Annotated in this window: 53 protein-coding genes, 1 tRNA gene and 2 pseudogenes (1 of these 56 running past the window's edge); 29 read left to right on the top strand and 27 right to left on the bottom strand. The window is 53.4% G+C overall.

What is annotated here, in order from left to right; translation table 11 throughout:
• Window positions 1–1,620, bottom strand: partial view of an HAD-IC family P-type ATPase gene (locus A6R74_RS01840; protein WP_240488141.1) — the 5' portion only. 1,191 nt of this gene lie to the left of the window's left edge; 1,620 of the gene's 2,811 nt are visible here — the first part of the coding sequence; its start codon is at window positions 1,618–1,620; its stop codon lies beyond the left edge, outside the window.
• A gap of 106 nt (window positions 1,621–1,726) precedes the next feature.
• Between A6R74_RS01840 and A6R74_RS01835 the strand changes: the two genes are divergently transcribed.
• The 4 genes from A6R74_RS01835 (at window position 1,727) to A6R74_RS01820 (ending at window position 4,601) form a co-directional block, all read left to right on the top strand.
• A complete protein-coding gene (locus tag A6R74_RS01835; RefSeq protein WP_082906552.1) occupies window positions 1,727–2,131 on the top strand; it encodes a hypothetical protein in 405 nt (134 codons plus the stop codon).
• Window positions 2,132–2,364: 233 nt separating this feature from the next.
• A complete protein-coding gene (locus tag A6R74_RS23285; protein WP_064232742.1) occupies window positions 2,365–3,852 on the top strand; it encodes a DUF1538 domain-containing protein in 1,488 nt (495 codons plus the stop codon).
• Window positions 3,849–4,199 carry a hypothetical protein gene (locus A6R74_RS01825; protein ID WP_064232740.1) on the top strand — a complete coding sequence of 117 codons (351 nt, stop codon included), beginning with the start codon at window positions 3,849–3,851 and terminating at the stop codon, window positions 4,197–4,199. Before A6R74_RS23285 ends, A6R74_RS01825 begins: the two co-directional genes overlap by 4 nt.
• Window positions 4,200–4,211: 12 nt before the next feature.
• Window positions 4,212–4,601 carry a CBS domain-containing protein gene (locus A6R74_RS01820; protein WP_064232738.1) on the top strand — a complete coding sequence of 130 codons (390 nt, stop codon included), beginning with the start codon at window positions 4,212–4,214 and terminating at the stop codon, window positions 4,599–4,601.
• Window positions 4,602–4,731: 130 nt separating this feature from the next.
• Here A6R74_RS01820 and A6R74_RS01815 read toward each other — a convergent pair whose 3' ends face one another.
• Window positions 4,732–6,039 carry an ATP-grasp domain-containing protein gene (locus A6R74_RS01815; RefSeq protein WP_064232736.1) on the bottom strand — a complete coding sequence of 436 codons (1,308 nt, stop codon included), beginning with the start codon at window positions 6,037–6,039 and terminating at the stop codon, window positions 4,732–4,734.
• A gap of 326 nt (window positions 6,040–6,365) precedes the next feature.
• Window positions 6,366–7,511, bottom strand: a complete 1,146-nt coding sequence (locus A6R74_RS01810; protein WP_064232734.1) for an endonuclease/exonuclease/phosphatase family protein — start codon at window positions 7,509–7,511, stop codon at window positions 6,366–6,368.
• A 229-nt stretch (window positions 7,512–7,740) separates the two neighbouring features.
• On the opposite strand from A6R74_RS01810, the gene A6R74_RS01805 reads away from it, so the two are divergent.
• The 3 genes from A6R74_RS01805 to A6R74_RS01795 all read left to right on the top strand — a co-directional run bounded on the left by A6R74_RS01805 (window position 7,741) and on the right by A6R74_RS01795 (window position 10,844).
• Complete coding sequence (locus A6R74_RS01805) at window positions 7,741–8,682, top strand: hypothetical protein (RefSeq protein WP_064232732.1); 942 nt, start codon at window positions 7,741–7,743, stop codon at window positions 8,680–8,682.
• A 62-nt stretch (window positions 8,683–8,744) separates the two neighbouring features.
• On the top strand, window positions 8,745–9,938 hold the full coding sequence (locus tag A6R74_RS01800; RefSeq protein WP_064232730.1) for a toxic anion resistance protein: 1,194 nt from the start codon (window positions 8,745–8,747) through the stop codon (window positions 9,936–9,938).
• Window positions 9,939–10,064: 126 nt separating this feature from the next.
• Window positions 10,065–10,844 (top strand): transporter substrate-binding domain-containing protein, encoded by a 780-nt coding sequence (locus A6R74_RS01795; protein WP_064232728.1) that lies wholly within the window; start codon window positions 10,065–10,067, stop codon window positions 10,842–10,844.
• A gap of 57 nt (window positions 10,845–10,901) precedes the next feature.
• Here A6R74_RS01795 and A6R74_RS22700 read toward each other — a convergent pair whose 3' ends face one another.
• The gene (locus A6R74_RS22700; protein WP_165603343.1) at window positions 10,902–11,057 is read right to left on the bottom strand and encodes a hypothetical protein; all 156 of its coding nucleotides are present in this window, start codon (window positions 11,055–11,057) and stop codon (window positions 10,902–10,904) included.
• A 75-nt stretch (window positions 11,058–11,132) separates the two neighbouring features.
• Here A6R74_RS22700 and A6R74_RS01790 point away from each other — a divergent pair, with 75 nt between their 5' ends.
• Window positions 11,133–11,429 carry a hypothetical protein gene (locus A6R74_RS01790; RefSeq protein WP_064232725.1) on the top strand — a complete coding sequence of 99 codons (297 nt, stop codon included), beginning with the start codon at window positions 11,133–11,135 and terminating at the stop codon, window positions 11,427–11,429.
• Between the two features lie 169 nt (window positions 11,430–11,598).
• Here A6R74_RS01790 and A6R74_RS01785 read toward each other — a convergent pair.
• Window positions 11,599–11,916, bottom strand: a pseudogene (locus A6R74_RS01785) (integrase core domain-containing protein); the annotation flags it as partial.
• 85 nt (window positions 11,917–12,001) lie between these two features.
• On the opposite strand from A6R74_RS01785, the gene A6R74_RS01780 reads away from it, so the two are divergent.
• Window positions 12,002–13,243, top strand: coding sequence for an IS110 family transposase (locus A6R74_RS01780; RefSeq protein ID WP_064232723.1), 1,242 nt, complete (start codon window positions 12,002–12,004; stop codon window positions 13,241–13,243).
• Between the two features lie 158 nt (window positions 13,244–13,401).
• On the opposite strand, the pseudogene A6R74_RS22500 reads toward A6R74_RS01780, so the two are convergent.
• The 8 genes and pseudogenes from A6R74_RS22500 to A6R74_RS01740 all read right to left on the bottom strand — a co-directional run.
• A pseudogene (locus tag A6R74_RS22500) lies at window positions 13,402–14,273 on the bottom strand (IS3 family transposase); the annotation flags it as partial.
• A gap of 166 nt (window positions 14,274–14,439) precedes the next feature.
• A complete protein-coding gene (locus tag A6R74_RS01765) occupies window positions 14,440–14,892 on the bottom strand; it encodes a hypothetical protein (protein WP_082906549.1) in 453 nt (150 codons plus the stop codon).
• Window positions 14,893–15,073: 181 nt separating this feature from the next.
• Window positions 15,074–15,538: a 3TM-type holin gene (locus tag A6R74_RS01760; RefSeq protein WP_064232721.1), complete on the bottom strand. Its 465-nt coding sequence runs from the start codon at window positions 15,536–15,538 to the stop codon at window positions 15,074–15,076.
• Entirely contained in the window at window positions 15,538–15,708 is a 171-nt protein-coding gene (locus A6R74_RS22695) for a hypothetical protein (RefSeq protein WP_165603342.1), read from the bottom strand. Before A6R74_RS22695 ends, A6R74_RS01760 begins: the two co-directional genes overlap by 1 nt.
• Window positions 15,709–15,872: 164 nt before the next feature.
• Entirely contained in the window at window positions 15,873–16,226 is a 354-nt protein-coding gene (locus tag A6R74_RS01755) for a YcbK family protein (RefSeq protein ID WP_064232719.1), read from the bottom strand.
• 37 nt (window positions 16,227–16,263) lie between these two features.
• Window positions 16,264–16,839 carry a hypothetical protein gene (locus tag A6R74_RS01750; protein ID WP_064232717.1) on the bottom strand — a complete coding sequence of 192 codons (576 nt, stop codon included), beginning with the start codon at window positions 16,837–16,839 and terminating at the stop codon, window positions 16,264–16,266.
• A gap of 97 nt (window positions 16,840–16,936) precedes the next feature.
• Window positions 16,937–17,932: a hypothetical protein gene (locus A6R74_RS01745; protein ID WP_064232715.1), complete on the bottom strand. Its 996-nt coding sequence runs from the start codon at window positions 17,930–17,932 to the stop codon at window positions 16,937–16,939.
• A 353-nt stretch (window positions 17,933–18,285) separates the two neighbouring features.
• Window positions 18,286–19,056 (bottom strand): SLATT domain-containing protein, encoded by a 771-nt coding sequence (locus tag A6R74_RS01740; protein ID WP_064232713.1) that lies wholly within the window; start codon window positions 19,054–19,056, stop codon window positions 18,286–18,288.
• A 312-nt stretch (window positions 19,057–19,368) separates the two neighbouring features.
• Here A6R74_RS01740 and A6R74_RS01735 point away from each other — a divergent pair, with 312 nt between their 5' ends.
• Both A6R74_RS01735 and A6R74_RS01730 read left to right on the top strand, forming a co-directional pair.
• Entirely contained in the window at window positions 19,369–19,590 is a 222-nt protein-coding gene (locus tag A6R74_RS01735) for a DUF4224 domain-containing protein (RefSeq protein ID WP_064232712.1), read from the top strand.
• Entirely contained in the window at window positions 19,587–20,717 is a 1,131-nt protein-coding gene (locus tag A6R74_RS01730; protein ID WP_240488140.1) for a tyrosine-type recombinase/integrase, read from the top strand. The genes A6R74_RS01735 and A6R74_RS01730 overlap by 4 nt, the downstream gene beginning before the upstream one ends.
• A gap of 22 nt (window positions 20,718–20,739) precedes the next feature.
• On the opposite strand, the gene A6R74_RS01725 is transcribed toward A6R74_RS01730, so the two are convergent.
• A tRNA-Ser gene (locus A6R74_RS01725) sits at window positions 20,740–20,830 on the bottom strand.
• A gap of 49 nt (window positions 20,831–20,879) precedes the next feature.
• Window positions 20,880–22,586 (bottom strand): potassium/proton antiporter, encoded by a 1,707-nt coding sequence (locus A6R74_RS01720; RefSeq protein WP_064232710.1) that lies wholly within the window; start codon window positions 22,584–22,586, stop codon window positions 20,880–20,882.
• A 152-nt stretch (window positions 22,587–22,738) separates the two neighbouring features.
• Here A6R74_RS01720 and A6R74_RS01715 point away from each other — a divergent pair, with 152 nt between their 5' ends.
• Together A6R74_RS01715 and A6R74_RS01710 are read left to right on the top strand one after the other, a co-directional pair.
• Window positions 22,739–23,965: an ABC transporter substrate-binding protein gene (locus A6R74_RS01715; RefSeq protein WP_064232707.1), complete on the top strand. Its 1,227-nt coding sequence runs from the start codon at window positions 22,739–22,741 to the stop codon at window positions 23,963–23,965.
• A 58-nt stretch (window positions 23,966–24,023) separates the two neighbouring features.
• On the top strand, window positions 24,024–25,421 hold the full coding sequence (locus A6R74_RS01710; protein ID WP_064232705.1) for a 3'-5' exonuclease family protein: 1,398 nt from the start codon (window positions 24,024–24,026) through the stop codon (window positions 25,419–25,421).
• A 38-nt stretch (window positions 25,422–25,459) separates the two neighbouring features.
• Here the strand turns inward: A6R74_RS01710 and A6R74_RS01705 are convergent, their stop codons facing one another.
• The 3 genes from A6R74_RS01705 to A6R74_RS01695 form a co-directional block, all read right to left on the bottom strand.
• Window positions 25,460–26,263, bottom strand: coding sequence for an alpha/beta fold hydrolase (locus tag A6R74_RS01705; protein ID WP_064232703.1), 804 nt, complete (start codon window positions 26,261–26,263; stop codon window positions 25,460–25,462).
• A gap of 41 nt (window positions 26,264–26,304) precedes the next feature.
• Window positions 26,305–26,973 carry a 7-cyano-7-deazaguanine/7-aminomethyl-7-deazaguanine transporter gene (locus tag A6R74_RS01700; RefSeq protein WP_064232701.1) on the bottom strand — a complete coding sequence of 223 codons (669 nt, stop codon included), beginning with the start codon at window positions 26,971–26,973 and terminating at the stop codon, window positions 26,305–26,307.
• A gap of 156 nt (window positions 26,974–27,129) precedes the next feature.
• Window positions 27,130–29,103: a propionyl-CoA synthetase gene (locus A6R74_RS01695; RefSeq protein ID WP_276204766.1), complete on the bottom strand. Its 1,974-nt coding sequence runs from the start codon at window positions 29,101–29,103 to the stop codon at window positions 27,130–27,132.
• A gap of 264 nt (window positions 29,104–29,367) precedes the next feature.
• On the opposite strand from A6R74_RS01695, the gene A6R74_RS01690 reads away from it, so the two are divergent.
• Window positions 29,368–29,688: an ArsR/SmtB family transcription factor gene (locus tag A6R74_RS01690; RefSeq protein WP_008956925.1), complete on the top strand. Its 321-nt coding sequence runs from the start codon at window positions 29,368–29,370 to the stop codon at window positions 29,686–29,688.
• Window positions 29,689–29,704: 16 nt separating this feature from the next.
• Here A6R74_RS01690 and sohB read toward each other — a convergent pair whose 3' ends face one another.
• A complete protein-coding gene (gene sohB, locus A6R74_RS01685) occupies window positions 29,705–30,748 on the bottom strand; it encodes a protease SohB (protein ID WP_064232697.1) in 1,044 nt (347 codons plus the stop codon).
• 196 nt (window positions 30,749–30,944) lie between these two features.
• Here sohB and A6R74_RS01680 point away from each other — a divergent pair, with 196 nt between their 5' ends.
• A complete protein-coding gene (locus A6R74_RS01680) occupies window positions 30,945–31,256 on the top strand; it encodes an SCP2 sterol-binding domain-containing protein (protein WP_064232695.1) in 312 nt (103 codons plus the stop codon).
• Window positions 31,257–31,281: 25 nt separating this feature from the next.
• Here the strand turns inward: A6R74_RS01680 and nudC are convergent, their stop codons facing one another.
• From nudC to A6R74_RS01660, 4 genes are all read right to left on the bottom strand, one after another.
• On the bottom strand, window positions 31,282–32,067 hold the full coding sequence (gene nudC / locus A6R74_RS01675) for an NAD(+) diphosphatase (RefSeq protein ID WP_064232693.1): 786 nt from the start codon (window positions 32,065–32,067) through the stop codon (window positions 31,282–31,284).
• Window positions 32,060–32,797, bottom strand: coding sequence for a DNA polymerase III subunit epsilon (gene dnaQ, locus A6R74_RS01670; RefSeq protein ID WP_064233165.1), 738 nt, complete (start codon window positions 32,795–32,797; stop codon window positions 32,060–32,062). The genes nudC and dnaQ overlap by 8 nt, the downstream gene beginning before the upstream one ends.
• A gap of 24 nt (window positions 32,798–32,821) precedes the next feature.
• Window positions 32,822–33,283 carry a ribonuclease HI gene (rnhA, locus tag A6R74_RS01665; protein ID WP_064232691.1) on the bottom strand — a complete coding sequence of 154 codons (462 nt, stop codon included), beginning with the start codon at window positions 33,281–33,283 and terminating at the stop codon, window positions 32,822–32,824.
• 93 nt (window positions 33,284–33,376) lie between these two features.
• On the bottom strand, window positions 33,377–34,237 hold the full coding sequence (locus A6R74_RS01660) for a class I SAM-dependent methyltransferase (protein ID WP_064232689.1): 861 nt from the start codon (window positions 34,235–34,237) through the stop codon (window positions 33,377–33,379).
• A 111-nt stretch (window positions 34,238–34,348) separates the two neighbouring features.
• On the opposite strand from A6R74_RS01660, the gene gloB reads away from it, so the two are divergent.
• From gloB to A6R74_RS01630, 6 genes are all read left to right on the top strand, one after another.
• Window positions 34,349–35,116: a hydroxyacylglutathione hydrolase gene (gene gloB, locus A6R74_RS01655; RefSeq protein ID WP_064232686.1), complete on the top strand. Its 768-nt coding sequence runs from the start codon at window positions 34,349–34,351 to the stop codon at window positions 35,114–35,116.
• Window positions 35,117–35,146: 30 nt separating this feature from the next.
• Complete coding sequence (locus A6R74_RS01650; RefSeq protein WP_064232684.1) at window positions 35,147–36,370, top strand: transglycosylase SLT domain-containing protein; 1,224 nt, start codon at window positions 35,147–35,149, stop codon at window positions 36,368–36,370.
• A gap of 42 nt (window positions 36,371–36,412) precedes the next feature.
• Entirely contained in the window at window positions 36,413–38,407 is a 1,995-nt protein-coding gene (locus A6R74_RS01645) for an extracellular solute-binding protein (RefSeq protein WP_064232681.1), read from the top strand.
• A gap of 76 nt (window positions 38,408–38,483) precedes the next feature.
• Window positions 38,484–39,557: a microcin C ABC transporter permease YejB gene (locus A6R74_RS01640; protein WP_064232679.1), complete on the top strand. Its 1,074-nt coding sequence runs from the start codon at window positions 38,484–38,486 to the stop codon at window positions 39,555–39,557.
• Between the two features lie 2 nt (window positions 39,558–39,559).
• Window positions 39,560–40,636, top strand: a complete 1,077-nt coding sequence (locus A6R74_RS01635) for an ABC transporter permease (protein ID WP_064232677.1) — start codon at window positions 39,560–39,562, stop codon at window positions 40,634–40,636.
• Window positions 40,629–42,212, top strand: coding sequence for an ABC transporter ATP-binding protein (locus A6R74_RS01630; RefSeq protein ID WP_064232675.1), 1,584 nt, complete (start codon window positions 40,629–40,631; stop codon window positions 42,210–42,212). Before A6R74_RS01635 ends, A6R74_RS01630 begins: the two co-directional genes overlap by 8 nt.
• A 232-nt stretch (window positions 42,213–42,444) precedes the next feature.
• Here the strand turns inward: A6R74_RS01630 and A6R74_RS01625 are convergent, their stop codons facing one another.
• Together A6R74_RS01625 and A6R74_RS01620 are read right to left on the bottom strand one after the other, a co-directional pair.
• Window positions 42,445–43,149, bottom strand: coding sequence for a pseudouridine synthase (locus A6R74_RS01625; protein WP_064233164.1), 705 nt, complete (start codon window positions 43,147–43,149; stop codon window positions 42,445–42,447).
• Window positions 43,150–43,151: 2 nt separating this feature from the next.
• Entirely contained in the window at window positions 43,152–43,964 is an 813-nt protein-coding gene (locus tag A6R74_RS01620) for an amidohydrolase (RefSeq protein WP_064232672.1), read from the bottom strand.
• Between the two features lie 72 nt (window positions 43,965–44,036).
• Between A6R74_RS01620 and rarD the strand changes: the two genes are divergently transcribed.
• Window positions 44,037–44,945, top strand: a complete 909-nt coding sequence (rarD, locus tag A6R74_RS01615) for an EamA family transporter RarD (RefSeq protein WP_064232670.1) — start codon at window positions 44,037–44,039, stop codon at window positions 44,943–44,945.
• Here rarD and A6R74_RS01610 read toward each other — a convergent pair.
• Window positions 44,916–46,607 (bottom strand): methyl-accepting chemotaxis protein, encoded by a 1,692-nt coding sequence (locus A6R74_RS01610; RefSeq protein ID WP_064232668.1) that lies wholly within the window; start codon window positions 46,605–46,607, stop codon window positions 44,916–44,918. The genes rarD and A6R74_RS01610 overlap by 30 nt on opposite strands.
• Window positions 46,608–46,852: 245 nt before the next feature.
• Between A6R74_RS01610 and A6R74_RS01605 the strand changes: the two genes are divergently transcribed.
• The 7 genes from A6R74_RS01605 to A6R74_RS01575 all read left to right on the top strand — a co-directional run bounded on the left by A6R74_RS01605 (window position 46,853) and on the right by A6R74_RS01575 (window position 56,604).
• Window positions 46,853–48,553, top strand: a complete 1,701-nt coding sequence (locus A6R74_RS01605; protein WP_064232666.1) for a SulP family inorganic anion transporter — start codon at window positions 46,853–46,855, stop codon at window positions 48,551–48,553.
• Window positions 48,554–48,776: 223 nt separating this feature from the next.
• A complete protein-coding gene (locus A6R74_RS01600) occupies window positions 48,777–49,937 on the top strand; it encodes a TAXI family TRAP transporter solute-binding subunit (RefSeq protein ID WP_064232664.1) in 1,161 nt (386 codons plus the stop codon).
• A 50-nt stretch (window positions 49,938–49,987) separates the two neighbouring features.
• Complete coding sequence (locus A6R74_RS01595; RefSeq protein ID WP_064232662.1) at window positions 49,988–51,997, top strand: TRAP transporter permease; 2,010 nt, start codon at window positions 49,988–49,990, stop codon at window positions 51,995–51,997.
• 63 nt (window positions 51,998–52,060) lie between these two features.
• Entirely contained in the window at window positions 52,061–53,485 is a 1,425-nt protein-coding gene (locus A6R74_RS01590) for an enoyl-CoA hydratase/isomerase family protein (RefSeq protein ID WP_064232659.1), read from the top strand.
• Window positions 53,482–54,675 (top strand): acyl-CoA dehydrogenase family protein, encoded by a 1,194-nt coding sequence (locus tag A6R74_RS01585; protein ID WP_064232656.1) that lies wholly within the window; start codon window positions 53,482–53,484, stop codon window positions 54,673–54,675. The genes A6R74_RS01590 and A6R74_RS01585 overlap by 4 nt, the downstream gene beginning before the upstream one ends.
• A 7-nt stretch (window positions 54,676–54,682) precedes the next feature.
• A complete protein-coding gene (locus A6R74_RS01580) occupies window positions 54,683–55,801 on the top strand; it encodes an acyl-CoA dehydrogenase family protein (RefSeq protein WP_064232654.1) in 1,119 nt (372 codons plus the stop codon).
• A gap of 23 nt (window positions 55,802–55,824) precedes the next feature.
• Window positions 55,825–56,604 carry an enoyl-CoA hydratase/isomerase family protein gene (locus tag A6R74_RS01575; RefSeq protein WP_064232651.1) on the top strand — a complete coding sequence of 260 codons (780 nt, stop codon included), beginning with the start codon at window positions 55,825–55,827 and terminating at the stop codon, window positions 56,602–56,604.
• Here A6R74_RS01575 and A6R74_RS01570 read toward each other — a convergent pair.
• On the bottom strand, window positions 56,586–57,545 hold the full coding sequence (locus tag A6R74_RS01570; RefSeq protein WP_064232649.1) for an NAD(P)H-dependent flavin oxidoreductase: 960 nt from the start codon (window positions 57,543–57,545) through the stop codon (window positions 56,586–56,588). The genes A6R74_RS01575 and A6R74_RS01570 overlap by 19 nt on opposite strands.
• Window positions 57,546–57,671: the final 126 nt, after the last annotated feature.

Raw genomic sequence — 57,671 nt, 5'->3', positions numbered from 1 at the left:
CCGCTCACCCTGGGCAGCCGCCTCTGCTATGCGTGCCGTCCAGGCATCCCGTTCCAGCGACCCACTTCCTTCACCATCCGCCTGAAGGGAGCATAGCTGCAGCAGTTCGTCCGGGGCACCCTTGACGAAAATTCGAGTTTCCTCCAATGCATGGCAGTTGAGCGTGGCCATAAAGCGATGTTTGGCGTCGAAGGGGATCTCGGCAAGGCGAGCCCACTCATGCCGAGTAGACTCGGGATCTAGGCCAGCCTTAATAGCCAACGCCACCAGCGCCCCTTCCATGGGATCGCCGATCACATGCCACTCCTCATCGGTGTGGTTCAACTGGGCATCGTTACATAGCAGACCGGCAAGGATCAGGCTGTCGATATCCGGCGGCCGCGTATCCTCTACGTTCGCCGCCGTCTCCTCTGTCAATCGCCCTTCCGGTACATAGCCCGACCCGGACACTGTCATTCTGCCACTGGGGGCTTCCAGCCGACGCACGGTCATCTCGTTGCGCGTCAGCGTACCGGTCTTGTCGGAGCAGATAACCGACGTAGCGCCGAGCGTTTCCACTGCAGGAAGCTGGCGGATAGCGGCGTGGCGCCGTGCCATGCGCTGCACGCCGATAGCCAGCGTGATAGTAATGACTGCAGGCAGGCCTTCAGGGATTGCTGCGACAGCTAAAGCCACCACGGCAATAAGGGCCTCCGACCAGACATGGCCGCGTACCAGCACCGCAAAGGCAAACAATGCGACCGCTACGACCAACGTGATCCAAGTGAACTGCGTTCCGAAGCGATTGATCTGCTGTAGCAGTGGCGTGGTAAGTGGTTGAACATCGCGCAACAACGTACTGATTCGCCCGATTTCAGTATCGCTACCGGTAGCCACCACCACTCCTGTTGCCTGCCCAGTGGCCACCAACGTGCCCGAGTAAGCCATAGAGTGACAATCACCTAGCGCTGCCTCCTTTGGCGCCGGTGTCACCCGCTTTTCTGCAGCTACCGACTCACCGGTTAGGATCGCTTCCTCAATTCGCAATGCGCTGGCACGGATAAGGCGCAGATCGGCAGGCACTCGATCTCCTGCCTCCAATGATACGATATCACCCAGAACGATCTCATCGACGGGCACTTCGACGTGCTTCCCTTCCCTGACTAAATGGGCGTGCGGTGCGATTAGGTTACGGATTGCATTCAGCGCTTTTTCCGCCTTCCCTTCCTGCACGAAGCCGACCACAGCGTTAACCATAACTACCGCAACAATAACCGACGCATCGACAAAATGTCCCAACAACAAAGCAGCCACTGCTGACGCCAAAAGAAAATAGATGAGTGCGTTATGAAAATGTGAAAGCAAGCGAAGCAGCGGGTGTCGGCCAGCTACTGTCGGTAACTGATTACGCCCATACATCTCCAAGCGCCTTGCAGCTTCATTTACTGTCAGCCCCGATGGCGAAGTCTCCAAATCCGCAATGACATCATCAGCGTGCCTCGCATGAACCTCCAGAAGCATGCGTTCTGATGACAAATCGGTATCGGCGGCGGGTATATCCATACTGTCTCCTAGACAGCGAAAATAGAAAGGTGACGTCGACAGGTTGAGCACTACCGCACGGCACACTTCATTAGTCATTATTTATCGCACCACAACATTGATGTCGGTCAAACCAACGGCTATTAAATACTTCTGTGAAATTGATGAGCGCTATACTTATTACTTCACTTGAGGAGCCAAGAAAATGACAACATCAACGTTTCCAAACGCCGCTTTTAACATCGCCAATAGCAACGTGCTCAAGAACTACATACTCAATAACCACATGCTCAATAACAAAGACTTGCTCGTTTTTTGGTATCAGCCGTGGACTGAAACCACCCATTCGGCGGTCAAGCTACACTGCATTTGGCTAGAAACACTTAACGACGCACTTCGCCACGAAATAGATTTCCTTGCGGCCATGGCACCCGTCTATAGCAAGCTCACACACTGCATGCTGGGCCTCAACGGGCCGCTGACTCCGGAGTTGATGGCGTCCTGTTACCACCAAATAGCTGACGACATGTCAGAAGCCACTTTTAACCGCATGCGCAACGTATCTGAACTAAGCGAAGACTTTAAGGAGCGTATTTGGTGTGAACTATAAAAACTGAAATAAATCCCGCCATCGTGTTATAAGCGTTAACTCCTTGAGTCCCCGATGGAAAGGCCGTGGTATAGCGCGAACATCGTCGAAAACACCACAACAAACATCGCCAGCCCACAGGCGAAGATCACATTAGATATGTCTACGATTATAGCCATCTCCTGCGGACGGTAACGTGCTAAGGTTTGGCCAATTGATAGCGCACAGGCTCATCGTTAACAGAGAGGTACTCAGTGTTCTACGTCCACGCTTTCGGCCAATCGTTGCTGCACGCCTTGAAGAACTTGTTGCCGATTGTGGCGGTCGTTGTTTTTTTCCAATTGGTGGTACTTCAACAAGCCCCTGAAAATACGCTAAGCATGGCGGTTGGTCTGTTAATCGTGGCGGTAGGCGTCGCACTGTTTCTTCAGGGCCTTGAACTGAGCATTTTCCCGGTCGGCAAAAGCTTGTCCAATCAATTTGCCAAAAGAGGGTCTATGCCCATTCTGCTGGCTTTTGGATTTGCGATGGGATTTTCTGCGGTTGTCGCTGAGCCTGCGCTGATTGCCGTCGCTCAGCAGGCCCAGGATATTAGCGTGGGCAAAATCGATGCGCTTACTCTCCGCTTGCTGGTCGCCACCTCTGTCGGTGTGGTCATTGCGCTGGGGGTTTTCCGCATCATCATTGGCTATCCACTGCACTGGTTTATGATCATTGGCTACATCACGGTGGTCATCGTCACTTGGTTTGCTCCTGAAGAAATCATCGGTCTGGCCTATGACTCAGGGGGCGTTACCACCAACATTGTCACGGTTCCCCTGATTGCCGCCCTGGGCATTGGCTTGGCTGCGTCCATTCGTGGTCGCAACCCGCTTACTGACGGATTCGGGCTGGTCGCGCTGGCCGTCATGGTGCCGATGATTACCGTGCAGCTCTACGGGATTGTGGTCTACAGTGGCGAGGGTTCAGACGATATTCCGGTGATGCCCCTTCAGGATGAGGGTAACGCTATTTCCGGCGCCTTCAAGATGCTATTGGAGTTAGCAGAGATGGTGCGGGACGTTCTGCCCATCATTCTGACTATTCTCTTTTTTCAATACATTGTGCTGCGGCGCGGACTCTCCAACCCTCGCAAAATAGTGTTTGGCTTTGTACTGGTCATTTTTGGCCTCTATGCCTTTGTGGTAGGCCTTAAAATGGGACTATTCCCGATCGGCACCAGTATGGCCGAACAACTGATCGAGTTGGAACGCTTCGGCTTTATTTATCTGTTTGCGTTCATGATTGGATTTGCCACCACCATGGCCGAACCCGCGCTGCTGGCGGTAGGCAAGCAAGCAGAAGAAGCTGCTGCAGGGCGGATTAATGGCAGCGCGATCCGTCTACTGGTTGCCCTTGGCGTGGCCATTGGCATCAGCATAGGCGTTCACCGGATCATTGTGGGAGGATCCATGCATTACTACATAATGGGCGGCTATACGCTGGTGATCATTCTGACCGCTCTAGCGCCTAAATACATCGTTGCCTTGGCTTATGACTTAGGCGGCGTCACTACATCTGAGGTCACCGTGCCGCTGGTAACAGCCCTGGGCATTGGTTTAGCCGCTAATATTGAGGGCCGCAGTGTCCTGATTGACGGATTCGGGCTGATTGCTTTCGCTTCTATTTTCCCTATTGTTACCGTTATGACCTATGCCATTGTGATGCATTGGTGGACAAACCGTAGAGAGGTGCTCTCATGAAGTTTTCCGTTCTCGTTGCCATTGTTCCTGAAGACTCGGAACAGGAATGCATTGATTCCGCCCGTGACCTTGGCGCCGGTGGCATTACGGTTATGACGGGGCGCGGCATCAGCAACACCGCCAAGAAAACCTTTTTCGGACTTACTTATGACGGTAGCCAGAGCGTTCTAGTGATGGTGCTTGAAAAAAGCCTATCACTGCAAATTCTAAAAGCCATCCAACAGCTGCTGATGCCCCAGGAAAACGACTCTCTTGGGCTGGTATTTACCCTTCCGCTGGAACATCTCGGCGGCATCGATGTGTCTCAGTTCCATAAATTTGAACAACACTTGAAAGAGAATATTTGAGGAGCTGCAGCGATGAAACTGGTCAAAGATGTAATGGTTAGCAATGTGGCTTGCGTCTCCCCCTTTGCTAAGCTTCGGGAAGCGCTGAGCTTGATGAAAAAGCACAGCGTAAAGTCATTGGTCGTTGAGAAACAGCACCCCAACGATGCCTATGGGCTTATTACTTACACCAATATTTTGAAAACAGTGGTAGCAGAGGAAGGCGATATCGACCTCCTGAACGTCTATGACGCCTGCGCCAAGCCGGCGCTGTCGGTCGGCAAGAGCCTGTCGGTGCGACAGGTAGCGGCTATGATGACCGAACACCGGGTAAAGCGTATTTTGGTGCTGGAAGATAACGACCTGCTAGGGTTTGTCACCATGGACGATATCATGGCGGTATTGCTGGAGCAGGTAGAGTAGAAGCGAAATACTAAGATAAAGAAATACTAAGATAAAAAAACACAAAAAAGCGCTGCTACCAGCATCAGAATATTAAGACCTCCTGATACTAGTAGCAGCGTCCATGTTCGGCTATCTACGTTAGCCAGCGTTAGACGTAAAAGTCCAGATCCTCTTGGGCTTTTAGCAAATCGCGCATTTTGATGGGGTCATCACCAAAGAAGAAGAGCAAGCCCCAATGCGTCCCAAAGGCCGAGCGGTCAGGAACAGTCTCTTCTGTTGGCTCAATCAGTTCATGCGACTCGAAATACGGATGATTAATCGTTTCTTCAGGCATTTCCAGCTTGCTGACAACACGACGGCGAGGGTATACACCAAAGCACCCTGCATAGCCTTTCGCATCGACCACTTCACGAGGGAAGAAAGCAGCCACTTCCTCTTTGGTGCTTTTCGGGTCGAACACCAGCATTGACGCTTGGTAGGCGTTAAATCCGTAGGCTTTTTCGATCAGCTCAAACGCTTTAAAGCCAGGCGGACGATAGGCAACCTCGCCAAAGTACATCTCACCGTCAGCTGTCACGAAGTACTCAGGATGGATTAGGCCAAACTGGATATCGAACGTTTTGATCAGCAATTCGATCTGCTTGGTGATCGCGTTACGCCAGCTTTCCAGTTCTGCAGTCGCGGGCACGAAGACTGAATAGCCCAACGTCACGTATTCTGAAATGTTCAGAAACTGAATTTTGCCATCGTGTATCCAGGCTTCAACAGCAAACTCCCAGCCGCTCAAGTGACTTTCCATCAACAGCGGATATTCTTCATCCGGGATGTTGTCAATTTCAGCTATCGTGCGGATCATTCGGTGGCCAAGACAACCGGCTTTGTCGAAGGCTTTGACGTGAATCGGGTCATCTGGATCGCCGTCCAGTTTGAGCAGCGTTTGGTTGACGCGCTTCATAAAGCGGACGATGTCCTCTTTCTCATGTGCCTCTTCAAAGATCCCGACCCGAATGCCGCCCAACTGAGCACGACGCTTCATTAAGGCCTTATCACGGAAAAGGATGGACTGTCCGAACATCCGCGGGCTATCAAGGAGAACAGAGTTGATGGCACCAGACCACTCAACAGTTTCTTCAAACAGCGGGATAGCGACGTCTACACCTTCTTCCTTCAGCTTTTCGGCGATCTCCATGGAACGATCATTCAGGCGAATAAAGTCCCATGGAATAAAAGGTATATTGTTCGCGGTACAGAAATCTGCGGCCCACTCTGGCGCCACAACGATATAGCGGCGGTCAAATTTTTGTGCAGCCTTAATAGCGTTTACGCTCCAGCCAAGTAGAGCAATATAACCTTTGTTCGGATCTTTGGGGGTCTCGGTGCCTTTGACCGAGTCCATTTCCGGATCGCGCCAGGCCGTTACAGCTTCGGGTAATTGCTTTTCTGATGTAATCGACATTCAATGTCCTCCTTGCTGGTTAACCCAAATTGACTGCGTTGATATTGGAGCGCACCAAGTGAGCTGAAGCGCAGTCAGTTGTGTTCAGGAGCGATTGAGCAAGCCAGCATTAGAAAAGTTTTTAGCGCACCCGTGTAACTAAGCTAGCCGATCCTGTTACATATAGCAATTAAACTGTAGAGTTTCTGTTGAATAACTGTAGAAGTTATCTCGTTGTTTGCAGAGGATATTTTCTATAGTTGGATCGATCATAGAGATCCATAAATACCTAATAAAATCAATTAGATAAAATATTTAATTACATCTTCATTTATTACGATTTCTAACTATGGCTTCCCTTCTGCCTGCGATGAACTAACATCATGCTCAGCAGCGTCTTCTACTCCCTCCTCAATCATCTCTTCAGCTTCCTGATCTTCTTCTGCGGATGCTTCAGACTCTCCATGATCTTTCCGGCCCACGGTTAGCGTGGTGGAAAGACCGAAGTGATCCGAGCCTTGCACCTTCACTCTATCAATATCAATGAGATGGAAACCATCAGAGACAAACAGATGGTCGATCGGGTACCGCCACCATGGATATTTTGCATGGTAGGTGCTGAGCAAGCGCCGGCCACGACGAGGATCTTTGAGATCACTCAACTCGGCAAAAAGCTTGGTGGTGTCAGACCATGCAACGTCATTAAAGTCACCGGTGACGATCCAGCGGCTGTCCGGGTCTTGTTCAACATGACGGGCAATGAGCATCAGCTCTGCATCGCGCTCACGACTGTCCCTACGTTCATCCTCGTTGCTAACAGTTCGCTCCTTAAGCCCTGGAGGAACCGGGTGGGCGCCAACAAAGCGCACTGGCCCGATACCAGGCGCGTCGAACGTTGCGAAAATGGAAGGTCGACGTTCAGAGGCCAAATATCTAACCTCTTGTTCCAGCAACGGCATCCGTGACCAGAGCACTATTCCAAGGCCCTCACCGCGTACCTCCCCTACTCGGTGGGCATAAGCTTCATCAAGTGGCGCGAGCTCCTTAGCCCAATCGCTATCAACTTCAATTAGCAACAATAGATCGGGATTCTCACGCCGAACCATCGCCATTACCTCAGCGTAGTGGTCGTTCGTATAGGTGACATTCGCCGTCAGCACTTTTAACGTCGTCTGGTTTTCCCCGGGCTTTAACTCTGCGGTGACTACCTCGGTCGACCAAACGGATGTAAACGGCAGGATGTGCGTTAAGTGCCACCCTGCAATGGCAAGGATCGCCACTCCCCATAAGGCGTGCTCTTTTGTAGGGTGTTTTAGCCACGCGTGCACGCCCAGAAGCAGCACTGGCAAGACCAGCGCGCCCGTCAGTTGCAGTCGTGGAAAATCCCACAGTCTAATCCACCACTGCCCGCTGGGAACTGATGGCAGCAAGGCCACCACTACCATCAATAGCGCCAATAAACGGATCACCCAGAGAAGCAGTTTTAACAGCATGAAACCTCTCAAACGCAGCAACGGTAACCGGGAGAATCCCGATTATACCGGCCTAGATTGCCGCAAATATTGTGACGATTTAAGCACACCCCTCTCCGCTAAACCTCCAAAACACCACAGATGAATAACCCTCATAGCGTTCAATGTCGGCCCGACGGGGGCTTAGCGCCCCAACCTGGGTTACTGTACACTTCTATTTGCGTTCCATGACGGAAGGATAACGACACCTATGTTGGGATTCCTGCAGGGGTTTTCATATGGCTTGTTTATGACCTGCCTGCCCTGGCTACTGGTCGGCCTATTCAATCCTGGCCTGGCACTTCCGGTGTCATCTCCCAGTCGTCTACAGGTGATCGCCCGCTATTGCCTGGTAATACCCTCCATCAGCATGTTGCTGTGGCTGACCTCCCTGTGGGGTGGTTTTAGCCCCAGTCTGTTTGGCTGGCTGACAGGCATCATCGCCATTCCTGTGGCGCTTCCCGTCGAGCGAACGCTACGCGGCTGGCTAGCCCGTCGCCGCTTGCGACGCCTTGAAGCCCAAAGAGAGACCGAAGCACAGCAACGCCGTGCTCAAGAAGAGCGAAACGCCTACGAAACAGGTGTATCGGTGCTGGATCCGGCAAGGCCGCCCCTCGGAGCCAACGACCTTGTATTGGCCATGTGTCGGGCCAAGCAAGGCCTGCTCGACGTGCATCGCCCCGATCTGGCCATCCTTACAGACCGCCTTTATAGTCGCTACCGCCATGTGCTGGATGTGCTGGGTGACCGATTCCATACTGGCGAGCTGGCCTTCGAACGCTCGCAAGGCCTGGTCACTCAAGTCTGTTTTGGCGCGGTAGACACGCTGACAACAATGGCCTCCCAGGCTCGTGGTGTGGTTAGCGTGGACGGTAATTACGTGCGAGGCCGACTGGAGCGGGAGAGCAAGCGCTTAAGCGATGAAGAACGCGCCGCCCTGGTGCGGCGTTTGGATCTGCTGGTAGAGACCGAACACAGGCTGAATAAGCTCTCAGCACGCATCGAATCCGCTCTGACAGTGCTCGATGATACCGCCGTTTCCATGGCGCGCATCGAGACGGCACGCCCACAAGCCTCGGTCACCACCGAGAAGGCGCTGGAGGATCTGCGCCAATTCGTCGAAGGCGCGGATCGTTATGCCCGCAAGGATTAACTCTGCGGCCAACAACAGGGCGCGGCATTCACAGAGTATTATTAATAGATCAGGAGTTGTCTATGGCTCAGCAATCCGATGACCATCCTCGCCTCTCCCTGCCTCCGGTGGAAGAGATCGCCAGCCAGCTAGGGACTAGCCAAGCCGGTTCGGGCGACCCTGAGCTTGAGGCGATGGCTGACCGCTTTGTCAAAGATATTCTCGCCGAGGGTAACGAGGCATCAGCTGTTCGCCAGCGCCGAGCCGTGGACGAGATGGGCCTTGAATTACAACAACAGGCCGCCCACCGCAGCTCCATGCTGCAAACGCCGCTGCGCAAGCTGGCCCACCAAGGCGACGAAGGCGGGCCAGTTGCCAAGGCACTGACCGATCTACGCGGCCGCATGGAAGGGCTCGACCCTTCCCGTCATCGCTTGATGCCAAGCGCGCTGGATCGCATTCTAGCGATCATTCCCGGCATCGATAGTCGTCTACAGCGCTATTTCCACAAGTTTGAGAATGCTCAGCAGGCCCTAGACGCGATCATTGAGGATCTGGAAAGCGGTCGCGACATGCTGCACCGTGACAACCTAACTCTTAGTGATGACCAGAAGGCCCTCAATGACATCCTGATCGAGCTGAACCGCCAGATCGCCCTGGGTCGCTTGATTGATCAACGCCTGTGCGACGAGATATCTGCTCGTGACGGCAATGACCCACGGCGTCAATTTCTTGAGGAAGAACTACTCTTTCCGCTTCGACAGCGCATCGTTGATCTCCAGCAACAGCTGGCGGTAAGCCAGCAGGGCGTGCTGGCGCTGGAAGTGATCATTCGGAAAAACCGGGAATTGATGCGCGGCGTGGACAGGGCCATCAACGTCACCGTCTCAGCCCTCACTGTGGCAGTGACGGTCGCCATGGCAATGGCCAACCAGCGCCTAGTGCTGGATCGCGTCGAAGCCCTAAATACGACTACTTCGCAAATGATTGGCGGTACCGCCAAGGCGCTACGCCAGCAAGGTGTCGACATTCAGAAACGAGCCTCCTCCGCAATGCTCGACATGCAAGTGCTTGAGGAAGCGTTTAGCGAGGTGATGGGGGCCATCGATGATCTCTCAAGCTATCGTCAAGAAGCCCTGCCGCGCCTGGATGAGCAGATCAACCGCCTGGCGACCCTAGCTAAGCAGGGAAATGCATCCATTGAGCGTCTTCAAGAAGGCAGCGACTCGCAACCGAAGGATGGTCATGCCCCCACGTCGTTTGATAACTATTCATGAAAGCCAGCAAAGTGGCCAAAGAACAATCATCTGCGCCAATCGTTGAATCAGCCAGCCGTAGATCCGCCACGAGGAGCATGCTAATTTAACCAAAACCTCATATAAAAACGAAAAAAGGAAAGCAATATGTCCCGTCTCTCAGTAGGTATAACAACTGCACTTACATCACTACTATTCGCCGTTCCAGCCCACTCCGATACCCCGCTGCGTCTCGCCGTGGACGTTCCCTTTGAGCCTTTCGAGTATCGCCTACCAGATGGCACTCTGACTGGCTTCGAGGTGGAGCTGGGAGAAGAAGTGTGTCGACGCATCGAACGCGAGTGCGAGTGGGTGGAGCAAGGCTGGGATGGCATCATCCCCGGTTTATTGGCACGCAAATACGACGCTATTATGTCCTCCATGGCGATAACCGATGCACGTCGCGAACAGGTACTGTTCTCCGAACCCTACTACAGCAACCCTAGTGTTTGGGTGACACTGACAGGCCAAGAGATCGATATTGAGGATCATGAAGCTCTTGAAGGTCTTTCGGTAGGCGTGCAGCGTGGCACCATCCGCGATGAATACATTACCGACACCTATGGCGATCTTGTCGACGTGCGACGTTATGCAACGGGCGAAGATCTTGCTGTAGATGTTAGAGCCGGTCGCATAGACGCTGGCTTTATGTATTACCCACTCGCGCTGTCGTCCCTCCAAGTCAATGCTGAAGGCAGTGGAATCGTTACCAGCTCGCCGCTGATCCGAGAGCCCAAAAGCTATTTTGGACACGGTGTCGCGGCAGCCTTCCACCCTCGCAATGAAGCGTTGGCGGAGCAGTTCAATGAAGCACTGAGAGAGATCAAGCAAGACGGCACCTATGATGAGCTAATGCATAAGTACGTCGACTACGACATCAAAATTTGAGTTGTTCGTCTATTCAGGAAGCATAACACCGAGAGGGCAGCAGCTGATGTGCCCTCCTCATTCAGCGTTTTCAGATGCAACGCTGAGCAGGAAATCTATTTTGACCAAGACACCATTACAGATGCCAGTATGATTTTGAGACGGAGCCCAGGCTGGATAGCTGCGGTTGCGATGGTCAAGTTTTAGCAGCATTCTAATGATTAATACTTCCATTGCCTTTCCTAAATAAACCTTGCTACTATAACAATGACATCGGAATGTGGAATTTCCTCAGCAAGGATGATGACAATGCGATTAACGCTGTTTTTTTCTGCCAGCATGCTTATATTCTCAAATGCCGCTATTGCTCAACAGAGTGAAGGCTGGCCGCCGCGCTTGTTTAGTGAATCTGTTCAAGGCTGTATGGCGGAGTTTAAAGAGAATGGCGCTATCGCACCTTCTGATGCCGCAGATACCTGCAGATGTATGATGGGAAACGTTGAAAGGGAATTTACCGCTGCAGAATTCGGCTACTTCATAGAGAACCGCAAAGCTCCAGGATTTTTAGAGCGCTTTGAAGAAACTGTTGCCCCCTGCTTTGAATAATTCCTACTTTCCGCTAGGCGCAACGTGATTTCCACTTTTTTATCAAGCTGTAGCCCGTTGCTTGGTAGCGGCTCAAGTCGTTGCAATCTAAAGTAATTTTTGGTTTATAATGCTACTGAAAGTGATGGTTAACTAATTTTTCTATCGTCATGCCGACGTCACCCCATCTTCAGTAGCACCCGGGTTTAGAGTCAGAAGTAACTTTATCGTGTTTTACCACCAGTTGCTTGGCATAGGCTGAAGGTGTCAGCCCACCAAGACTCTTCTTAGGCCTTTCTTCGTTGTACTCCCGCCGCCATGCTTCGATGACAACCTTGGCGTGATGAAGGCTGGTGAACCAATGCTCATTCAGACATTCATCGCGAAAGCGCCCATTGAACGATTCGATATAGGCGTTTTGATTGGGTTTTCCAGGTTCGATTAAAAACAGTGCAACGCCACGTAGATGAGCCCACGACAGCATGGCGCGCCCACAGAATTCCTTACCATAGTACTTGCTGAATAAGCAGGTTGGAGCCAGCCATCTGTACCAAAATCTTTGATGCCAATCAGTGGATTTAGGAGATATACAAATGGCTGACAACGTGAAGAGTAGTGCTGGGAAGGTAATGATCGCCATCGATATTGCTAAAACGTCCCACGATGCGGTCATCTTATGGCCGTCAGGACGTACGAAAGCGTTTAAGTTTCCTAACACGTTAGTGGGTTACCAGAGTCTCATTAATACAGCAGAAGTTTCTGCCGAAGACGTTCTGGTGGCCTTTGAGCCAACGGCTGACTTTCACCGCAATATTGCCTATTGGTTAAGGTCTCAAGGTGCCTTGTGCCATATGGTGTCGTCTTTAGCCTGTGCCAGAGCGCGGGAAATGTTGTTTAAAAGCTGGGATAAAAACGACAAGAAAGACGCGCGGGTTATCATGTACTTGATGCAGCAGGGCATGATGCATCCATTCTACGATCCGTTAGTGAATGAAATGCTAGATATTCAGGAGCTTGCGAATACGTATTATCAAATTTCACTCGCTAGATCCCGCTGTCAACATAGTTTATTCAATCATTACCTCACCCTCTTTTTTCCGGAAATGGAGCGGTTTTTTAACAGCACCCGTGCCGTGTGGTTTTGCCGTTTCTTGCTCAAATTCCCCACCCCACTAAGCATTACGCGCTATAAGAAAACAACCTTCGTGCGGCGTGCCTGGGAGGTGGTGGGGAGGAAGGTGGCGAAGCAACGCTTCTTAGAAGAGGTTTATGAAGTGGCGGAGGAATCAATTGCATTACCTGTAAGCCCTAATAGCCCAGCGATTGCCACATTCAAATTGCAGATTGGTCGTTATTTAAAGCTAACCGAGCAACGACAGCAAATCGAAGATGCGGCTGACCAGTTGATATCTCACCGCGATGATTATCAGCGACTTCGGACATTACCTGGTATTGGACCGATCATTGCCTTAGTTATTATTGCCGAAAGCGGTGATCTTAAGCGTTTTTGCCATTACCGCCAATACCTTAGCTTTTGCGGCTTCAACTTATCGGCAAGCCAAAGTGGTAAACAGCAAGGGCATTACCGCTTATCGAAACGAGGCAACGCACGTTTACGGTACGCCTTTTGGTTGGCAGCCACGGTCGCCATAAGACAGCGGGAAAATACATTTCGGCAGAAATACGAGCGCTATATTCGGGCAATGCCCGATGATCCTGATATCAAGCGGAAAGCCCGCGTGGCAGTGGCCGTTAAATTAGCCCGCGTCGCACATGCTTTAATAAAGACAGGTAGTGATTATCGAGGCTATTATGAGTTTGGTTGTGAGACGTAAATCTGTGCCGTTAGGGCACCCAGTGACCCTGTAGATAATGCTCAACGCTCACAACCGTTCCAAAATGCTTTGTTAAGTCCTGTTGGGCCTTTTGGACCCTTGTACACTATGGTGAGCACCCTTTAGATCTGGTTGCGACGCATGAGCCTGAGTAGTGAGCAAGTGTTCCGATGTCGAGCACGAAGTGAGGTTTTGTGTGCATATTGAGCGGGTTCCGTAGGTAGTCCGTTATCTGTACGAATGGCGTTGGGGAGCCCTCGGTGTACAGCCAGATGATCCAGCATCCGTGTTAACGACAGCCCACCAATGGCACGTTCAGGCACGATCGCCACGGCTTCATGAGTGGCATCGTCGACAACGGTGAGGTTCTTTATCACGCGCCCTTCCGCCGTACGGTCAAATACAAAATCCATTGACCAGACCTGGTTAGCGGCACCAGGGCGGTCAAGTGGCTTTCGCTCAGACGTCGGAATCTTCTTACGCTTGCGGCGTTTTACCTGTAACTGAGCTGCCGCGTAGAGACGCTCTACGCGCTTATGATTGACCTGTTCACCCGCTTGACGCAGCTTCAAGTAGATCATGCCAGCGCCATAGCGACGATGCCGATGGGCCAAGGCAACAATGCGTTCACGCAATGCTTCATTACGGTCAGGAGCCGATTGATAGCGCAATGCACTGGCACTCATACGGATGACACGGAGCGCTCGGCGCTCACTGAGGCCACGTGACACCATAAAGCGCACCACGTCTCGGCGGGCAGTGGCACTCACCACTTTTTTCTCAGCGCCTCGCGAGTGACCTCCATCTCCAGCAACGACTCCGCGAGCAGCTTTTTTAAGCGTCCATTTTCGGCTTCGAGTTCTTTGAGTCGCTTGGCATCGGGCACACTCATACCACCAAATTTGCTGCGCCATAGGTAGTAACTGGCTTCCGAGAAACCGTGCCGACGGCATAGCTCCTTAATGGGCAGTCCCGCTTCGGCTTCGCCCAGGAAACCAATGATTTGTTCTTCGCTGAAACGTTTCTTCATGTCCAATCTCCTTATGCGTAGGATCGGACTCTAAAGTGTAGCGCTACTCAAACAGGGGGTGACGTCGGCACCACCCCCAGAAACAGCGCCATGCCTGGCGCACCATAAAAAAATGCCACCCTTAACAGGCAGCGTCTCCACTTATTTCCAGAGGTCTTGTTTAAAGTCAGAACTCAGTAACACAGCCTGAGTCAGATTCAGGAAGCTCTTCTGCAGCTCCTTTGGTGGGTAGCTCTAGATGGATACCATCGCTAGTCTTAGCCACAATGGTTTCTGCAGTCCGTAGCTTGTCCCATAAATAATAAAAATTATTCGCTCCTACACGAGAAGCTGTTTCATATGGGGTCTGAATTTCTTGACCGTCAATAATTAAAGAAAAGTCCTTTTCATCATAGCTACCGTAGCTATGCTCACCTATATTCAATGTCATTTTTACATGCGAATAGGGGTCACAAGCAATATACAGGTAATCACCGTATTGATTATTGGCTACGTATTCATTCACACCCTGCCCCCAACCGCTTGCCCAGGCATTCGGGGGGCCAAAAGAGCTAGCGTTAGCAGTAAACGATAGAGCCCCGAAAACGCAAGTCATGACGACAGTAGTAGCTAATTTCATTTTGCTTCCCTTGATTTGTGAGCCTTCCTTTACAGTATCGGCCTGAGAAACATTAAATTTAGTGCATGTTTAAAAATACCCGGGCGTCTCACGACGTGCCGGGCGGCGTTGGCTGTGCCTCACGGCATGGCCTTAGGCGGCGCTTCACAGCGTTCCCTTGTTGCTTCACAGCGAGAACCGTTTAATGCTTTGGAATCTGTTGGTAAATGCCCTGTTGCGCTTTCGCCTGCTCGCGGGCCACTTGCCCGCTTTGCCAGGTAGAAATGCCACGCTCAGCGGTTTGGCCAGCGATATAGCCACCAACACCTAGCGTCATGAGATTCCAGAGCGCTTCGGGCAATGGCAGCGTCAGGCCTACACCAAACATGGCAGACAAGTACAGCGCGATCAGATAGTTGTTAGCGACGATTGCCACGATAGTAAGCATTAGAATCGGGCGCCAATTGCGTTGCAGCCAGCTCTCGCCCGCGGCCTCTGCCAATATCACCTGCATCTGTGCTTTAAGCGCGCTGTTTTCCGCATCAATCAGCTGCGTCTGAATTTCGTGTTTTAGACGCGCTGCCTCATCCTTATCGGTCACTGCTTTATCGATCACACTGAATAGCGGGCCAGTGATTACTGATAACGCTTTGGCTGCGATACTCATCACTTAGTCTCCAGCGCCGACACGCGGCTGTTCAGGTTATCGATGCGGCTTTCGATCTCATCAAGATCACGGCGAGCATCGGATGCTCGGTAGTAGGTATCACCCCAGCTTTTTAGCTCTTGGCGCATTTCCTGAATCATTAAGCCCTGGGTGGTCAGCCGTTCTTCCAAAACGACCGACTGCTGCCCCCCTGTGTGTCAACCTGAATCCATACACCAGCTCAGAGCCAGCCCAAATGATCAGCGCTACCAACAGCACCTGTATTCCTGTCTGCATATGCCGCTCGAAAACTGAGGGTTTCACGTTGCGCTCCTGGGGCATTACGCCGCCCTCCTTACCACCGCGCCGGGCCATGGGTGCGCGTATCAACATGGGTAAACGTCTGATAGCGCCCAAGGCTAGTGGCGGGAAAGTTGGCGGCTAGCCAGTCATACACTTCGTCAGGCTCAACGCCTTGAACGCGAATATCGGCGGCGCGGCCTAGCGTGTGCTGCGAATTAGGAGCGCCGCCTACCTTGGCGGTGTACTCAGGGCAGCGGCAGCCGCTATTGACGACGACAGGTCTGCCGAAGTGGGTGCGCGCCGCTTCAAGGATCGCGAGGGTATCAACGTCTACGGTGTCGAAGCCGCAACCGCAGTTGCAGGCGAACTCTATGCGGTGGAAATGCTGACTGATCTTATGGGGCATGGTAGGCACCTGCTGTCTCACGACAGTAGAGGGTTGGTTATTGCAATTTCAGCTCTGAAATAAGGCGATTTTTAATAGAGCCAATTTGTTCTAGGAAACTCTCGATTGCATGAATGCAACCATGTTTCTGGCTAACAACGAATTTATCGTTGTCTATAACATTTATAGCCTTGATGAACTCTTCGAATGCACTGACAAGTTCCACACAAAGGCCATTTTCATAAATTTCAAGCAAGACCTTTATTTTAAGTGCCGCGTCATGATTAATACCCTGCTCCGCCTTGAACCAACTAGCAACTCTGCTTGGCTTAACGCCATCTTCAGACAGCCCAGCAGTCTCTACTTTTAAAGTTCTAACCTGATCTTCAAGATCAAAAAGAAGAAATATAGCCTCTTCGAGCTTCTGACGTTTAAGCAGATCATTGTTAGCTCTGACAGTGCTATTGTAGGCATATTTTGCGCCTAGCCCTGCGCCGAACGCCGCACCAAAAACAGTTGCGCATGCTCCAATTATTACAGACCACAAGTCTGCGGAAGGCGTTGGGGCCTCAATGGTTACCTGAGACAAAACATAGAATGTTTGGCTTAGATACTCTGGCAGCAATGGCGGCACTCGCAGGGCCTCATAACAAAACGCCCCGGCAAAGCCGAGGCGTAAAAAAAGATTTTAAGATTATGCTAGCCAAAAAAGATGCACTTTGCAAGCAAAGTTAGTGTACATATGATCTTGCGTAATACCATCCTTCTATTATCTGCTTGCTATCTTCACTTTCCGCATCAAAATCTCCAAAAATTTCAAATAAATCATCCTGAAAGTCAATCTCTACATCCTGTCCTGTCGAATTATAAAGACTCTTATAAAAAGAGCTAAGGAATGTAATCTTATCTGAAATGCTTTCTAAAGTTTCAGAATGACTTTTGTTATGTAAAAGAAAAACTTGAGATGAGTAAAAATAAGCTTGGGCTATCAAGTTAAGTGAAGTGTATAGCTGTAACAATGCAACTCTATGTATACTGACGTCGGGCTCACAATTTTCTTCAGGAAAAGCGTCCCCACGAAAAAAAAATCCAATCGCCGCATCGGAGCTGGCTCTATAACAGCCCTTAATATCCTCAAGACCTATCATACTTCTTTCTTTTTTAGCCCATAAATATAGGCATATAGTTGCATCCTGTCTTATCTTTATACCTTCAAATCCTCCATTCATGCCAAACCCGCTTGTAACTGCGTCTAAGGCCTCCAAAATGACTATATTTCTTTTTCCATCAGGCCCATGCACATTTTCATCATAGACCAGATGACCAAAAGCTTTAATTGGCTGTAGCATACTGCGGGATTCAAAACAAAACTCTCTTCCATGACCAAATGGTTTCCCATCATAATCTTTTAGAAAATTTAGATAATTCTTAAGCAGATCACTAAGCTGATCTTGGTTACGCCTTTGATTTGCCGACTTAATCAAGTCGGCTGTTTGTTCAGTTGCTAGCATTCGAGAAAAAGTTGCTCCAAGTGGTATTGAAAGCGCAGCAATTGCTAAAAAGAATTTACCACGTTCGTAAAATGTACCTACCCCGTCTAGAGAGCTTGAGAAAGAAAGATTAAAAAGCCCAAAAAACCAAGCCAATGCAATAGCTGTAACCACTGGGCCTAAGACTAATATCCAGAACCACCCGTGACGAAAAAGACCCTTATCAGCGTGGAGCATTATTAAACCTCTTTATACGATAGTGTTTAAGCAGCAAGGGTTATCAATGCAGAAATTGGCTGCAGCAGCTTCTGCTCCCATCGATCCAGAGCCCGCAGTGCTTGCTCCCAGACTTGACCCCAAGTGGCTCTATCTTTGCGTGACCAGAATCTCACATCGATTTCAGTATCTAAGTATTCATTAAACCACTTACGTACGGCTTTAGGCGAGTGCAAACCCTGCCGTGAATACGGCCAAGTCACCTCACTCAGACCCCAGTTGCTGCAATGAAACAGTGGCAGGCTGAAAGGCCTGAATTATTCTGGAAACGTGTAATTAATCATGCGAGTCCCGACAAATAGAGAATATTTATTCTAGTTGGGCACCATAAAACGAGGTAGATGGAGTTCAAGCTGTGTAGATAGATAAGTCGCATCGACCATTAGGATATAGACAAGCAAGGGAATTAAAGAAATAAATATTAAAAAATAGTAAGAAAAACTCAATACGTAAGCAGATCTCCAGGACAGCTGCATTTTAAATTTATCAACGATCGTTAATTCTTTTTTTGGATTTTCTTGATACAACTTTGCCCTAACATAGTCGCTACGAAAATCATTTACTGTATGTGTTTCATATTTTTGTAAAATATTATTGTATTGCTTCTGTAGCTTCTCGTAAGATTCTTCGGTGCATTCATGTTTGAAAGGCTGTAGGCGCCGTTTCATTTCCACGAGCTCTGAAGCACATGCATAAAATTTCTCGGATGTTCCCGTATAATTCTTCATAGCTGTAATGATTGAAAAAATAAGTATGATTATTGAAGCATAAATTTGCAGGAAAACTGCAAAAGTCGAATCAATATTCTCACCCACCTGAAGAACTTGCAAGACACTTAGCATTATTAAGAACATGGGTAATAGTATATTGGTTATCATGGAAAGCGTTGAATGCAGCTTTAGTCGTCTGGAAGCATGAAAGCGCGTCTCTGATGTTATATCTATTTTCCTATAAAGATTTTCAATCGGCTTCTCAGCTTTTAATTCCTGATCTTCCACTGCCTTACTTATTTTGTATTTTGGAATTTTGCTAATTATCATTTTGACCAAAAAACCCAAAAAAAATCCAAATAATAATTCAATCATCTCTATCCCCATGAGGTTAATTTTTATGACAGACCTGTTTATATGATTAGTAAAAATAAGACAGGCACCCCCATATTAACACTAATGGCAGATACTGAACGCGTCCTACGAATGGCGATTAGCGAAAAAATTATACAAAGACGACCACCGCTAGTGAGCATTTTTTATTGCGAGGTTTTAGGGATCACATGAGAGACCAATTTGATAAGAACGAATGTCATCAATTCGGGTGATTGCAGTCCGCCAGCTGGCGGTTTCTTTGTATCTGAGGGCCCTGCTCGGGCCTCGCTGTCCACCAAGGGAGATGCCATCATGGACCTGTTATTAACGCCAGGTGAGATAGAAACCCTAACTGGCCGCAAGCGAACCAAAGAGCAATGCGCCTCGCTTGATGCCATGGGGGTGCGCTGGAAGATCAACGCCAGTGGCGCACTCATAGTTGGTCGACGCCACGTTGAGCAAGTGCTGTGTGGTGAGAATCCCAGCCAAACACCAGAAACCAAGCGACCTAATTTTGAGGCCTTACACGCATGACGCAGGAAAACCCAGGTATCCCCCGGGTGTATTGGAAAAGTGGCGCATGGCGCTATAAATGCAACGCCCGCCAGAAGGCGCTGGTGGGCAAAAGCTGGATACGCTTGGGAGAAACAGCCAAAGAAGCGCAAGCCGCCTATGAGCAGTGGCAGGAGCGGCTATTCCCCAAAGCGGGTATGGGCCGCATATTCGACCGCTATGAAGCCGAGATCATCCCCGCCAAGCCTGCAGAAGCGACACGGCGCTCCAACCTACAGGAGCTTAAAAAGCTGCGCGTTGTGTTTGCCGAGTGTGAACCAGGCGATATAACGGTTCACGACATTTATCGTTATATGGATGCCCGGGGCGTACAGTCAAAAACGCAGGCCAACCACGAGTTGGCTCTGCTAAAGCACATCTTCCGGTATGCCCAGCGCTGGGGAATCGTCGAGCACAACCCCGCCGATCCGGTCACCAAGTTCAAACTCAAGCCACGTGACCGCTATATCACTAACGCTGAGTTTAGCCGCTTCCTGAAATTCACTTCCCCGTGGGTGCGCCGCTATGCCCTGCTGAAATACAAAACCGGGCTACGCCAACGCGACCTGCTCACCCTTCGACTGGATCAGCTCACCCCAGACGGCATTGTTTTACGCAGCAGCAAGGCAGGCAAGCAGGCCGTAATTCCGTGGGACGATGAAATGAGGCGTTTAGTCCGTGAGATAAAGGCCGACAATCTAGGACGTGGCAAGCAAGGCCCTACGCTGTTCTGCAAGAGGGACGGTATGCCCTACAACAAAGATAAGTTTCACAGTCGCTGGCAGTACGGAATGCGTAAAGCGATGCATGAGGGTCACGTCGAGCGATTTACGGAGCATGATATCCGCGCCAAGCACGCAACCGATGCAGATGATCAAGGCTATGATGCCATGACCAATTTGCAGCACAGCGACCGGCGAACGACGGAGGTCTATTTACGTGCTAAGCGAGTGTTGACGGTAAGCACGCTGGGAGCTGGAGAGTTCTTAGAAGATTATACATTAGTCTATTATGCACTGGTCTGGCTGGAGCAGTATAACGGTAGGTGTTCCCCTCGTTATATTTTCGCCCTTTTCCGATGCCCAGAAATAAAAAAAGGAACCAGCTAAGTAGCTGATTCCCTTGAATAAGTGGCGGAGGGACAGGGATTCGAACCCTGGATAGGCTATTAACCTATGCCGGTTTTCAAGACCGGTGCATTCAACCGCTCTGCCATCCCTCCGGCTTATGGGTGCGTATAATAACAGCTTTCCCTTGGAAGTCAACGCCTTTTAGTACAAACGTAACCCGACGCGGGTGATTTTACCGCCTTCCATATCGCTAACTACCCAATGGATGCCGTGCCAGTCCACGTCGTCCCCGACGACCGGGTGGCCGCCCACGCGCAGGGCGATAAATTCAGCCAGCGTCATGTTCTGCTCGCCGGGGCTGAGCGTTAGGCCATAGGCCTGGGCAATGTCTTGCATTTGCGCGCTGCCATCCAGGGTAAAGGTACCGAAGAAGGCACGTTCCTGCTTGAGTTTGGCATCGCCATTGAAGAGTCGGTTTAGTGCGTGCAAGTCTTCTGAACGGCCGATCACACAAATCACATCGCCCAGCTTTAAGCGTGTGCTGCCCTTGGGGTGCAGCATGGTGTGGTCACGGAACAGTGCCGATATCAGCGCCCCGGACGGAAAACGCAGCAGCCGAATAGGTACGTCTTCTAAATCCTGATTCTCGACCCCGTACACGAACAGCTCAAAGTCATTTTCCGGCAATATGCCCAGCGGGCCGCGTCGGTTCGGCACAGTGCCTACCGGCACTTCCACCTTCAACCACTTGGCCATCAGCGTCAGCGAGCCGCCCTGAATCAACAGCGACATCAAGACCACCGCAAAGGCAACGTTAAAGTAGAGCGAGGCGTTTTCGACCCCACCGATAACCGGGAAAATCGCTAGCACGATAGGCACCGCCCCTCTCAAGCCCACCCAAGCAATAAAGAAGGTTTCTCGCCAGCGGAATTTAAAGAACGGTTTAATGGTGATTAATACGGCCAGCGGGCGGGCAATAAAGATCAGCGCCAGAGCCACTAACCCCGCGGGCAGCGCCACGTCCCATAACTCACTGGGCGTGACCAGCAGCCCAAGCACGAGGAACAAGCCGATTTGACTTAGCCACGCCAAGCCATCATGGACAGGCAGAATAAAGTTGAGGTGGCGCCCTGGCTGATTACCAATCATCAACCCGGCAAGATAAATCGCCAAGAAGCCGCTACCACCCAGCACACTGGTTAAACCGAACACGCTGAACCCCAGCGCCAGCGCCAACATGGCATAAAGGCCCGGTGCTAAATCAAGCCAGCGCAGCAGCTTGGCACTCAGCCAACCGCCCCCCAGGCCGACAATCAAACCAATACCAAACTGGGAAATGAAAAACAGCAGGGTTTGAACAGGGCCGCCAATATCCCCCACTAACAGCTCAACCAGCATCAGGGTCAAGAAAATGGCCATCGGGTCGTTGGTACCCGACTCAATCTCCAGCGTCGCCCCTACCCGCTCGTTGAGATTAACGCCGCGCCCGCTAAGCATGGAAAAAACTGCAGCAGCATCGGTGGAACCCACGATGGCACCAACTAGCAGGCCCTGCACTATCGTAAGGTCAAAAACCCACATGGCGATAGCGCCAACAATGGCGCTGGTAATAAAGACCCCAAAGGTGGCCAGAGATAGCGCGGGTTTAAAACCCACCCGGAAGGTTTTGAGGCGGGTACGTAAGCCACCGTCTAACAAAATCATGGCAAGCGCGAGGTGGCCGATGGCAAAGGCCATGGAGTAGTCGTCAAACACGACGCCCAACACGCCCTCTTCCCCTGCCAGCATGCCTAAGCCAAGGAAGATCAGCAGCAGCGGCACACCCATCATCGACGATAAACGGCTGGCCAGAATACTGAGCGCCATTAGCGAACCGCCTACCAAAAAGAACGTATAAATTGCGTCCATGACTCTCCGTCTCTACATCAATACAGCGCTATTATTGCATGTAACCGTTGAATTTACTGTCTCTTCTCCGCGCCCTCTTATTGTCAAAGGGCTGGTCAGAAGCTTTCCGAGGCGGCTACACTTTGCCGTTACGACCTCTGGAGTTACTGACTATGTTGCGTTGCCTATCACGCTGGTGGCACCCTATTCTATTGAGTCTCATCGTTACCTTGCTATTTTCTAATTCAGTTATTTACGCTAATCAAGAGAGCGAAGAAAGCCCTCAGCAGGAAAGTCCTGAACAAGAGAGTCTTGAACAAGAAAGTCCTGAGCAAGAGGGCCCTGAGCAAGAGAGCCCTGAACAAGAGTCTCCTCAAGAAACAGCACCGCTGACGCTGGACTCAGACGTTGAGGTGCCCGACGCGTTTTGGCGAACCATTGACAGCGAAAGCGAAGAGGAAGTGCCCACCATGGCGCAGACGCCAGCACCGCCGCTTGAGCCACCGCCAGTTAAACAGTTGACGCTGATGCTGGATTGGTACTTGAGCCCCCAGCATGCGGCCTTGGTGATTGCTAAAGAGCGAGGGCTTTATGCTGTGCAGGGGCTTGAGGTGGATATTCAGTCACCGGCCGATCCTTCCATTGCCATCAAACTGCTAACCGCAGGCGAAGTCGATTTAGCATTAACCCGCCAGCCGCTGCTTCATCTTCAAGTCCATAATGGCGCTCCCATTACCCGGATCGCGACACTAATTGAAACGTCGTTAACGGCGGTGATTGTGACAGGCGAAGAGCAGGCGGAAACAGACAGTACCCTGGCGGGGTTACATTACGGTTATACCACTGGTGAAGGCCGTGATCTGAGCATTCCGCGTTTACTGCCCCGTTCGGTGCAGCAAACCGATGATTTCACGCCACCGATCAACCTGCATTTTGATCCCATTAGGGCAATGCGTGAAGGTCAAATTGACGCCGTCGCCGATGGCTTTTACCACTACCTTCCCCAACAGTTGGCGACTGAGGGTATTAATACTCACGTCATTCGCTTCAATGAGTTAGACATTCCCCGCAATGACGGCTTGGTGGTGCTGGCCAATAGCGACACGCTTGTTCGCCGCGCTGATACCTGGTCTCGCTTTGTGCTTGCCCTTGAGCAGGCGAGCCACTGGATTATCGACAACCCAGACGCTGCTTGGGAGTTGCTGATTCGCGCGCACCCTGTGCTCGACAATGACATTAACGCCAATGCCTGGGAGGATATTCTGCGCCGTATGGCGTTGAGCCCTGCAGCGTTAGATAGCCGACGCTACGCTGGCTTTGAGACATTCTTACACCAGATGGGCCTGACTGACGCGACATTACCCGTATCGCGTTTAGCGGTAGACCCACACACTTTATGATCACATATCACTTTATGATCACGTATCAATTGTTGTGTATCCACCACCATGGCGACGCATGAGCGAAACAGCCTTAATTTTTATTGATGTTGAAACCACTGGCACCCGCGCGACGCGGGATCGGATTACCGAAATAGCCGCCCTTAAAGTCATTAACGGCGAGCTGATTGATCGCTGGTCGAGCTTAATTTACCCCGAATGCAAAGTGCCCGCACAAATCACCCAGCTCACCGGTATTCGTGACGACATGCTGGTTGATGCGCCGCGCTTTGCGAAGATAGCCGAATCACTTCGCGAATGGCTGGGCGACGGGCAGCTAGTGGCCCACAACGCGCGCTTTGACTACAGTTTTCTGCGTAACGAATTTAAGCGCGCCGGTCAGAATTTTCGTGCGTCGCTAATATGCACGCTGCGTTTATCAAGGCGGATAGCGCCCCTAGAACGCCAACACAACCTAAAAGCACTGCTTAATCGCTACGGCATAACACCTATCCGCCACCACCGTGCAGGAGACGATGTAGATGCGCTGTGGTCACTCTGGCAAGCGTGGCAGGTTGAACACAGCGATGAAGCGTGGCAAAGCCTGCTGGGCGATGAGCGCCGCCACCGTTCGCTGCCTGCCCATCTGGATAGCGCTCAGTTAGAAGGTTTGCCCACCTGCCCCGGCGTTTACCTGTTTTATGGCCACAACCGGCTACCCCTCTATGTGGGTAAAAGCATTAACCTGCGCAGCCGTGTACTGGGGCACTTTCAGCGCGACCACCAAGACGACAAAGAGATGCGCCTTGCCCAGCAGGTGCAACATATCGAATGGGAAGAGACCGCTGGCGATTTAGGCGCTCAACTGCGCGAGGCACAGCTGGTTAAAACGTTAATGCCGATTATGAACCGGCAGCTACGCAAGCAGCGCAAGTTAACTAGCTGGCACTGGGGCGAGGCAGCCGACCACCCTGAATTGGTTAGCGGCAGCGCTCTCGGCCAGGCGCTGTCCGAGCCTCTAGGCGGCATGCTGTATGGGTTGTTTCGCAGTGCCCTGGAGGCCAAGAACGCGCTGCGCGCCATTGCAGAAGAACAGCAGCTCTGCCCGCGGGTGTTGGGGCTGGAAAAGGGTAAGGGGCGCTGTTTTGCCAATCAGGTAGGTAAGTGCCGCGGGGCATGCAATGATCAGGAAACAATCGCCGCACATACCCAGCGGGCAAAAGCAGCGCTCAGACAGCTGCAGGTCAATGTGTGGCCCTGGCCAGGCAGTATTGCGATAGAGGAACGCCCTTCTGGCGATGCCAAACCTGCCTGGCACGTTGTCCGTCAATGGTGCTACCTGGGTAGTGCGAAAAGCCTTAAACAGGCGCAAAGCTTGATGGACACCCCGGGTAGCTTTGATGTGGATAGCTACCGCATTTTGAACCGTTTTTTGCGTTCCCCAGAACAGCACGGCCTAACGGTTACTCCGCTCTAATTAGACCGCCTTTCTTTTGCATCTATTGATGCGAGACTCTACTGAGCGTCTACGAACGCCATCACTGCCTGCTGAAAGGCTTCAGGCTGGTCGGCGTGCAGCCAGTGCCCGGCATTTTTAAGCGTTACCACACGGGCGCGGGGCAGCACCTCACGCAGTGCTGGCAGCATGTCGTCAGCCACGTAGTGGGAATCGCTGCCACGTAGCACCAGCGCGGGGCCGTCGTAGGGCTGTTCGCCATCCGGCACGCCGATAATATCGCTATAGCCACGCTTGATCTGATCTAAGCCTACCCGTAACGCCATCACATTATTGTCATTGCGCACCAAGTTGGTGGCTAGGAAAAGCCGCGTAGGCCGGAAATCTACATGCTGGGCCAGCAGGTCATCGGCTTCACGGCGGTTTTTGGGCTGCCCTTCACGCACGTTATCTAGCGCGGCAAATACATCGTCATGACCGTGCTCATAAGCCACCGGGGCAATATCCGCCACTATCAGCGACGCCACCCGCTCGGGCGCCAAACGCGCCAAACTGATCGCCACTTTGCCGCCCATGGAGTGGCCCAGCACGTGAGCGCATTCAATCGAAAGCTTGTCGAGTAGCGCTATGACGTCATCCGCCATGGTGGCGTAACGCATGCCCTCCGCATGGGGAGAGCGGCCATGGTTACGCAGATCCAGCGCAATCACACGGCGGTTGCGCTGCCACACTTTTAAGTGCGAACGCCAATTATCGGCACTTCCCAGCAAGCCGTGGATAACCACCAGCGGGGTGGTATCCGCGGCGGCTTCTTCGGCGGGCATATCGATAAAGTGCAGATCAACGCTGGCAACGTCACTCATGCTAGCTCCTAAGCTTTGCGGTCTGTGGGGTATTTACACCATTAAGCCGTACGCGGTGCGGCGTCGACTTGGCCTGTCCAAACCACCAACCGGCGGGTTAGCCAAGCAAGCAGCAAGCCATACAGCGGTAGGAAAAACAACAGGCTGATGGCGAGCTTGATGGCATAGTCGACGGCGGCGATTTCTACCCAATTGGCAGCCATAAACGGGTCTGGGCTGTTATAGAACGCCGCTGAGAAGAATGCAAAGGTGTCCGCCAGATTACCCAGCACCGTTGAGCAGACAGGCGCCACCCACCATGCCCACTGGCGCAAGCGGTCAAACACCTGAACATCCAGCAACTGGCCAATTACGTAGGCCAAGAAACTGGCTAGGGCAATACGGGCGACAAATAGATTCCACTCCGACAGCGCTTCAATCCCGGCGAAGCTGCCACGGGGAAACACTACCGACACTAAATAAGAAACCAGCAACGCAGGAAGCATCACACGCAGAATAATCGAACGCGCGGGCCCTTTACCAAACAGACGAACGGTTAGGTCGGTCGCTAGAAAAATAAACGGGAAGCTGAACGCACCCCAGGTGGTATGGAAGCCAAACAGCGTAAAAGGCAGCTGAACAAGATAGTTACTGGCGGCAATAATGCCGATATGAAAAGCCACCATGACCATCAGGCAACGGCGGTGCTGAGCTTCACTCAATGCAAACATGCGGGTAGACCTTTTTTTAATAGCGAAGAGGGGTTAGGGAACCCTCGTTAGATGACTGCAGCGAGCCATGATGGGAGCGGCATTATACGGCTTCTGACGGGTAATGAAAGCTGGGGATAGAAAGCCGCCAACAGCATTGGCGGCTAGTTAGAACATTCAGTCAAGTGGCTTGGCTTTGTCTGCAGCGCCTACCGAGCGATTGCGCATAGCGGTGTGAACGTCCGCCAAACTGGTAGGATCATCAATCGTGGAGGGAATAGCAAATTCCTTACCGTCGGCGATCGTTCGCAGCAACTTGCGCAAAATCTTACCCGAGCGGGTTTTGGGTAGCCGGTCGACCACTAATACCTGCTTAAAGCAGGCAATCGGGCCAATGTGCTCGCGAACGCGCGCTATCAGTTCGGCCTCCAGCGTTGCTTCATCGCCATCAAAACCATCTTTGGGAATCACCAGACCGATCGGCAGTTGGCCTTTAAGATCGTCATGAATCCCAATTACCGCACATTCGGCCACCGCAGGATGGGCACCGACCACTTCTTCCATTTCACCGGTGGAGAGCCTATGCCCTGCTACGTTAATCACGTCATCGGTGCGCCCCATAATAAACAGATAGCCCTGCTCATCAAAGTAGCCGCCGTCGCCGGTTAAGTAGTAGCCGGGGAACGCTGCCATATAAGCGCTATGGAAACGCTTCTCGTCACGCCATACGCCGGTCAAGCAACCTGGCGGCATGGGCTGTTTGATCACCACACTGCCCTGCTCCAGAGGCTTGGCCTGCTCGCCATCGCGATTGAGCACCTGTACGTTGAAGCCTGGAACGGGGAATGTTGCCGAGCCTGCTTTGGTCGGCGTTGACTCAATGCCCGGCAAATTAGCGGCTATCGGCCAGCCGGTTTCGGTTTGCCACCAGTGGTCGATCACCGGAACGTCTAACAGGTCATCCAGCCAATGAAAGGTAGGTGGGTCTAGGCGCTCACCGGCCACGTAGAGGTGTTTCAGGCTGCTGATATCGTAATTCTGCAGCAGTTTGGCATCAGGATCCTCTTTCTTGATCGCGCGAAACGCTGTGGGTGCGGTGAAAAAGCTCTTCACCTGGTACTCCTCGATCAAGCGCCAGAAGCTGCCCGCATCGGGGGTTTTGACCGGTTTGCCTTCGTACACTACGGTGGTGCAACCCACTAACAAAGGCGCGTAAACAATATACGAGTGCCCGACAACCCAACCCACGTCCGAGGCGGTAAAAAACACCTCGCCCGGCTCCATGGCGTAGATCGCCTGCATCGAATAGGCCAGCGCCACCGCGTAGCCGCCCGTATCGCGCATAACGCCCTTGGGCTTTCCGGTGGTACCAGAGGTATACAGGATATACAGCGGGTCGGTGCCTTTAACCGGCACACACTCCGCAAATGGCGCTTTTGCTACCAGCGCTTCCCAGTCGTGATCGCCTGCCCCCAGTTCAGCTCGGTGCGCTTCACGCTGGTAAACCACACAGGCATCCGGCTTATGGGCGCTTAATGCAACGGCTTGGTCTACCATCGGCTTATAGGGCAACACTTTACCCAACTCGATACCGCAGGAAGCCGCAACCACCACTTTTGGCTCGGCGTCTTCAATCCGCGCCGCCAGTTCGTGAGGGGCAAAGCCGCCAAACACCACCGAGTGAATGGCGCCAAGCCGGGCGCAGGCGTACATGGCCACCAGCGCTTCAGGGATCATCGGCATATAAATCACCACACGATCACCCTTGGTGACACCTAGCTGCGCCAGCGCCCCCGCAAAATGCGCCACCTTATCGCGCATTTCGCGGTAGCTAATGGTTTGCTTGGCCTGTGCTGCAGGCGAGTCCCAGAAAATCGCCGCCTGGTCACCGCGCCCATTTTCGACGTGATAATCCAGCGCAGCGTAGCTAAGATTCATTTCACCGTCGCTAAACCAGCGAGCATGCCCTTTCCCAGAGCTCTGCTCATCGAAGCTGAGTATGGTGTTAGGCGGCGTGTACCAGGGAATACGTTTGGCCTGCTCGGCCCAAAACGATTCAGGGTGTTCGATGGAGCGTTGGAAGGTGTGTTGGTAGCGGCTCATGGTGTCCCTATCTTTTTTGTAGTAGCGATGAAGGAAGATTGTTGACACTGTATAAAGAAAACCGACATTTAACCCTCATACTATGGGCTAAATAGCGACCAAAGCGGTAGACACTACCCTACATTGTCGACAAGATGGCGAAAAACTACCATTGATTAATCGTTAAACAACAGCTTGGACAAAACACGCTAAATTACTGATCATTAAACAACTTGATCCTCGCGACGCGACGATGCCTCGACCACGTACAACAACGCCTCTAAAACAATGCTTATAAAACGCTGATGTAACAGTGTAGGCAAGGAGATCTTTATGTCTGCTTCTACAAGCGCCGCTACACGCCTGCTTGAACACAACTGTCGCGCTATTGAAGCGGGAACCAACCTGCTCAAAGCGTTGGCCAACGAGAAACGGCTGCAAATACTCTGCCTTCTTGCCGAGAAAGAGCTGTCAGTAACGCAAATTAACCAACAGCTTGCGTTAAGCCAGTCGGCGCTTTCTCAACATTTGGCTATTTTGCGGCGTGATGAACTCGTCGATACACGGAGGGAGTCACAAACGATTTACTACTCCTTAAGCAGTGAAAGCGCCAAGGCCGTGATTGCTACCTTGGCGCATCATTACGCTGCATAACGATTTAGGTTTAGGATCAGCGCCGCTGCCACCCAGCGGCGTCGATTAACCCAAGCGCTTTCAGCGCGGCTTTTTCGACGCCCTCAGATATGGCTAATCCCAGTTTACGGCTGACGGTTTTAGGGGCTTCTAATTTCACGGTGAAGACTTGAGCTTCTGCCATACGTTCAACTAGGTAGGCTTCGCTGGTGCCTAGGCTGTCGACAAGTTGTTGGGGCAATGCCTCGCTGCCATACCAAATCTCCCCCGTTGCGAGAGTTTCGATATCCATGCTGGGGCGCCGTTCTGCCACATAGCTTTTAAACAAGCGGTGAGTATTCTCTAAATCTTCTAAAAACTTTGCTTTGCCCTCATCGGTATTCTCACCCAGCACGGTCAAGGTACGCTTATATTGACCGGCAGTAAGTAGTTCGACATCTATATCATGGCGTTTGAGCAACCGATGAATATTGGGAACCTGCGCCACCACGCCGATGGAGCCAATCACCGCGAAGGGCGCAGCCTTAATATGCTGTGCGGTACACGCCATCAAATAACCACCGCTGGCCGCCACTTTGTCGATACATACAGTGGTGGTCAGCCCCGCCGTGCGCAGACGGTCTAACTGAGCGGCGGCCAGCCCATAGGCATGCACCAGACCACCCGCGGACTCAAGGCGCACCACGACCTCGTCCTGTTTATCGGCAACGTCGATAATAGCGGAGACCTCTTGAGCAAAATGCTCGGTTTGCGAGGCTTTCAAGTCGCCGTGGAAGTCGAGCACCCAAACCCGCGATGCCGGGGCAGCACCCTGCTCCGATTTATGTTCCTTCTGGCGTTTTTTATCTTCGCTGCGAAATAGTTTCAGCAGCTTTTTACGCGCCCCCGGTAAGGTAGCCGCCAGACGTAAACGACGCCCACGGCGGCGGCGCTGATCGTTTAACGGCTCGATAGTAAGCTTCAGGTCACTCTCTTTGTCTTGCTTGGTGCGTGCAATCAGCACTAGACCAATGCCGATCAGCGCCATCACTATGGTGGTTTGCACAACGAAGGTGCCTATCTCTGCTACCCATTCACTCATTGACATTCTCCATTAGAGGAATAATTCCTTTATTGCTGGTGCGTTGTATATGCGTTTGCTGATTATGGCTAGCGTGCTTGATTGGAACGCACGTATGAAATAACCTCGCTTGCCTTAATGACTGTTTATTTTGGTTACGGTGACTAGCCCTAACCCGAACTAATTAAGCTCCATCTACTTAACTGAGAGATATGTTATGTCAAACAACACCCTTGAGAAGCTAAAAGCGCGTTTCAATCCTCAAGCAGCAAAGGGCATGAATGAAGTTTTCCAGTTTCACTTTACCGATGCCGGCAGCTACTACTTAAATATTCAAGATGGCACGCTGGACGTACAAGAGGGTGAGCACGATGATCCTTCTGTCAGCTTAAGCCTAACCACAGACACGCTAAAAGGCATTATGAGTGGCGAGATCAATGGTATGACGGCGTTCATGACCGGCAAGCTAAAAGCCACCGGTAATGTCATGCTGGCCACTAAGCTGACTAGCTTATTCCCCAGCGAGTAATCGTCCTATCGGCACGCGGCGACGCTTACTCTTCGCGCCAGCGTGCCAAATGGGTTTCGATCAGCTCGCGGGATATCGAGTAAGGTGGCGGCAGAGAGGGCAACTGGCGGGGAGAAAACCACGCAGCGTCACTAATTTCTACCCCATCGATGCGAATGCGCCGGGTAGTGGCTTCAGCGAAATAACCAAACATCAGCGAGTGCGGGAATGGCCACGCCTGACTTTGGTGATAACGCAGTTGATCGATATGCACGCCCACTTCCTCAAACACCTCGCGATGCACCGCCTCTTCCGCTGACTCCCCCGGTTCGATAAAACCGGCTAACGTGGAGTACCGTCCCGGTGGAAAGCGCGGGCTACGGGCCAGCAGCATCGCCTCCCCGCTGGTCACCAGGGTAATGATGCACGGGGAAATACGTGGATAGTTGCGGTGACCGCAGGCGTGGCAGTGCATCGCAAATTCCGCGCTCAGCTTGGTAGCCTGCGCGCCACAGCGACCACAGAAGCGGTGATTTTCCAGCCAGGCACCCACCTGCAGCGCCGTAGAGAGCAGGCTAAACCAGGCGGTGGAGAGCTCGCTCATCCACTGCCGACCATCAATCCAACCGCTTCCGGCCTGGGGTTCAACAAGCAGCGCCACCGGTTCATCATCCCAGTAACACAGCGGCTGCATCTGCTCTGTCCAGGGTTGGTAGGGTTGCAGCGGGGTTAACTCTTCGCTGCCGTTTAACGGTGCGGGCGCCAATAAGCTGCGCGACAGGCGAATTACCCGCCCGGCTTGTTCATGATGGGGAATTTCTCGTCTAAGCATCGCTGGCCGCACCCTCAAACCAATGAAGCTTATGCGCCTCGCATTTGGCCTTATGGGCCGCTTGCTCTGCCTCGGTAGGACGCACCACGCGCAGTTGACCAGGCGTTAGGGATAGACGTTGAATCGACAATCCTTCATTGGAGGTATCCGCCTGCTCCTGTTCCGCTGCAGAGGCCGCATCTAAAGTCAGCGCGGTCTGCCCGCCAGTCATCGCCAGATAGACTTCGGCGAGGATTTCAGAGTCTAACAAGGCGCCGTGCAGCACCCGATGGCCGTTGTCGATATCGTAACGTTTGCACAATGCATCAAGACTGTTGCGCTGGCCGGGGTGCATTTTGCGCGCCATGGTCAGCGTATCGAGTACCCTGCAATGCTCGCTGACTGGGCCTAGTACAGGCGCTTTACGCTGCTGATTCAGCATGCCCAGCTCGTGATCAATAAAACCCACATCGAAGGGGGCGTTATGAATAACCAGCTCAGCGCCTTCAATAAACGCCCAAAACTCATCGGCTATTTTCGCGAACACCGGCTCGTTGGCGACTCTTGCATCGTCAATCCCGTGGACGGCGACTACCTCAGCATCGATATGCCGTTCGGGGTTGATGTATTGATGATAAGTGCGACCAGTGAAGCGTCGGTTGACCATTTCAATAGCACCAATTTCGACTAGGCGGTGGCCATCTTTTGGGTCGATACCCGTAGTTTCAGTATCCAGGATTACCTGACGCATCATGCCCTCCTCTTTGGGTACTCATCAATTTTGATGCTCATCAATCGCTTCGTTGGCCAACGAGTCGGCGCGCTCGTTGCCTGGGTGGCCACTGTGCCCTTTTACCCAGTGCCACTCGACCTGGTGACGCTGGGTCTCTTCGTGCAGGGTTTTCCACAGCTCAGCATTTTTGACCGGCTGCTTGGCAGCGGTTTTCCAGCCGCGCTTGATCCAGTTATGAATCCACTGGGTAATACCCTGGCGAACATACTGGGAGTCAGTCCATAGCGCCACTTCACACGGGGTATTAAGGGTGCGCAGTGCCATGATCGCCGCCATTAACTCCATGCGGTTATTAGTGGTATCCGCCTCATAACCTTTCAGGGTTTTCTCATGCTGACCACTCGCCAGCACGACACCCCAACCGCCGGGGCCTGGATTGCCCCGGCACGCTCCATCGGTATAAACCGTTACCCGGGGTAGATCTCCGGCCGCCTCTCTAGTCAATCTCTTGATCCCATGGTTTGTGTGAGTCAATGTTTAATGGCTCAGTTTAAATAGCCCACGTTTTTAAAACTCAGTTTTTTAAGGCTCGGACTTTTAAGACTCAGGCTTTTGAGGCTCAGCTTTTTGAGACATAGCTTTTTGAGACTCGGCTTTATGCCTTTTAGTCGGTTCCACTTGAGGCAAATACGCTTGATAAGGCTGGCAGTGGGCAGAGGTACCTGAACGGGTAACACCCAACGACGCCGGAGATACCGGTGCCTTCAAGCCAAATTTCAGGCGCTCCACCGGCGCTTGGCGTTGCTGGCGTCGTGCCTGAATCATATAACTTTCGCCCAGCGGCAGGTTATGCCGCCGCCCTAACGACTCCCAATACTCACCACACTTGGCATTCATTCGCCCGCGAAAACAGCAATAGTCTACCCGCTCCACCTCGAAGTCGACAAACGCCAACCAATCGCGCAGGCGGCTTGCAGAGCGCCAGGCACCGCTCCAGGGGAAGGCCTGCTGGCGCTTCCGCAACTGCCGGGCAAGACCGCTCACGCCAATCGGGTTAAAGCCAAACAGCACGATAATGCCGTTATCGGCAGTGACCCGAGCGGCCTCTTGAAGCGCAAAGTGGGCATCGGCCAAATGCTCAAGCCAGTGGTGAATGACCATGACGTCCAAACAGCGATCCGGCAGCGCAAGCTGATCCGGTGGACATATTAAAGTGCTATCGGTATCGGCTAATTGACGTGTAGGCGACCAGCGTATGGGGTGCGCAATAGCCGACATGGTCATCAGTGCTGGCCCCATGCTCATTTCCAGGCTATGGCCGCCCACACGCGATTCCACTACGGGCCCTAAGCAGGCACGCTGGGTTTCCCAAAGCGAACGCCCCGCCTCTGTTTGCCAATAAGGCTGGCTACTTTGTAAGCGCTTAGCCAGTGTCGTGGCCGTCGTCGAATTTGACATGAACAGCGCTTCCCTCCACAGTAACTGCTTTTTAACGCCTTTTACGCACCGATTTAGCGCTAATAAGCGCAAAGTTTGATGTATTTTTTCGTAACTTAAAGGATCTCGTCGATGATGAGCGTGACACCGATCCCCGCCCTTAGCGACAACTATATTTGGCTATTAAGACAAGATAACAGTCAAAGCGTTTGCGTGGTGGATCCCGGTGAAGCTGCCCCGGTGATCGAGTTTCTTGAGCGTGAGTCGCTAACCCTAAACTGTATTCTGATTACCCACCATCATCATGATCATACCGGTGGTTTAGCGGAATTAATTAAACGCTACGCCCCTCATGTGATTGGCCCCGCCAATCCTAACATTGAAGGCATTGATGAAACCGTGGGTGACGGCGACGAAGTCCGCATTATGGGCCGTTTGTTTGACGTCATGGAAACACCTGGCCACACGCTGGATCATATCAGCTACTTTACCGCCGGTATTCCTGCACTACTGTTCTGCGGTGACACACTTTTCTGCGCCGGTTGCGGTCGTTTATTCGAAGGGTCGCCGGAGCAAATGTATACCGCGCTGAAAAAATTTGCGGAACTCCCTGAAGATACGCTGGTCTTTGCAGCCCATGAGTACACTCAGGCAAACCTAACGTTTGCTCGTGCTGCGGATCCTGAAAACGAAGACGTCAAACACGCCTTGCAGGAGTGTGAAAAGGCGCGGGCATTGGATCGCCCCACCTTACCCAGCACGATAGGACGCGAGCTGAAAATTAACCCCTACCTTCGTGTGGGCACTGATAGCGTGCGCCAGGCGGCAGGTACCCAGGGTGTTAATAATGATGATCTCGCAACGTTCACCACTCTACGCGAGTGGAAGAACCGTTTTTAAGAACGCTATCGAAACCAAACGAATGCAACTATGACCTATCGAACGATTCGCCAGCGCTTGATGCTGAGCGCCGGCAGTACCGTAATTATGGGCCTAATGTTAGCCGCTGCGGCAAGTTCTCAAGCCTCTGCCACAGCCTATGAAAGACCAACTTCATCAGCAGGCACGTCAGTAGACGCTACAAAGCCACACCCAACGCCATTCCATATCCATTTTTGGGAAGCGCTGGAACTGGAACCCCAAGACGCCTGGACAACGCTGCGTAAAAGCTTTCAGTGGCAAGAGAAGTCACTGCCCGCCGAGGCCCAAGCACGGGTAGACGAATGGATTGAGTACTACCGCTCAAGCCCCGAAAATATTGCCACTATCACCGAACGCGCCACCCCTTGGCTTGCCTGGATTACCCAGCAAGTTAGCGAGCGCGGTTTGCCTGGCGAAATCGCGTTGATTCCTTTTGTAGAGAGCTCCTTTGATCCAGGCGCCCGGAGCCACCGCGGCGCCGCTGGACTATGGCAGTTTATGCCCGGTACCGGCGATGCACTGGGCTTGGTGCGAAATGGTAATTATGACGGTCGGTTAGACGTGGTGACCTCTACCGAAGCGGCGTTGGACTACTTGGAAATGCAGGCTGATCAGTGGTACGAAGGTGATTTAATGCTGTCGTTAGCCGCTTATAATGCAGGCGCAGGCACCGTTAACCGCGCTCAGCGTCAGGCCCTGGGGCAAGGTTTAAACGGCGATTACTGGGATCTCTCGCTACCCTATGAAACCATGCAGTATGTGCCCAAGCTGAAAGCAATCGCGACGATCATTAACGATCCTGAGCAATACGGCGTAAGTTTGCCGGAAATACACGTTGACCCGGCTTTTGCCAAAGTACAGCTGTCCCATCCGGTGACTCTCTCAGAAGCCTCGCAGCTACTGAATGTCAGTCAAACTGCGTTAGTAGAGCTAAATCCAGGCCTGCTTAACGGTAGTATCGATCCCCGTAGCGCCCAGACACTGCTGGTACCTGAAGAAATCGATACGCAGGTGCTTGCGCAACTTGCACAGGGCGACAGTCAGACACAAGACAGCAACCAAGCGTTTGCGCAAAACAGCAATGGCAATACCCACCGCGTTGAAAGGGGCGATAGTCTCTCTGCGATTGCAGCTCGGTATAATGTTGACCAGCAAGACCTTATCCGCTGGAATGCGATTGAACGCCCCAGCGCTTTACAACCTGGCCAGCTGCTGACACTTTCAGGACGTTAATTTAAATTAACTAGCTGGCTTTGTTCACATGGGATGTTACCAATGCCGCGTGGTTTGTTTTTTGCGAAAACGCTTCTACTCATCAGTGGCCTGCTGCTAAACGTATCGATACTGGCTTCTGATACGCTAGCCTCAGAGACAATTGCTTCAGAGACAGCAGTCTCAGAGACAGCAGCTTCAGAAACGGCGTCTAACAGTGACTCACCCACCACCGCTTCCAGCACTAATCTGGTGGGTGATTTAAATACCGACGCGAATAACGTGGTGCCGGTTAAAACCGTTCATGCGCTATCGCTTTACGATAGCCCCGAGCTACCCGCAGACTTCCCCTACTTTCCCCATGTAAATCCGCAGGCCCCCAAAGGCGGTACTATTACGCATACCGCCGTGGGAAGCAGCTTTGATTCTACGAACCCGTTTATTATTCGCGGCACGCCTGTTACCGGCATTTCACAAATTTACGACACTCTGATGGCCAGCAACCCGAACGAGCCCTTTAGCCTTTACGGCCTGCTGGCTGAGGGCGTTCGCCTTGACCCTGAGCGGCATTGGATTGAATTCGACTTGCGCCCGGAAGCACGTTTCCAAGACGGTGAACCGGTTACTGCCTACGATGTAGTGTTCTCGCTTAACTTACTTCGTGAAAAGGGTAATCCGTTTTACGCCAGCTACTACGCCGGGGTGGAAGAAGCCATCGCCCTAAATGAGCATCAGGTACGCTTTACCTTTAACGATACCGATTCCCGAGAGCTGCCGTTAATCGTTGCCCAACTGCCCATACTCCCCCGCCACTACTGGGAACCCCGCGAGTTCACCTCACCCACCCTAGTCGCGCACCCAGGCTCCGGGCCCTACCGCATTAGCGAAGTTGACCCTGGTCGACGAATTGTTTATCAGCGCGACGAGAACTATTGGGGTAAAGATTTACCGGTCAACGTTGGCCGTTACAATATTGATCGCATTATTTACGATTACTACCGTGACCGCGATATTGCCTGGGAAGCGTTCAAAGCCGGCCTGACCGACTTTCGTACCGATGCCCGCGCCGCCACCTGGGCGATTGGCTATAATTTTCCTGCCTATGAAGAGGGCTTGGTCAAGCGGCTGACGGTGCCGGACGTCAATCCTTCAATGATGCAGGCATTTGTCTTCAACCTGCGTAAAGAGAAGTTTCAAGACCCACGTGTGCGAGAAGCATTGAGCCTTGCCTTCGATTTTCCGTGGCTTAATACCAATATTTTTTACGGCACTTACCAGCGCACCGAGAGCTTTTTCCAAAACTCTGAAATGGAAGCCACCGGGCTGCCTTCGGAGGCAGAGCTAGCGCTACTGGAGCCCTTCCGTGACGAGTTGATAGCCTCCCATGGTTCTGACCGCCTGTTTACCGAGCCGCTACCTATTGCGCAGCCCACTGATTTGCGCGAGAGGCTACGCAAAGCACTCGATCTGCTACGCGAGGCAGGTTACTTGGTTGAAGACGGCGTATTAGTCAATCAGGAAACTGGGCGGCCGCTAAGCCTCGAAGTGTTGCTCTACGACTCGGGGCTTGAGCGCGTGGTTCAACCCATGCTGCGCAACATGGCCCGCTTGGGGGTGCAGACCTCACTGCGTATCGTTGATATTAATCAATATTTAAACCGGCAGCGCAATTACGACTATGACATAGTGATTAGTCATTTCCCTCAGTCGAATAATCCGGGCAATGAGCAGCGCGACTTCTGGACCAGTGCCGCCGCCGAGGCGCCGCAAAGCCGCAACCGAATGGCGCTAGCGCACCCAACGGTCGATGCACTGGTGGAAACGATCATTAGTGCAGATGGCCGTGAAGAGCTGGATACCGCCACCCGCGCGCTAGACCGGGTGCTGCGCTGGGGGTTCTATGTGATTCCCCACTACCACTCAGGGGAAACCCGTATCGCCATTTGGGATAAGTTTGGCTACCCGGAGCCATTCCCAGCTTACGCCATGGATATGGATGCGTGGTGGGTAGACACCCAACGTGAAGCAGCACTGCAGCGTCGTCAACGCGGCCGCTAACGCTGCCGGTATAAAAACGACGGATGGCAACGGCTTATCCTTAACGGCTTCATCGTCATAAACCTCGGAGTGCTCTGTGGCTCGCTATACTATACGCCGACTGCTGCTAATGATTCCGACTCTCTTCGGGATCATGCTTCTCAATTTTATGATTGTTCAGGCGGCGCCGGGCGGGCCAATTGATCAGATGTTGGCGCGTTTTGAAGGCGCCGACGCCATGGCCAGCACTCGCTTGGATATGGGCGGCGCCGACGTCCAGGTCAGCGACGACTCACGGGGCGCCCGAGGCATTGACCCACGCTTTATCGAACAGCTAGAGCAACAGTTTGGTTTTGACAAACCCGCCCACCAACGCTTTATCGGCATGATGGCGGACTACCTCACACTCGATTTTGGTACCAGTTTCTTCCGTGATCGCCCGGTCACCGAGCTGATGATCGAGCGGCTGCCGGTTTCCATATCGTTGGGGCTCTGGACGACGCTGCTGGTCTACTTAATCTCCATTCCTTTAGGCATCAAAAAGGCACTGCGCCACGGTTCCCGGTTTGACGTTTGGTCATCAGGGCTAGTGATTGTCGGCTATGCCATCCCGGGCTTTCTGTTTGCAATTCTACTCATTGTCCTGTTTGCCGGGGGCACCTACTGGGACATCTTCCCTTTACGCGGTTTAACTTCGCCTGACTTCGACCAGCTTTCTGCCTGGGGCAAGGTCAAAGACTATTTTTGGCATATTACGCTGCCGGTCATCGCCGCATCGATTGGCAGCTTTGCCACGCTGACAATGCTGACCAAAAACAGCTTTCTAGATGAGATTCACAAGCAGTATGTGATTACCGCCCGCGCCAAGGGCGCCGACGAGCGACGCGTGCTTTACGGCCATGTGTTTCGCAACGCCATGCTGATTATTATCGCCGGCCTACCGGCCGCTATGATCGGTATTTTCTTCACCGGTGCGCTGCTTATCGAAGTGATCTTCTCCCTGGACGGGCTGGGCCTGCTCGGTTTTGAGGCGGTCATGCAGCGGGATTATCCGGTGATTTTCGGCACCCTATTCCTGTATACCGTGATCGGCTTAATCCTCAAGCTGATTTCTGATTTGACCTACGTGTGGGTAGACCCGCGTATCGACTTTTCAACTCGGGAGTCGTGATAATGGCCTCTTTATCGTCACGTTTATCGCCTATTACTCGACGTCGACTGGCCGCTTTCAAAGCCAATCGTCGTGCCCGGGTGTCGCTCTGGTTATTTGCCACGCTGTTTATCCTCAGCCTGTTTGCCGAACTGATTGCCAACGACAAACCGATCATTATGCAGTACGAAGGCCAGTGGTACTTTCCCATGCAGGTGGACTATCCGGAAACCGAGTTTGGTGGCTTCCTGCCGACCCGAACAGACTATCTGGACCCCTTTGTGCAGCAACAGATTAAAGACCACGGCTGGGCGCTTTGGCCTATCATTCCATTTTCGTATCAGACCCTGGATATGAATATGACCCGCCCCTCCCCGGCCCCACCGGATAGCCGCCACTGGCTGGGCACCGATGACCAGGGCAGGGATGTATCGGCACGGGTGATTTATGGTTTTCGCCTTTCGGTGGCCTTTGCCCTGGTACTCACTACAGGATCATTAGTCGTCGGTGTCGTAGTCGGTGGCGTACAGGGCTATTTTGGTGGCAAGGTTGATTTGATCGGCCAGCGATTCACCGAAATTTGGTCGGGTTTACCCGTGCTGTTCCTGCTGATTATTTTAGCCAGCTTTGTTCAGCCAGGTTTTTGGTGGCTGCTGGGAATTATGCTGCTCTTCTCGTGGTTAGGCCTAGTGGACATCGTACGCGCCGAGTTCCTGCGTGCACGCAATTTGGAGTACGTGCGCGCGGCCAAAGCTATGGGATTGCCGTCTCGCTTAATCATGTGGCGCCACGTGCTGCCCAACGCCATGGTTGCGACGCTGACATTTATTCCGTTTCTGTTTACTGGCGCGATTGGTACGCTCACCGCACTGGATTTTCTCGGTTTCGGCCTGCCCCCCGGCGCTCCTTCGCTTGGTGAACTGGCAGCCCAGGGTAAAAATAATCTTCACGCGCCGTGGCTGGGTATCACGGCGTTTATGACCCTGGCCATCATGCTCTCGCTGCTGGTCTTTATCGGCGAAGGCTTACGCGATGCCTTTGATCCTCGTCACGTGCAGCAGCGCCAAGCGGGTACTGCCCAGGAGACTCAGCATGCCTAATCCCCTGCTGCGCATTGAAAATCTTGATGTCGCCTTTGATGGCAACCCGGTGGTGCAGTCAATCTCGCTGACCCTCAATACGGGTGAAACGCTGGCAATAGTGGGTGAATCAGGCTCAGGCAAATCCGTATCAGCGTTGGGTATGGTGAACCTGCTGCCCAGTAACGCCAGCGTTGACGGCGAACGCTGGTTGGGTGACACCAATCTGGCCCACTTAACGGAAACTGAGTGGAACGCTATACGCGGTAATCGCGTCGGTTTTATCTTCCAAGAGCCGATGACCTCGCTCAACCCGCTACATCGTGTGGGCAAGCAGATCGGTGAAGCGTTACGGCTGCATCAAGGGCTGCGCGGTCAGGCCGCCCGCCAACGCAGCAAACAGCTGCTTGAACAAGTTAAACTGCCGCGCCCGGACGAACTGCTGGATGCCTGGCCCCACCAGCTCTCGGGTGGCCAGCGTCAACGGGTGATGATTGCCATGGCGATTGCCAACAATCCCTCACTGTTGATTGCCGATGAGCCCACCACCGCGCTGGACGTTACCGTTCAGCAGGAAATTCTCGCCCTGCTACGTGAACTGCGCGATCACCATGGCATGGGCATGCTGTTTATCAGCCACGACTTAAACCTGGTACGGCGTTATGCGGATCGCATCTGCGTTATGTATCAGGGCCGCATTGAGGAGATCGGCCCGGTAGAACAGGTATTTCAGCATCCGCAAAGCGATTACACCAAAGCGCTACTTGCGGCTGAGCCGGAAGGTAGGCCCCAAGCCATTGAGCAAACAGCGCCGCTACTAACAGCTCGTCAGTTAAGCGTTAGTTTTAAGCGCCCTAAAACCGGTTTATTTAAACGCCAGCCGCCCGCTTTTGTAGCGCTTCAACCAACCGATTTGCATATTGCACCAGGGGAGACTCTGGGCATTGTGGGTGAGTCCGGCTCAGGTAAAACCACGTTGGCATCGGCAGTCATGCGACTGGTTAGCAGCCAAGGCGAGGTTAGCCTTGGCAACGATAAGCTAAGCTCGCTATCCGGCGATGCGTTGCGCCGTCAGCGTCACAGGCTGCAGATGGTGTTTCAAGACCCCTATGGCGCCCTTTCACCACGTATGCCGGTGTTCGATATCGTCAGCGAGGGGCTGCGCTTTCACTACCCTCACCTCACCACTGAAGAAGTCGCCCAGCGGGTTAACCAAACCCTGCAGGAAGTAGGTTTGCCGGAAAGCTGTGCCGCTCGCTACCCCCACGAGTTCTCCGGTGGTCAGCGCCAGCGCATAGCCGTGGCCAGAGCGATTATCTTAGCGCCGGAGTTGCTGGTACTTGATGAGCCCACCTCGGCGTTAGATCGCACCGTGCAGAAGCAGCTAGTCGCCCTATTACGCGACCTTCAGGCGCGTCGGCAGCTAAGTTATTTATTCATTAGCCATGATTTAGCCGTTGTCCGCGCCATGGCCCACCGCATTATGGTGCTCAAGGATGGTGAAGTGGTCGAACAAGGCCCCTGCTTAGAGGTGCTTTCAGCGCCCCAGCACGCTTATACCCAAGCACTGATTGCCGCTGCGCACTTGGCCTCTTAAGAGAGCCCTTTAAAAAGAGCCCTTTAAAGAGAACCCAATACAAACCCTTAAGACGAAGCAACGGCTAACGGCAATGCCGGAAGCCAGTTTTCGCAAGCGAGCTTTCTACCTGGATAGCACAGCCCTCAGTAATTATTTAAGATAAACTCGTAAGATAACGGTATAAATATTTAGCTAAAAATAAAGCCGCCACCCATTGGGGAAGCGGCTAAACAAGACTTTAAACAAGCACTCAGAAAAGCGCGATTTCCTCGCTGGTCAATTCCCGCCACTCGCCGGGTGCCAGGTTCTCATCTAGTGCTAAATCCCCGATGGAGCTGCGGTGCAGTGAGTTAACATGATTACCCAAGGCGGCAAACATTCGTTTCACCTGGTGATAGCGCCCTTCGGTAATGGTCAGCTCCGCCTGGGTGGGCGAAAGCAGCCTCAACGTTGCGGGCTGAGTCAGCGTCTCTTCCCCATCCAGCATCAGGCCATCGGCGACTTGGCCAATCGCCCACTCCGCTGATGCACCTTCCATAGGTTCCGCTAACTCGGCGATATACACCTTGGCGCAGCGATGGCGCGGTGATGTGACGCGGTGAGACCACTGACCATCATCGGTTAACAGCAGCAATCCCGTGGTATCTACATCTAACCGCCCTACCGGCTGTAAGCGATCGGCTTTGGGCAAATCTATTAGGTCTATTGCGCGCTGATAGAGTCCACGCCGCGCATTGCATTCAACGTCGACCGGCTTGTGCAGCATAATGTAGCGCAAGCCTACCAACTCCAACCGTTCGCCGTTCAGAACAACCACATCGTTATCGGTATCGATTTGGGTCGCCGACTGTTTGATCGGCTCGCCATTTAGGGTCACTTCGCCATTTTTGAGTGCCCGTTTGGCGAGACTACGGGTTAACGGTGAAGTTTCACTCAAAAAGCGATCAAGGCGCATCATTAACCCACTCCTGGCAGCAGCTTAAAGTGGTCGGCATCTTGCCAGGCAGGAAATTTTTCACGAAAAGCATCAAGGGCAGTTTTATCCAGCGTGCCCGTTTCTATAAACGGGGAATGGGCAGGTTTATCAATTAGCGGTTCGCCTTTGAAGTCGACCAACAGGGAGTCGCCGCTGTAGGCAAGCCCTTTGGCATCTTCTCCAACGCGGTTAACGCCAATCACATAGCTTAGGTTCTCCACCGCACGGGCTTGTAGCAGCGTGCGCCAAGGGTGACGACGCGGTGCTGGCCAGTTGGCGATACACAGCAGCGCATCATACTCGAAATGCTCCCCTTCTGCTGGCTGCTGGCGCATCCACACAGGAAAACGTAGGTCATAACAAACGCTGAGCAGCAGTTTAAAGCCATTGAGTTCCACCACTTTACGCTCACTACCCATGCCGTAACGCTCATGCTCACCGGCCATACGGAACAGGTGGCGCTTGTCATAGTGGGTTATCTCGCCCTCTGGAGTCGCCCAGATCAAGCGGTTATAAAAATCGCCGCCTTCTTCAATCGCCACACTGCCGGTCATCACGCAGTTACGTGCCTTCGCCTGGGCCTTAAGCCAGGCAACGCTTTTGCTCTGCGCCATGGGCTGGGCCATTTCCCGGGAGTTCATAGTAAAGCCCGTGGCAAACATCTCTGGCAATACAATAAGATCCGTATCGCGGCTATCAAGCTCACCCAGCAACTGCTCAAGATGGTCGTGGTTGGCCTGGGGATCCTCCCAGCGCAGATCACACTGCACTAGCGTGCTTTTAAGTTGACTCACTAAACACCTCCATTTCGTCAGTCTCAAGGCAACGTTTATGCTAGATTAGCATCTTTAAATAATGAGGCTGCTATGCTTCCTACTCCAACACGCGATCCTGAAGCAGTCAAAGGTGTCATGTTTGGGCTCACCGCCTACACCATGTGGGGCTGCTTTCCGCTCTTTTTTGCCCTGTTTGACGGCGTTCCCGCCTTTGAAATTTTGATTCACCGGATCATTTGGGCGTGTCTGTTTTTGGTCGGTTTGATTACTTTGTTACGCCGCTGGCCTCCGGTGGTCACAGCGTTGGGCGAACCCAAACGGCTTGGGCGGGTGTTGGCCTGCGCGCTATTAATAGCGTTTAACTGGGGTATCTATATTTATGCGGTGGAGTCTAAGCAGGTACTACAAGCGAGTTTGGGCTACTTCTTAACGCCGCTGGTGAATGTCGCCTTGGGCATGCTGGTGCTGCGGGAGGTGATGGCCAAGCTGCAGTTGGTAGCCCTGGGGTTAGCGAGCATAGCCATTGCCACCCAGTTTGTGATGCTGGGCGAACTGCCCTGGATTAGTCTGCTGCTGGCGTTAAGTTTCGGCAGTTATGGCCTGTTTCGTAAGCAGGTGCCGTTGGACGGTTTATCGGGCTTGTTTGTGGAGACACTACTGCTATTCCCCCTAGCCCTGATAGCTCTCACCTGGCTAAGCTGGAACGACACCTCACATTTTTTGCAGAACACTTCCACCACTAGTTTACTGATCGCCAGCGGTGCATTGACTGCGCTGCCGCTAATGGCCTTTGCTGGCGCAGCCCGCCGATTACGTTTGGCAACCCTGGGCTTTTTAATGTACATCAACCCAAGCATCCAGTTTCTGATTGCCTTAACCGTGTTCGGCGAGCCCTTGGGTATTATCCAGTTGGCCACTTTTGTGCTGATTTGGATTGGGCTTGCGCTCTACTCCTGGTCAGCGTGGCAATCACGCCCGCGCTACTCGGCGGTCAGCTAACGCAAGCCCTGGTGTTGCGCTGGTATCGGCGCTTGTTTCAAGCGTAGGCGCCGATACAGCGTCCCTTTCAGGCTGGTAGCCAACTCGGAACCCGCCCCAATGTTTACCCTGTACGTACACCGGTACTGAGAGGTCATGCATGATCTCACCGGTGTCCCGCTTGTAGGTTTGCAGCAGCAATGGCTTTTCGTGAGCGCCACAGCGGCTGCCGGTGGGGTCATCGAAAATCCTTTTATTGCGGCAGAATTTTAGATCGTGGGCGTAATCACCGGTTGGCACGAGGCTGACCGCTTTGTTATGGGTTGGCACATAGCCTTTACGGTCACAGGCGATGGCATAACTTAAGCCGAGCTGAGTGAGCAAAGGCTCTTGCAGCTCGGGTAGATACCTATCGGTAAAACTATCAAAGCCGGTTGTGTACTGCGGCGGCTGTGTACCCGGGATCTGCTCATACTGGGGCTGGAAAAGGTGGCTATCTGAAAGTTCTCCGCTGGCTATCGCTTTTTCCAGCAGCTTGCCCAATTTATCGGCCGTTGAGCGAGCCGCCCGGAACACCTGCTGATGACGCCCTTCCAAGTGCTGTTGAGCCAACTCCCCATCGACGCCTTCTGCGGCTTCCATCAGCGCCCGGGCTTGCTCAGCCAAATCGTGCATATTGCGGTTACCTTCATCAACATCCTCTTCCAACTGACGCAGGCTGTCGGCAACGGTTTGGCTATGCTGACGGGTGTTTTCCATCGCATCGGCAACGCGGGTAATTTCACTCTGCACCTGGTCGAACTCTTGCGTCATCGTACCCAGGCTATTGCCTACTCCCTGCAAGCCTTTTGAGCGCTCGCTAATACGCGACATCAGGTCGCCAATGGTGTCGACCACCGTTTGGCCACTCGCATGCATATCTTTGACAAGTTCATCGACACTCTGCGTGGCTGTGGAGGTTTTCAGAGCAAGGTTGCGGACTTCGCCAGCAACCACTGCAAACCCTCTGCCGTGTTCACCGGCGCGCGCCGCCTCTATAGACGCATTGAGCGAAAGAAGATGCGTTTGCTCGGCAATATCTTCAATCATAGAGGTGACGCTGCGTACCCGTTCAATTTTATCGTTCAGCGCGGTCAACATCTCCAGCGCTTGACTTGAGCGGTCAGCAACATCGCTCATATCCTGGATAATATCATCCAGTTCTGCGTGATTATGATGACTGGCTTCCCGAGCGCTCTCTGCCAGCGCTGCCACCTGGCTGGCGCTGGCGCTGACCTGCATAATGGCTGCATTAATGGCGGTCATGCTTGATGAAGCCTCACGGGCCATGGCCTCTTGCTTGGAGAGGCGCTGATCCATCAGGTCGGCATAGTGCGACACTTCTGCCGAAGCAATCGCGGTACTACTGGCACGGTTCATTAAACGGTAGGCCATACCACGTAGCGAACGGTAATCACGTAGGGGCTTAAAACCACGCTGGCGATGTTTAGGGCGATGTTCAAGGCGTTGTTCAAGACGACGTTGGTCGGCCCGATACACGCCTTCAAGCACACTGAGCAGTACAGCGCCGCCACCCAATGCGGCGGACACGAGCGCCAGATAAATCCATACACCGCCTTGCAAGGCAAGGCCTATGGATAACGCCAACAAAACCCCCGGAACTAGCAATCGCAGTAAGCGCATGAGCAGTACTCTTTTATTAACGTTATTGAGTATCGAAAACCCTATTTTGGAGGGCTTAATTCCCCTTTGCGGCTTAGCTTAGCGTGTTACGGTAATGAAAGAAGTAGCACTTTGGGGGCAGACCGAAAGAGTATAAGCACTGAGTCATCATTGGGTTAGCGCAGTGAAAATGAATATAAGCACTGCAATGAAATGGAATATCCCTTACTCTCTTCCTTCTGCCACCCTTACACCACCTGGAACCCATGCTAAAGCGCTATTTGCCGATCCTGACGTGGCTCCCCCACTACCATAAACGCCTGTTTGGGGCCGATCTCTTGGCGGGTTTAATCGTCACGGTGATGGTCATTCCCCAGTCGCTGGCCTATTCGCTGTTAGCCGGGCTGCCTGCGGTGGTGGGACTCTATGCCAGCATTCTGCCGCAATTGGTCTATACCCTGTTTGGCACCAGCAAAACCCTTGCCGTTGGGCCGGTTGCCATCATCGCGTTAATGACCGGCGCCGCGCTCTCCTCCGTGGCGGTCACAGGCACAGAGACCTATCTACAGGCAGCGCTTATCTTGTCACTACTTTCCGGTGGCATGCTGGTGATCATGGGGCTGCTGAAAATGGGCTTTTTCAGCAATTTTCTCAGCCACCCGGTTATTTCCGGCTTCTTAACGGCGTCGGGCATTTTGATCGCCGCTAGCCAGCTGGGCAGTTTGCTGGGGGTTGAGAGTAGTGGCTTTACGCTGGTAGAGCGCCTTGTCACCCTGGTGCCCAATTTAGCCACTTTCAACTTACCTACCTTGCTGATTGGCAGTGGAACCCTACTGTTTTTAATCGCAATGCGCCGCTATGGTAAGGCCACCCTGAATAAGATGGGCCTGCCAAACACCCTGGCGGACTTGATCGCCAAAGCGGGGCCAGTTTTTGCCGTCGTGATTACCACCCTAGTAACCTGGCACTGGCAGTTGGGCGGTAACGGCGTTAGCGTTGTGGGACAAATTCCAGGCGGGTTGCCTGCACTTAGCTTTCCCTGGGGAGACTACTCACTGTGGCGGGCACTGTTGATCCCCGCGCTGCTAATTAGTCTGGTCGGCTTTGTGGAGTCGGTTTCCATGGGCCAGATGTTAGCCGCAAAGCGGCGCCAACGCATCTCTCCCAATCAAGAGCTAGTCGGCCTTGGCGCCAGCAATTTAGCCGCCGGGCTTACCAGCGGCATGCCGGTTACCGGGGGGTTATCCCGCACTGTGATTAACTACGATGCAGGTGCCCAAACGCCTGCTGCAGGCGCCTTTGCGGCGCTAGGTATCGCGCTGGTTACTATGTCGTTCACCGGCTGGCTCTACTACCTGCCCATCGCGACCTTGGCCGCGACGATCACCGTTTCGATTTTGACGCTGGTAGACATACCCATGCTGCGGCAAACCTGGCGCTACTCCCGCAGCGACTTTGCCGCCATGGCAGTGACGATTTTGCTGACGCTGTGCGAAGGGGTTGAAGCGGGCATCATCAGCGGGGTAGCGCTTTCTATTGCGCTATTTTTATACCGCACCAGCCGCCCTCATAGCGCCTTGGTAGGCCGCGTGCCCGGCACCGAACACTTTAGAAACACCACCCGCCACGATGTTGAGACAATCAATACCGTTGCCCTGCTGCGCATTGATGAGAGCCTCTATTTTGCCAATGCCCGTTATTTGGAAGACACCGTTTATAACTTGGTGGCGAGCCATCCCGAGCTTGAGCACGTTGTGTTGATCTGTTCGGCGGTTAACCTAATTGATGCCTCGGCGCTGGAGAGCCTAGATGCCATCAACGCCCGCTTAAAAGACTCCGATGTAAAACTGCATTTATCCGAGGTGAAAGGCCCGGTAATGGATCAACTCAAGAAGAGTGACTTCCTGGATGCACTTACCGGGCGGGTATTTCTAAGCACTTATGCCGCTTGGCGTGAATTCTCCTAACCCGGCAAAATCACCTTACCATTGAAAAACCAGGCAATTGCCTGGTTTTTTTATATCTGCCTATAAGCAATAAGAGCCGCTATTGATAACGGCATTGACAGCCACCCAGCGGCTTCTCTACTATCATCCGACCACTTAGCAAAACCGAGTACCGCATAGCAAAACACTATGTAGCAAAACGTAACCAAATCCTTAAGCACAACCACAATAAAGGAGCATCACAATGCATCCATTTGCTCACCGCCTACTCATCGCCACCTTACCTTTATCACTACTTGGCGCAGCAGTAAGCCACGCCAGTGACATTGAACTACCCGGCACCATGGCCTGGACGGCCTATGGCACCAACTCAAGCGGCTATGCCCAGGCCGTTGCCATCGGCAATATGCTGCAGAACAAATACGATTCGTCAGTACGCATCCTCCCCGGTGATAACGATGTTTCACGCATGACGCCGCTTAAACAGGGCCGTGTTGACCTTTGCGCTTGCGGGATCGCCAGCTACTACGGCGCGGAGGGTGTAATGATGTTTGCCGACCGTGACTGGGGCCCTCAGCCGCTACGTGTTATTACTACTTCTACCGCCTCTTTTGGCCTTTCCCTTGCAGTTGCGGGCGACTTGGACGTTGAAACGCCCGCTGACCTGGCAGGCAAGCGCATCGCCTATATCCGCGGCGACGATGCGCTTAACAAAGGCACCGAAGCTTACCTTGCCTTTGGTGGCTTGACCTGGGATGACGTAGAGCGTGTTGATTACCCCGGCTACGGGCGCTCGTTTGACGGCATTATCGCTGGTGATGTGGATGCCTCCTTTACCACAACGGTTACCCCACCAGCCCAGCAGTTGGCCAGCAGTCCGCGCGGCATTAGTTGGCCGGTGCTAGACCCCAACGACGAAGCAGGCTGGGAGCGTATGGCGGCGGTCGCACCCTACTTCCGCCCTCACGAAGTCACGTCTGGGGCAGGCGGCATCAGCGCCGACAACCCAGTGCCCAGCGCTAGTTACCCTTACCCCATTGTGGTGGCCAACCAAGACCTGGATGACAACGTCGCTTATGGCCTGATCAAAGCCATGCAGGAAAATTTTGACGACTATAAAGATAACGCCCCTGGGGCGCTTGGCTATGCCTTGGAGCAACAAGATCTACAGTGGGTGGTGCCGTTCCACGATGCGGTCGTGACGTACTACAAAGAGATTGATGTATGGACTGATGAAATGCAGGCCCATCAAGACAAACTCGTTGAACGCCAGAACGTGCTGTTAACCGCCTGGGAAAGCTTTATGCAAGACGCACCCAGTGATGATGAGGAATTTACTGCCGACTGGATGAAAGCCCGTGCCACCGCGCTTAGCGATGCCGGTTTCGAACCGATCTTCGAGTAATACGCCACGGGGCGGCACTTGCCGCCCCCTGTTGATTGACGGATGCCCCCATGACCACAGATACCTCGCCTGCCAATCATCAGCAGGTTAAAGAAAAGATCAGCCAAATTCGTCAGCTTCCCCCTACGCTGCGCTGGATACCCGCCACGGTCACCGTCATTTTGATGGCGATGACGCTGGATTATCTTTTCAACGTTGGCTTATTTACTTTCGTTACGGGTCTGGAAACACAGTTTTACTACGCCGTTGTGGCGCTGCTGCTACCGCTGGTTTTTCTGCTTTGGCCCATGCGCAGTCGCCAACAAGAGCAACCCATCCCCTGGTACGACTACGTATTGAGCGCTACGACGCTTATCGTTGGCGGCTACTTTGTTTACAACGCCGTCCCCATTCTAGAGCGCGGCTGGGCGTTTTCTGCGCCCGAGATCGCCATTTATGCGAGCTATGCCTACTGGCTGCTGATTATCGAAGCGGCCCGCCGGGCAGGCGGTTTACCCATTGCGATTATTGCCGGGGTATTCTCGCTCTATCCGCTGGTGGCAGATATTGTCCCAGGCCCCATCCAGGCGTTTCCTTCGACTCTCGAACAGACCGCTATGTACCACACCATGAGTACCGAAAGCATCATGGGGGTGCCGCTGCAGGCGTTCGCGGGACTGGTGATCGGCTTTTTGGTATTTGGTGTCGTGCTACAAAAAAGCGGCGGCGGTAAATTTTTTATTAACCTGGCATTTGCGCTGCTGGGCCATGTGCGCGGCGGCCCCGCAAAGGTATCAATTTTCTCCAGCGGCCTGATGGGCTCAATGAGCGGCAGCGTGATCAGTAACGTACTGACCACTGGCGTTTTGTCGATTCCCGCCATGCGTCGTATCGGTATGAGCCGCTCTTTTGCAGGCGGCGTTGAAGCCTGCGCCTCCACTGGCGGTGTGTTAATGCCCCCGGTAATGGGTGCCACCGCTTTTGTGATGGCAATGTTTTTGGATGTTCCCTACTCCACCATTGCACTGGCAGCAGTGATTCCTTCAATTCTCTACTTTTTGGGGCTGTTTATACAGATCGATGCTTACGCAGCTCGCCACGACATTAAAGGCTTGCCCGCCGTTGAGCTGCCTTCGCTTTGGCAAACCCTCAAAGAGGGTTGGTACTTTATTTTTGTGTTTGCTTTATTGGTCTGGATGCTACTGATTATGCAGCGCGAAGCCGTGGCTCCTTTCTACGCCACCGCGCTGCTGTTGGTGCTCAACCAGCTTTCCAAACATAACCGTTGGGGCTGGAAGGATGTCGGTGACACGCTCTCCTCCGCCGCTAAGCTGTTTGCCGAGCTTATCGCTATTCTGGCCGGCGTGGGCATGCTGGTCGGCGCGCTGTCGATGACCGGCCTTTCCGGCACTATCGCCAACGACTTTATTAATATTGCCGGCGGCAGCGTGCCGCTACTGCTACTCATGGGCGCCGTGACTAGCTTCGTGCTGGGTATTGGCATGACCGTGACCGCCGCCTACATCTTCCTGGCGGTAGCACTAGCGCCTGCCTTGATCCAAGGCGGCGGGCTGGATCCCATGGCGGTACATATGTTCATCCTGTACTGGGGCATGCTGAGCTTTATTACCCCGCCGGTGGCACTCGGTGCCTTTGCTGCCGCGACCGTCGCTGGTGCTCGCCCCATGGCAACCGGCCTACAGGCAATGCGGTTAGGTAGCGTTATCTACTTTATTCCTTTCCTGTTCGTGCTTAACCCCGCGCTGATTATGCAAGGCGAGCCGCTAATCATCGTGGCGGTGTTTATCCAGGCAGTGGCAGGCATCATTTTGTTTGCCTCTGCAATGCAGGGTTACTTGATAGGTGTCGGTCGACTGGGCTACGGCCCACTGCAAGAACCTATTATTCGTGGCTTGGTATTAGTCGCTGGGCTGCTACTGGCATTACCCGGTGGCGGTATGGTGCCCCTCAGCCAGTGGGAATTGATCGGACTGGCCGCTGCAGCACTGCTGCCCGGCGTTATCTTGGCACGTTTAAGTCAGCGGCATCACCAGCGTTCACACAGCACTTCGGTCGCTTAACAGGTGTCACGCCGAGCGTACTCTTTTTAATTCACACTACATGCGAAATACGAGAGCTTAACTATGTCCGTTCATTACCAGCGCCACGGCGATATAGGCGTTATTCAGATCGCCAATCCACCGGTTAACGCGCTAAGCCACGCAGTACGAAGCGGCTTAGTTAACGCACTGGAAAAGGGTATTGCCGATACGCAAGCTAAAGCGCTGGTAGTGTTAGCCGATGGCCGCACTTTTATCGCCGGAGCCGATATTCGTGAGTTTGGAAAGCCGCCTCAAGCGCCTCTGCTGCCCGATGTGATCACCCAACTGGAAGCCTGCCCAAAGCCGCTGATTGCCGCCCTGCACGGCACGGCCCTGGGCGGTGGATTGGAAGTGGCTCTGGGCTGCCACTACCGAGTGGCACTGGCGGGCACCCGGGTGGGTCTTCCGGAGGTTAAACTTGGCCTACTGCCCGGCGCTGGTGGCACCCAGCGTTTGCCGCGTTTAGTAGGCGTTGAGCGCGCCTTGGAGATGATCACCAGCGGGCGTTTTGTTGCGACAGAAGAAGCTCTTGAGGCAGGCATTATCGACGCCATTAGCAGTGCTGAAACGCCCCTTGAAGCGGGTTTAGCTGCGGCCCAAGCAGTGCTTGCAGACAACCAAATGGCACGTGTTACGGGCCAACTATCAGCGCCAGCGGCTAATCCCCAGGCAATCTCCGCTATGGTGGAACGGCTGCATCAAGACGCTGCAGAGCTGTTCTCACCGTTTCGCATTGTGGAAGCTGTGGAGGCCTCTGTGACGGCTGAATCACTTCAAGATGGCTTGCGCCGTGAGCGGGAGCTGTTTTTGGCCTGTATGGACTCTCCTCAGCGCGCCGGGCTGATTCATCTCTTTTTCGCTGCACGCAGCCCCCATGTGGTTCCTGAAATTGAGAACGCCGACGCGTTTAAACATGTTGCGCTAATCGGCGAAGACCCACTGTTTGAGCGCCTGCAAAAAGCCGCACAAAAGGCGGGCATTACCCTAACCAGTGAACCAGACAACGCTACTGAACTTTGCCTACTGGCGCCAAATGCAGCCAGGGATTCAGGCACAGCACTCCCTACCATCGCACTAGCCAATATTGGCATCAGCAGCGATATCGGCAGCAATAGCGACAGCGCGCTAAGCCTAGTCATTGCTGAAAAAGGCAGCATGGTAGAGCTGATCAACTTAAACGCAGAGCCACTTACCCACCAGCGAGCGGCACTCACTCTGAAGGCATTGCGGTTAAACGTCGTGGTCAGCCGACAGCAAAGCCTTCTGAATACCCTGCAACTTGCTAGTCAGCAGGCTACAGCAAGCGATAGACACTCTGCCCTTGAGCAGGCGAGCGTCAGGATTGCGGAGCAGGGTTTCTGCTTCCGCGAGAGTGATATCGATTTGTTGGCGGTGGAAGCACTGGGCTACCCGCGTCACTTAGGTGGGCCTCACCGTCAATCAACCCTTAAGGACACACCACTATGAACCTCACCTTTAGCCCCGAAGAGCAGGCCTTTCGCGCAGAGGTTCGCCATTTTCTAGCCGAGGCACTGCCCAGCGATATTAGCGAGCGCGTGCGCCTGGGGCGCCACCTGCGTGCCGAAGATCACCTGCGCTGGCAGAACATCCTCAGCGAGCAGGGGTGGCTAGCCTCTAACTGGCCTAAAGAGCATGGCGGCCCAGGCTGGGGGCCCGTGCAGCGGCATATATTTGATGAAGAGTGCGCCGCAGCCCACGCGCCGACGGTTGTACCCTTTGGCGTCAATATGGTGGCGCCGGTGATTATGAAATTCGGTAGCGCGGAGCAACAGCAGTATTACCTGCCGCGCATTTTGAGCAACCAGGACTGGTGGTGCCAAGGTTACTCTGAACCCGGCGCGGGTTCCGATTTGGCGGGGCTGAATACCCGCGCGGTTCGCGATAGCGACCACTATGTCGTGAATGGTCAGAAGACGTGGACGACCCTAGGCCAGCACGCCAATATGCTGTTCTGTCTGGTGCGCACTGACCCAGACGCTAAAAAGCAGGCGGGAATCAGCTTTCTGCTGATCGATATGCAAACCCCTGGCATCACTGTGCGGCCCATTATCACCCTGGATGGCGCCCATGAGGTCAATGAAATCTTTTTAGATAACGTTCGCGTTCCCGTAGAAAACCGAGTTGGTGAAGAGGGCCAGGGCTGGACGTGCGCCAAATTTCTGCTCACCCACGAACGCACCGGCATTGCAGGACTTGGCCACGCCAAGCAGGCGCTGCGTCACTTGAAGTCACTGGCCAGCCGAATTGAACATCGCGGCAAGCCGCTGCTGGCGTTGCCCAGCTTTCGCCACCGTGTCGTCAAAGCCGAGCTTGAATTGATGGCGTTGGAAGTGACCAACCTACGCGTGATTGCTGCGGCTCGAGATGGCGGTGCACCCGGCGCCGAAAGCTCGCTGCTGAAAGTGCGTGGCTCAGAACTTCGCCAGGAGCTAAGCGAGCTCACTCGCCGCGCCCTGGGCCCCGCCGCCCTACCGTTCTTCCCCGACTTTCTGCATGGCGAAGGCAGCCTGGACGACGAGCGCGCCCAAAGCGCGGCCGCCAGCGCCCAGTACTTCAACCGTCGCAAGCTGTCGATTTATGGCGGTGCCAACGAGATACAGAAAAGTATCGTCGCCAAAACCATTTTAAACATGTGAGGTCAGCATGGATTTTGCTTTAACCGACGAGCAGCGCATGCTCGAAGAGACGCTCACCCGTTTGGTGACCGACCAGGTATCCCCCGAACAGCGCCGTGCGATGCTTGCCGCTGCCCCTGAGGGTGCATCCCCCCTGTGGCGCACTTTTGCCGAGCTAGGCTTGCTGCATATGCCCTTTAGCGAAGACGTTGGTGGGCTGGGTGGCGACGGCACCGACCTGATGATTATTATGCAGGCGCTGGGGCGCGGTTTGGTGCCCGAAGCTTATCTGGCAGGCCTGGTGCTGCCCGGCCAGTTGCTGGCGTTGACCGCCAACAGTGGTCAGCAAACAGAGTGGTTAACCCCGCTGCTTGAAGGCGAGCACCAGTTAGCGTTTGCATGGCAGGAGCATAACGCCCGTTATGACGCCTTGGCGATCGCCACCCAAGCGACCCAGCAAGATGGGCAATGGCAGTTAACCGGCAAAAAAGATGTCGTCCTGAACCTTGAAGCAGCAGCGGCTAGTCTGGTTACCGCTCGATTGGATAACGCCAAGCTAGGGCTCTTTATCGTCCCTGCGAATGCACCGGGCACCTCTACGCATCTCTATCGCACTATCGACGATCAGCCCGCCGGTGACCTCACGTTAGACAACGTTACGCTGCCGCCAGCCAACTGCTTGAGTGAAGATGTCAGCGATGCACTAGCGGAGGTACTGGCCCTTGGCCGCGCGGCGCTCTGCGCCCAAGCCATTGGCGCAATGGAAGAGGCCTGCGATCAAACCCTGGCCTATCTTAAAGAGCGCAAGCAGTTTGGCCTACCGCTTTCCACTTTCCAGGCGCTTCAGCACCGCATGGTGGATATGCATCTGCACTTAGAGCAATCCCGCTCCATGGCGATTTTGGCCGCCACCAGTCTAACCCTGCCTGCCAGTGAGCGGGATTATAAAATTGCTGCGGCCAAAGCCTACTGCGGCGAGTCGGCGCGTTTTATTGCCGAACAGGCGATCCAGCTTCATGGGGCTATGGGCATGACCGAAGAGTGCTATGTCGCCAGCTACGCCAAGCACTTGGTGATGTTTGATCACTATTTCGGTGACAGTGACTACCATCTCGAAACAGTCAGTGAACTGTTAACCGCTGCCTGAGAATGTTAGCAAAGGAGTGATACATGGCAGATTACGCCAGCGAATTAGTCACTGTCAGTGCTATTGAAAACGGCACTGTCGAAGTCGCGATTGCCCGCCCAGAAGTACGTAATGCGCTCAATGAAGCTACCGCTCTGGCACTCAATGAAGCGCTGGCGGCGGTGGCGATTGATGAACAAGTTCTCTGCGTAATTCTGCATGGTGAAGGCAGCGCATTTTGTGCGGGTGCTGACCTGGCGGAGTTTGAGAAGGCGACCTCTCAGCCCGCCAGCGAACGGCTGGAAACGCTTTTCCTGCCCGCCATTCGCAGTTTAATGACGATGGACAAGCCGGTGATTGCAGCGGTTAGTGGCGCCGCTGCGGGCATTGGTGTTTCCTATGTGCTCGCCAGCGACATGGTGGTGATGGGCCGCTCCGCTTACCTGAAGCTTGCCTTTATCAATATCGGCCTGATCCCCGACGGCGGCGCCTGCTGGCATCTGGTACGCAAGCTTGGCCATGCTCAGGCGTTTGAAATGGCCGCCTTGGCGACCCCCATTGCGGGTGAGCGCTGCGTTGCACTCGGATTGGCTAACCGCGTCGTCGAAGATAATCAGGTGCTAACAGAGGCGCGTTCGCTGGCCCAAGCGCTGGTCGCGCAGTCGCCTCAAGCATTAAGCGCTACCAAACGCGCCCTGCGTGAAGCCGCACAGCGCTCGCTGAATGACACGATGACGTTGGAGGGCGAACTACAGGATCAGTGCAAAGCCTCTGAGGATTTTCAGAGACGCGTGGCGGCGTTTCGTCAAAGCCGCCGTAAGTGATCCAGCGCTTGCTGGTAGTCCTGGCGCAGCGTGGCTATCTCGTCGGCCACGCTACTAAGCGTGTTAATACTACCCACGCCCTGGCCTGCGCCCCAGATATCCCGCCACGCTTTGGCTTTGCTGCTGCCCCCCGAGCCATAGCGCATAGCGCTTTTATCGCCTTCCGGTAGCGCATCCGGGTCTAATCCTGCCTGTTCAATACTCTGGCGTAGATAGTTACCGTGCACGCCGGTAAACAGATTGGTGTAGACAATGTCTCCCGCTGCCGCATCCAGCACCATTTGCTTGTAGTCGGCTTGAGCGTTTGCCTCTTGGGTGGCAATAAAGCGTGTGCCCATATACACCAAGTCGGCGCCCAGCGCCTGGGCAGCAACGATCTGCTCGCCTTTGGTAATCGCCCCCGCCAGCACCAGCGGCCCGTCGTAGAAGCGGCGCACCTCGGCCACAAAGGCGAACGGGTTTAAGCGCCCGGCATGGCCGCCCGCGCCGTGGCACACCAATATCAAGCCATCGACGCCAGCATCAATTGCCTTCTTGGCATGGCGCAGCGTGGTGACATCATGAAAGACCAGCCCACCATAAGCGTGCACTTGTTCCACCACTTGATTAGGCGCATGCAGGCTGGTAATCACCAGCGGCACCTTAAACTCGGCGCACAGTGCGACATCGTGCGCTAAACGGTCATTGGTAGGATGAACGATTTGATTCACCGCAAAGGGCGCCGAAGGCTGTTCTGGGTGACGCTGATCATAGTCCGCCAGGGTTTGGGTGACCTGCTGTAGCCACTCACGCAGCGTTTCCGCTGGACGAGCATTGAGCGCTGGAAAAGCGCCAATGATGCCTGACTGGCACTGAGCAATCACCAGCTCAGGCCCGGAGACGATAAACATCGGAGAGCCGATCACCGGCAGAGTTAACGAAGCGGTTAGGCGCGTTAGCATAGGGCAACTCACTATTGTTATTGTAAGGTCGTTAAAAAGCCCCTTACGGGGCTTTTACGAGACTCTTTTCAGGGCGTTTACAGCTTGCTCTCAAGCTCCGGCAGAATCTCAAATAGATCGCCGACC

It is taken from the genome of Halomonas sp. ALS9 (assembly GCF_001651035.1).
Lineage (GTDB): Bacteria > Pseudomonadota > Gammaproteobacteria > Pseudomonadales > Halomonadaceae > Vreelandella.
The sequence above is the reverse complement of the archived record's forward strand: the minus strand, read 5'-3'. Positions and strand labels throughout refer to the sequence as shown.

Coding starts and splice junctions, on each gene's coding strand:
- A6R74_RS01645 (WP_064232681.1), top strand. CDS start 36,413: ATGCCGCGTGGTTTGTTTTTTGCGAAAACGCTTCTACTCATCAGTGGC.
- A6R74_RS01570 (WP_064232649.1), bottom strand. CDS start 57,545: ATGCTAACGCGCCTAACCGCTTCGTTAACTCTGCCGGTGATCGGCTCT.
- A6R74_RS01590 (WP_064232659.1), top strand. CDS start 52,061: ATGTCCGTTCATTACCAGCGCCACGGCGATATAGGCGTTATTCAGATC.
- A6R74_RS01700 (WP_064232701.1), bottom strand. CDS start 26,973: ATGTTTGCATTGAGTGAAGCTCAGCACCGCCGTTGCCTGATGGTCATG.
- A6R74_RS01680 (WP_064232695.1), top strand. CDS start 30,945: ATGTCAAACAACACCCTTGAGAAGCTAAAAGCGCGTTTCAATCCTCAA.
- A6R74_RS01585 (WP_064232656.1), top strand. CDS start 53,482: ATGAACCTCACCTTTAGCCCCGAAGAGCAGGCCTTTCGCGCAGAGGTT.
- A6R74_RS01720 (WP_064232710.1), bottom strand. CDS start 22,586: ATGGACGCAATTTATACGTTCTTTTTGGTAGGCGGTTCGCTAATGGCG.
- A6R74_RS01795 (WP_064232728.1), top strand. CDS start 10,065: ATGTCCCGTCTCTCAGTAGGTATAACAACTGCACTTACATCACTACTA.
- dnaQ (WP_064233165.1), bottom strand. CDS start 32,797: ATGCGTCAGGTAATCCTGGATACTGAAACTACGGGTATCGACCCAAAA.
- A6R74_RS01610 (WP_064232668.1), bottom strand. CDS start 46,607: ATGCGCTTACTGCGATTGCTAGTTCCGGGGGTTTTGTTGGCGTTATCC.
- A6R74_RS01835 (WP_082906552.1), top strand. CDS start 1,727: ATGACAACATCAACGTTTCCAAACGCCGCTTTTAACATCGCCAATAGC.
- A6R74_RS01575 (WP_064232651.1), top strand. CDS start 55,825: ATGGCAGATTACGCCAGCGAATTAGTCACTGTCAGTGCTATTGAAAAC.
- A6R74_RS01600 (WP_064232664.1), top strand. CDS start 48,777: ATGCATCCATTTGCTCACCGCCTACTCATCGCCACCTTACCTTTATCA.
- A6R74_RS01710 (WP_064232705.1), top strand. CDS start 24,024: ATGAGCGAAACAGCCTTAATTTTTATTGATGTTGAAACCACTGGCACC.
- A6R74_RS01810 (WP_064232734.1), bottom strand. CDS start 7,511: ATGCTGTTAAAACTGCTTCTCTGGGTGATCCGTTTATTGGCGCTATTG.
- A6R74_RS01760 (WP_064232721.1), bottom strand. CDS start 15,538: ATGAGTATCGCAGCCAAAGCGTTATCAGTAATCACTGGCCCGCTATTC.
- A6R74_RS01705 (WP_064232703.1), bottom strand. CDS start 26,263: ATGAGTGACGTTGCCAGCGTTGATCTGCACTTTATCGATATGCCCGCC.
- A6R74_RS01730 (WP_240488140.1), top strand. CDS start 19,587: ATGACGCAGGAAAACCCAGGTATCCCCCGGGTGTATTGGAAAAGTGGC.
- A6R74_RS01660 (WP_064232689.1), bottom strand. CDS start 34,237: ATGTCAAATTCGACGACGGCCACGACACTGGCTAAGCGCTTACAAAGT.
- A6R74_RS01630 (WP_064232675.1), top strand. CDS start 40,629: ATGCCTAATCCCCTGCTGCGCATTGAAAATCTTGATGTCGCCTTTGAT.
- A6R74_RS01650 (WP_064232684.1), top strand. CDS start 35,147: ATGACCTATCGAACGATTCGCCAGCGCTTGATGCTGAGCGCCGGCAGT.
- A6R74_RS01790 (WP_064232725.1), top strand. CDS start 11,133: ATGCGATTAACGCTGTTTTTTTCTGCCAGCATGCTTATATTCTCAAAT.
- A6R74_RS01825 (WP_064232740.1), top strand. CDS start 3,849: ATGAAGTTTTCCGTTCTCGTTGCCATTGTTCCTGAAGACTCGGAACAG.
- A6R74_RS01755 (WP_064232719.1), bottom strand. CDS start 16,226: ATGCCCCATAAGATCAGTCAGCATTTCCACCGCATAGAGTTCGCCTGC.
- A6R74_RS01815 (WP_064232736.1), bottom strand. CDS start 6,039: ATGTCGATTACATCAGAAAAGCAATTACCCGAAGCTGTAACGGCCTGG.
- A6R74_RS01805 (WP_064232732.1), top strand. CDS start 7,741: ATGTTGGGATTCCTGCAGGGGTTTTCATATGGCTTGTTTATGACCTGC.
- A6R74_RS01765 (WP_082906549.1), bottom strand. CDS start 14,892: ATGAAATTAGCTACTACTGTCGTCATGACTTGCGTTTTCGGGGCTCTA.
- A6R74_RS01715 (WP_064232707.1), top strand. CDS start 22,739: ATGTTGCGTTGCCTATCACGCTGGTGGCACCCTATTCTATTGAGTCTC.
- sohB (WP_064232697.1), bottom strand. CDS start 30,748: ATGAGTGAATGGGTAGCAGAGATAGGCACCTTCGTTGTGCAAACCACC.
- A6R74_RS01605 (WP_064232666.1), top strand. CDS start 46,853: ATGCTAAAGCGCTATTTGCCGATCCTGACGTGGCTCCCCCACTACCAT.
- A6R74_RS01735 (WP_064232712.1), top strand. CDS start 19,369: ATGGACCTGTTATTAACGCCAGGTGAGATAGAAACCCTAACTGGCCGC.
- A6R74_RS22700 (WP_165603343.1), bottom strand. CDS start 11,057: ATGGAAGTATTAATCATTAGAATGCTGCTAAAACTTGACCATCGCAAC.
- A6R74_RS01820 (WP_064232738.1), top strand. CDS start 4,212: ATGAAACTGGTCAAAGATGTAATGGTTAGCAATGTGGCTTGCGTCTCC.
- A6R74_RS01690 (WP_008956925.1), top strand. CDS start 29,368: ATGTCTGCTTCTACAAGCGCCGCTACACGCCTGCTTGAACACAACTGT.
- A6R74_RS01740 (WP_064232713.1), bottom strand. CDS start 19,056: ATGATTGAATTATTATTTGGATTTTTTTTGGGTTTTTTGGTCAAAATG.
- A6R74_RS01635 (WP_064232677.1), top strand. CDS start 39,560: ATGGCCTCTTTATCGTCACGTTTATCGCCTATTACTCGACGTCGACTG.
- nudC (WP_064232693.1), bottom strand. CDS start 32,067: ATGCTTAGACGAGAAATTCCCCATCATGAACAAGCCGGGCGGGTAATT.
- A6R74_RS01595 (WP_064232662.1), top strand. CDS start 49,988: ATGACCACAGATACCTCGCCTGCCAATCATCAGCAGGTTAAAGAAAAG.
- A6R74_RS01625 (WP_064233164.1), bottom strand. CDS start 43,149: ATGCGCCTTGATCGCTTTTTGAGTGAAACTTCACCGTTAACCCGTAGT.
- gloB (WP_064232686.1), top strand. CDS start 34,349: ATGATGAGCGTGACACCGATCCCCGCCCTTAGCGACAACTATATTTGG.
- A6R74_RS01580 (WP_064232654.1), top strand. CDS start 54,683: ATGGATTTTGCTTTAACCGACGAGCAGCGCATGCTCGAAGAGACGCTC.
- A6R74_RS01800 (WP_064232730.1), top strand. CDS start 8,745: ATGGCTCAGCAATCCGATGACCATCCTCGCCTCTCCCTGCCTCCGGTG.
- A6R74_RS01745 (WP_064232715.1), bottom strand. CDS start 17,932: ATGCTCCACGCTGATAAGGGTCTTTTTCGTCACGGGTGGTTCTGGATA.
- A6R74_RS01780 (WP_064232723.1), top strand. CDS start 12,002: ATGGCTGACAACGTGAAGAGTAGTGCTGGGAAGGTAATGATCGCCATC.
- rarD (WP_064232670.1), top strand. CDS start 44,037: ATGCTTCCTACTCCAACACGCGATCCTGAAGCAGTCAAAGGTGTCATG.